The sequence below is a fragment of the Micromonospora sp. NPDC005299 genome (genome assembly GCF_042872345.1).
Lineage (GTDB): Bacteria > Actinomycetota > Actinomycetes > Mycobacteriales > Micromonosporaceae > Micromonospora.
Window position 1 is genome coordinate 733,173 of record NZ_JBIAKG010000002.1, and the last position, 54,935, is coordinate 788,107.

Annotated in this window: 57 protein-coding genes and 3 pseudogenes (2 of these 60 cut by a window edge); 27 read left to right on the forward strand and 33 right to left on the reverse strand. The window is 74.5% G+C overall.

Annotation, left to right across the window (positions count from 1 at the left end; genetic code table 11):
• The 5 genes in view from dgoD to ACFYPD_RS08715 are tightly spaced (at most 34 nt apart) and all read left to right on the forward strand, a layout consistent with a single transcriptional unit that may run on beyond the window.
• Positions 1-85: the 3' portion of a galactonate dehydratase gene (gene dgoD, locus ACFYPD_RS08695; RefSeq protein ID WP_387110455.1), read on the forward strand. Its footprint begins 1,064 nt before the window's first position; the window shows 85 of its 1,149 coding nt (coding positions 1,065-1,149); its start codon lies beyond the left edge, outside the window; its stop codon occupies positions 83-85.
• A 2-nt stretch (positions 86-87) separates the two neighbouring features.
• A complete protein-coding gene (locus ACFYPD_RS08700; protein ID WP_387110457.1) occupies positions 88-711 on the forward strand; it encodes a bifunctional 4-hydroxy-2-oxoglutarate aldolase/2-dehydro-3-deoxy-phosphogluconate aldolase in 624 nt (207 codons plus the stop codon).
• A 34-nt stretch (positions 712-745) separates the two neighbouring features.
• The gene (locus ACFYPD_RS08705; protein ID WP_387110459.1) at positions 746-1,699 is read left to right on the forward strand and encodes a sugar kinase; all 954 of its coding nucleotides are present in this window, start codon (positions 746-748) and stop codon (positions 1,697-1,699) included.
• A gap of 23 nt (positions 1,700-1,722) precedes the next feature.
• A complete protein-coding gene (gene manD / locus ACFYPD_RS08710; RefSeq protein ID WP_387110461.1) occupies positions 1,723-2,952 on the forward strand; it encodes a D-mannonate dehydratase ManD in 1,230 nt (409 codons plus the stop codon).
• Positions 2,942-3,487, forward strand: coding sequence for a gluconokinase (locus ACFYPD_RS08715; protein WP_387110463.1), 546 nt, complete (start codon positions 2,942-2,944; stop codon positions 3,485-3,487). Before manD ends, ACFYPD_RS08715 begins: the two co-directional genes overlap by 11 nt.
• Positions 3,488-3,530: 43 nt before the next feature.
• Here ACFYPD_RS08715 and ACFYPD_RS08720 read toward each other — a convergent pair whose 3' ends face one another.
• Both ACFYPD_RS08720 and ACFYPD_RS08725 read right to left on the reverse strand, forming a co-directional pair.
• Entirely contained in the window at positions 3,531-3,950 is a 420-nt protein-coding gene (locus ACFYPD_RS08720; protein ID WP_387110465.1) for a YchJ family protein, read from the reverse strand.
• Between the two features lie 21 nt (positions 3,951-3,971).
• Positions 3,972-4,523, reverse strand: a complete 552-nt coding sequence (locus tag ACFYPD_RS08725; RefSeq protein ID WP_387110466.1) for a histone H1 — start codon at positions 4,521-4,523, stop codon at positions 3,972-3,974.
• Positions 4,524-4,737: 214 nt separating this feature from the next.
• On the opposite strand from ACFYPD_RS08725, the gene ACFYPD_RS08730 reads away from it, so the two are divergent.
• Positions 4,738-5,358, forward strand: coding sequence for a disulfide bond formation protein DsbA (locus ACFYPD_RS08730; RefSeq protein WP_387110468.1), 621 nt, complete (start codon positions 4,738-4,740; stop codon positions 5,356-5,358).
• 51 nt (positions 5,359-5,409) lie between these two features.
• Here ACFYPD_RS08730 and ACFYPD_RS08735 read toward each other — a convergent pair whose 3' ends face one another.
• Positions 5,410-6,885: a PhoX family protein gene (locus ACFYPD_RS08735; RefSeq protein ID WP_387110469.1), complete on the reverse strand. Its 1,476-nt coding sequence runs from the start codon at positions 6,883-6,885 to the stop codon at positions 5,410-5,412.
• Positions 6,886-7,029: 144 nt separating this feature from the next.
• Positions 7,030-7,806 (reverse strand): SGNH/GDSL hydrolase family protein, encoded by a 777-nt coding sequence (locus ACFYPD_RS08740; protein WP_357071794.1) that lies wholly within the window; start codon positions 7,804-7,806, stop codon positions 7,030-7,032.
• A gap of 78 nt (positions 7,807-7,884) precedes the next feature.
• Between ACFYPD_RS08740 and ACFYPD_RS08745 the strand changes: the two genes are divergently transcribed.
• Positions 7,885-8,883 carry a phosphotransferase family protein gene (locus ACFYPD_RS08745; RefSeq protein ID WP_387110471.1) on the forward strand — a complete coding sequence of 333 codons (999 nt, stop codon included), beginning with the start codon at positions 7,885-7,887 and terminating at the stop codon, positions 8,881-8,883.
• 4 nt (positions 8,884-8,887) lie between these two features.
• On the opposite strand, the gene ACFYPD_RS08750 is transcribed toward ACFYPD_RS08745, so the two are convergent.
• The 5 genes from ACFYPD_RS08750 to ACFYPD_RS08770 form a co-directional block, all read right to left on the reverse strand.
• A complete protein-coding gene (locus tag ACFYPD_RS08750; RefSeq protein ID WP_387110473.1) occupies positions 8,888-10,000 on the reverse strand; it encodes a magnesium and cobalt transport protein CorA in 1,113 nt (370 codons plus the stop codon).
• A gap of 75 nt (positions 10,001-10,075) precedes the next feature.
• Positions 10,076-10,726, reverse strand: a complete 651-nt coding sequence (locus tag ACFYPD_RS08755; protein ID WP_387110614.1) for a class F sortase — start codon at positions 10,724-10,726, stop codon at positions 10,076-10,078.
• A gap of 85 nt (positions 10,727-10,811) precedes the next feature.
• Positions 10,812-11,300, reverse strand: coding sequence for a hypothetical protein (locus ACFYPD_RS08760; protein ID WP_387110474.1), 489 nt, complete (start codon positions 11,298-11,300; stop codon positions 10,812-10,814).
• A gap of 302 nt (positions 11,301-11,602) precedes the next feature.
• Entirely contained in the window at positions 11,603-12,271 is a 669-nt protein-coding gene (locus ACFYPD_RS08765) for a response regulator (RefSeq protein WP_387110475.1), read from the reverse strand.
• Positions 12,272-12,326: 55 nt separating this feature from the next.
• Positions 12,327-13,442 carry a sensor histidine kinase gene (locus ACFYPD_RS08770; RefSeq protein ID WP_387110477.1) on the reverse strand — a complete coding sequence of 372 codons (1,116 nt, stop codon included), beginning with the start codon at positions 13,440-13,442 and terminating at the stop codon, positions 12,327-12,329.
• A 172-nt stretch (positions 13,443-13,614) separates the two neighbouring features.
• Between ACFYPD_RS08770 and ACFYPD_RS08775 the strand changes: the two genes are divergently transcribed.
• Positions 13,615-14,037: a DUF6069 family protein gene (locus tag ACFYPD_RS08775; protein ID WP_387110479.1), complete on the forward strand. Its 423-nt coding sequence runs from the start codon at positions 13,615-13,617 to the stop codon at positions 14,035-14,037.
• A 73-nt stretch (positions 14,038-14,110) separates the two neighbouring features.
• Here the strand turns inward: ACFYPD_RS08775 and ACFYPD_RS08780 are convergent, their stop codons facing one another.
• From ACFYPD_RS08780 to ACFYPD_RS08795, 4 genes are all read right to left on the reverse strand, one after another.
• Positions 14,111-14,935 carry an ArsR/SmtB family transcription factor gene (locus ACFYPD_RS08780; RefSeq protein WP_387110480.1) on the reverse strand — a complete coding sequence of 275 codons (825 nt, stop codon included), beginning with the start codon at positions 14,933-14,935 and terminating at the stop codon, positions 14,111-14,113.
• Positions 14,936-15,172: 237 nt separating this feature from the next.
• On the reverse strand, positions 15,173-16,831 hold the full coding sequence (gene mctP, locus ACFYPD_RS08785) for a monocarboxylate uptake permease MctP (RefSeq protein ID WP_387110482.1): 1,659 nt from the start codon (positions 16,829-16,831) through the stop codon (positions 15,173-15,175).
• Positions 16,832-16,889: 58 nt separating this feature from the next.
• A complete protein-coding gene (locus tag ACFYPD_RS08790) occupies positions 16,890-17,117 on the reverse strand; it encodes a DUF3311 domain-containing protein (protein ID WP_387110615.1) in 228 nt (75 codons plus the stop codon).
• Between the two features lie 74 nt (positions 17,118-17,191).
• Entirely contained in the window at positions 17,192-17,422 is a 231-nt protein-coding gene (locus ACFYPD_RS08795; protein ID WP_387110483.1) for a DUF3311 domain-containing protein, read from the reverse strand.
• A gap of 313 nt (positions 17,423-17,735) precedes the next feature.
• On the opposite strand from ACFYPD_RS08795, the gene ACFYPD_RS08800 reads away from it, so the two are divergent.
• The 3 genes from ACFYPD_RS08800 to ACFYPD_RS08810 are packed head-to-tail and all read left to right on the forward strand — an operon-like array spanning position 17,736 to position 20,145.
• The gene (locus ACFYPD_RS08800; RefSeq protein ID WP_387110617.1) at positions 17,736-19,235 is read left to right on the forward strand and encodes a sodium:solute symporter; all 1,500 of its coding nucleotides are present in this window, start codon (positions 17,736-17,738) and stop codon (positions 19,233-19,235) included.
• The gene (locus ACFYPD_RS08805) at positions 19,232-19,861 is read left to right on the forward strand and encodes an RNA polymerase sigma factor (protein ID WP_387110485.1); all 630 of its coding nucleotides are present in this window, start codon (positions 19,232-19,234) and stop codon (positions 19,859-19,861) included. The genes ACFYPD_RS08800 and ACFYPD_RS08805 overlap by 4 nt, the downstream gene beginning before the upstream one ends.
• Entirely contained in the window at positions 19,858-20,145 is a 288-nt protein-coding gene (locus ACFYPD_RS08810; protein ID WP_387110487.1) for a hypothetical protein, read from the forward strand. The genes ACFYPD_RS08805 and ACFYPD_RS08810 overlap by 4 nt, the downstream gene beginning before the upstream one ends.
• A gap of 103 nt (positions 20,146-20,248) precedes the next feature.
• On the opposite strand, the gene ACFYPD_RS08815 is transcribed toward ACFYPD_RS08810, so the two are convergent.
• The 3 genes from ACFYPD_RS08815 to ACFYPD_RS08825 all read right to left on the reverse strand — a co-directional run bounded on the left by ACFYPD_RS08815 (position 20,249) and on the right by ACFYPD_RS08825 (position 23,336).
• Positions 20,249-21,619, reverse strand: coding sequence for an aminotransferase class V-fold PLP-dependent enzyme (locus tag ACFYPD_RS08815; protein WP_387110488.1), 1,371 nt, complete (start codon positions 21,617-21,619; stop codon positions 20,249-20,251).
• Positions 21,620-21,719: 100 nt separating this feature from the next.
• Positions 21,720-22,247, reverse strand: coding sequence for a RidA family protein (locus ACFYPD_RS08820; protein WP_387110489.1), 528 nt, complete (start codon positions 22,245-22,247; stop codon positions 21,720-21,722).
• 234 nt (positions 22,248-22,481) lie between these two features.
• A complete protein-coding gene (locus ACFYPD_RS08825; protein WP_387110491.1) occupies positions 22,482-23,336 on the reverse strand; it encodes a response regulator transcription factor in 855 nt (284 codons plus the stop codon).
• Between the two features lie 128 nt (positions 23,337-23,464).
• Between ACFYPD_RS08825 and ACFYPD_RS08830 the strand changes: the two genes are divergently transcribed.
• Together ACFYPD_RS08830 and ACFYPD_RS08835 are read left to right on the forward strand one after the other, a co-directional pair.
• Complete coding sequence (locus tag ACFYPD_RS08830) at positions 23,465-25,156, forward strand: AMP-binding protein (protein WP_387110493.1); 1,692 nt, start codon at positions 23,465-23,467, stop codon at positions 25,154-25,156.
• A 2-nt stretch (positions 25,157-25,158) separates the two neighbouring features.
• Positions 25,159-26,760: an AMP-binding protein gene (locus tag ACFYPD_RS08835; protein ID WP_387110619.1), complete on the forward strand. Its 1,602-nt coding sequence runs from the start codon at positions 25,159-25,161 to the stop codon at positions 26,758-26,760.
• 3 nt (positions 26,761-26,763) lie between these two features.
• On the opposite strand, the gene ACFYPD_RS08840 is transcribed toward ACFYPD_RS08835, so the two are convergent.
• The 3 genes and pseudogenes from ACFYPD_RS08840 to ACFYPD_RS08850 form a co-directional block, all read right to left on the reverse strand.
• Positions 26,764-27,273 carry a DinB family protein gene (locus ACFYPD_RS08840; protein WP_387110494.1) on the reverse strand — a complete coding sequence of 170 codons (510 nt, stop codon included), beginning with the start codon at positions 27,271-27,273 and terminating at the stop codon, positions 26,764-26,766.
• Positions 27,274-27,320: 47 nt separating this feature from the next.
• Positions 27,321-28,652, reverse strand: coding sequence for a nicotinate phosphoribosyltransferase (locus ACFYPD_RS08845; protein WP_387110496.1), 1,332 nt, complete (start codon positions 28,650-28,652; stop codon positions 27,321-27,323).
• Between the two features lie 97 nt (positions 28,653-28,749).
• Positions 28,750-29,272: pseudogene (locus ACFYPD_RS08850) on the reverse strand (pyridoxamine 5'-phosphate oxidase family protein).
• Positions 29,273-29,350: 78 nt separating this feature from the next.
• Between ACFYPD_RS08850 and ACFYPD_RS08855 the strand changes: the two are divergent.
• Positions 29,351-30,616, forward strand: coding sequence for an MFS transporter (locus ACFYPD_RS08855; RefSeq protein WP_387110497.1), 1,266 nt, complete (start codon positions 29,351-29,353; stop codon positions 30,614-30,616).
• A 15-nt stretch (positions 30,617-30,631) separates the two neighbouring features.
• On the opposite strand, the gene ACFYPD_RS08860 is transcribed toward ACFYPD_RS08855, so the two are convergent.
• Positions 30,632-31,699 carry a Gfo/Idh/MocA family oxidoreductase gene (locus ACFYPD_RS08860; protein ID WP_387110499.1) on the reverse strand — a complete coding sequence of 356 codons (1,068 nt, stop codon included), beginning with the start codon at positions 31,697-31,699 and terminating at the stop codon, positions 30,632-30,634.
• Positions 31,700-31,808: 109 nt separating this feature from the next.
• Between ACFYPD_RS08860 and ACFYPD_RS08865 the strand changes: the two genes are divergently transcribed.
• Positions 31,809-33,029: a lycopene cyclase family protein gene (locus tag ACFYPD_RS08865; protein WP_387110501.1), complete on the forward strand. Its 1,221-nt coding sequence runs from the start codon at positions 31,809-31,811 to the stop codon at positions 33,027-33,029.
• A 47-nt stretch (positions 33,030-33,076) separates the two neighbouring features.
• On the opposite strand, the gene ACFYPD_RS08870 is transcribed toward ACFYPD_RS08865, so the two are convergent.
• A complete protein-coding gene (locus tag ACFYPD_RS08870; RefSeq protein ID WP_387110503.1) occupies positions 33,077-34,189 on the reverse strand; it encodes a serine hydrolase domain-containing protein in 1,113 nt (370 codons plus the stop codon).
• 139 nt (positions 34,190-34,328) lie between these two features.
• Here ACFYPD_RS08870 and rnhA point away from each other — a divergent pair, with 139 nt between their 5' ends.
• From rnhA to ACFYPD_RS08885, 3 genes are all read left to right on the forward strand, one after another.
• The gene (gene rnhA, locus ACFYPD_RS08875; RefSeq protein ID WP_387110505.1) at positions 34,329-34,805 is read left to right on the forward strand and encodes a ribonuclease HI; all 477 of its coding nucleotides are present in this window, start codon (positions 34,329-34,331) and stop codon (positions 34,803-34,805) included.
• Between the two features lie 87 nt (positions 34,806-34,892).
• The gene (locus ACFYPD_RS08880; RefSeq protein WP_387110506.1) at positions 34,893-36,116 is read left to right on the forward strand and encodes a cytochrome P450; all 1,224 of its coding nucleotides are present in this window, start codon (positions 34,893-34,895) and stop codon (positions 36,114-36,116) included.
• Positions 36,113-36,349, forward strand: a complete 237-nt coding sequence (locus ACFYPD_RS08885; RefSeq protein ID WP_387110508.1) for a ferredoxin — start codon at positions 36,113-36,115, stop codon at positions 36,347-36,349. Before ACFYPD_RS08880 ends, ACFYPD_RS08885 begins: the two co-directional genes overlap by 4 nt.
• Before the next feature lie 12 nt (positions 36,350-36,361).
• Here ACFYPD_RS08885 and ACFYPD_RS08890 read toward each other — a convergent pair whose 3' ends face one another.
• From ACFYPD_RS08890 to ACFYPD_RS08910, 5 genes and pseudogenes are all read right to left on the reverse strand, one after another.
• Positions 36,362-36,622 (reverse strand): hypothetical protein, encoded by a 261-nt coding sequence (locus ACFYPD_RS08890; protein ID WP_387110510.1) that lies wholly within the window; start codon positions 36,620-36,622, stop codon positions 36,362-36,364.
• A gap of 36 nt (positions 36,623-36,658) precedes the next feature.
• Positions 36,659-36,895, reverse strand: coding sequence for a preprotein translocase YidC (locus ACFYPD_RS08895; RefSeq protein WP_387110511.1), 237 nt, complete (start codon positions 36,893-36,895; stop codon positions 36,659-36,661).
• A gap of 243 nt (positions 36,896-37,138) precedes the next feature.
• Positions 37,139-38,059: pseudogene (locus ACFYPD_RS08900) on the reverse strand (pentapeptide repeat-containing protein); the annotation flags it as partial.
• 194 nt (positions 38,060-38,253) lie between these two features.
• Positions 38,254-38,661, reverse strand: coding sequence for an SSI family serine proteinase inhibitor (locus tag ACFYPD_RS08905; protein ID WP_387110513.1), 408 nt, complete (start codon positions 38,659-38,661; stop codon positions 38,254-38,256).
• A gap of 159 nt (positions 38,662-38,820) precedes the next feature.
• Positions 38,821-39,627 carry an SDR family oxidoreductase gene (locus tag ACFYPD_RS08910; protein WP_387110515.1) on the reverse strand — a complete coding sequence of 269 codons (807 nt, stop codon included), beginning with the start codon at positions 39,625-39,627 and terminating at the stop codon, positions 38,821-38,823.
• Between the two features lie 75 nt (positions 39,628-39,702).
• On the opposite strand from ACFYPD_RS08910, the gene ACFYPD_RS08915 reads away from it, so the two are divergent.
• Positions 39,703-41,121, forward strand: a complete 1,419-nt coding sequence (locus tag ACFYPD_RS08915) for an RtcB family protein (protein ID WP_387110517.1) — start codon at positions 39,703-39,705, stop codon at positions 41,119-41,121.
• 6 nt (positions 41,122-41,127) lie between these two features.
• On the opposite strand, the gene ACFYPD_RS08920 is transcribed toward ACFYPD_RS08915, so the two are convergent.
• The 3 genes from ACFYPD_RS08920 to ACFYPD_RS08930 form a co-directional block, all read right to left on the reverse strand.
• Complete coding sequence (locus ACFYPD_RS08920; protein WP_387110519.1) at positions 41,128-41,556, reverse strand: archease; 429 nt, start codon at positions 41,554-41,556, stop codon at positions 41,128-41,130.
• 145 nt (positions 41,557-41,701) lie between these two features.
• Positions 41,702-42,412, reverse strand: a complete 711-nt coding sequence (locus ACFYPD_RS08925) for a B3/4 domain-containing protein (RefSeq protein ID WP_387110521.1) — start codon at positions 42,410-42,412, stop codon at positions 41,702-41,704.
• 10 nt (positions 42,413-42,422) lie between these two features.
• The gene (locus ACFYPD_RS08930) at positions 42,423-43,037 is read right to left on the reverse strand and encodes a LysE family translocator (RefSeq protein ID WP_387110523.1); all 615 of its coding nucleotides are present in this window, start codon (positions 43,035-43,037) and stop codon (positions 42,423-42,425) included.
• A gap of 29 nt (positions 43,038-43,066) precedes the next feature.
• On the opposite strand from ACFYPD_RS08930, the gene ACFYPD_RS08935 reads away from it, so the two are divergent.
• On the forward strand, positions 43,067-44,563 hold the full coding sequence (locus ACFYPD_RS08935; RefSeq protein ID WP_387110524.1) for a PLP-dependent aminotransferase family protein: 1,497 nt from the start codon (positions 43,067-43,069) through the stop codon (positions 44,561-44,563).
• Positions 44,564-44,779: 216 nt separating this feature from the next.
• Positions 44,780-45,925, forward strand: a complete 1,146-nt coding sequence (locus ACFYPD_RS08940; RefSeq protein WP_387110526.1) for an MFS transporter — start codon at positions 44,780-44,782, stop codon at positions 45,923-45,925.
• Positions 45,926-45,935: 10 nt separating this feature from the next.
• Here the strand turns inward: ACFYPD_RS08940 and ACFYPD_RS08945 are convergent, their stop codons facing one another.
• Positions 45,936-46,916 (reverse strand): helix-turn-helix transcriptional regulator, encoded by a 981-nt coding sequence (locus tag ACFYPD_RS08945; RefSeq protein ID WP_387110527.1) that lies wholly within the window; start codon positions 46,914-46,916, stop codon positions 45,936-45,938.
• Positions 46,917-46,960: 44 nt separating this feature from the next.
• Between ACFYPD_RS08945 and ACFYPD_RS08950 the strand changes: the two genes are divergently transcribed.
• Complete coding sequence (locus ACFYPD_RS08950) at positions 46,961-47,437, forward strand: hypothetical protein (protein ID WP_387110529.1); 477 nt, start codon at positions 46,961-46,963, stop codon at positions 47,435-47,437.
• Positions 47,437-47,892: a hypothetical protein gene (locus tag ACFYPD_RS08955; RefSeq protein ID WP_387110531.1), complete on the forward strand. Its 456-nt coding sequence runs from the start codon at positions 47,437-47,439 to the stop codon at positions 47,890-47,892. Before ACFYPD_RS08950 ends, ACFYPD_RS08955 begins: the two co-directional genes overlap by 1 nt.
• Here ACFYPD_RS08955 and ACFYPD_RS08960 read toward each other — a convergent pair.
• Positions 47,876-48,547 carry a TetR/AcrR family transcriptional regulator gene (locus ACFYPD_RS08960; protein WP_387110533.1) on the reverse strand — a complete coding sequence of 224 codons (672 nt, stop codon included), beginning with the start codon at positions 48,545-48,547 and terminating at the stop codon, positions 47,876-47,878. The genes ACFYPD_RS08955 and ACFYPD_RS08960 overlap by 17 nt on opposite strands.
• 114 nt (positions 48,548-48,661) lie before the next feature.
• Between ACFYPD_RS08960 and ACFYPD_RS08965 the strand changes: the two genes are divergently transcribed.
• The 3 genes and pseudogenes from ACFYPD_RS08965 to ACFYPD_RS08975 all read left to right on the forward strand — a co-directional run bounded on the left by ACFYPD_RS08965 (position 48,662) and on the right by ACFYPD_RS08975 (position 51,927).
• Positions 48,662-50,158, forward strand: coding sequence for a flavin-containing monooxygenase (locus ACFYPD_RS08965; protein ID WP_387110535.1), 1,497 nt, complete (start codon positions 48,662-48,664; stop codon positions 50,156-50,158).
• A gap of 15 nt (positions 50,159-50,173) precedes the next feature.
• Entirely contained in the window at positions 50,174-51,067 is an 894-nt protein-coding gene (locus ACFYPD_RS08970) for an SDR family NAD(P)-dependent oxidoreductase (protein WP_387110537.1), read from the forward strand.
• Between the two features lie 47 nt (positions 51,068-51,114).
• A pseudogene (locus ACFYPD_RS08975) lies at positions 51,115-51,927 on the forward strand (alpha/beta fold hydrolase).
• Here ACFYPD_RS08975 and ACFYPD_RS08980 read toward each other — a convergent pair.
• Both ACFYPD_RS08980 and ACFYPD_RS08985 read right to left on the reverse strand, forming a co-directional pair.
• Positions 51,884-53,047: a low temperature requirement protein A gene (locus tag ACFYPD_RS08980; RefSeq protein WP_387110539.1), complete on the reverse strand. Its 1,164-nt coding sequence runs from the start codon at positions 53,045-53,047 to the stop codon at positions 51,884-51,886. The pseudogene ACFYPD_RS08975 and the gene ACFYPD_RS08980 overlap by 44 nt on opposite strands.
• Positions 53,048-53,096: 49 nt before the next feature.
• On the reverse strand, positions 53,097-53,993 hold the full coding sequence (locus tag ACFYPD_RS08985) for a glycosyltransferase family 2 protein (protein ID WP_387110540.1): 897 nt from the start codon (positions 53,991-53,993) through the stop codon (positions 53,097-53,099).
• Here ACFYPD_RS08985 and ACFYPD_RS08990 point away from each other — a divergent pair.
• Positions 53,962-54,935: the 5' portion of a CapA family protein gene (locus ACFYPD_RS08990; protein WP_387110542.1), read on the forward strand. 226 nt of this gene lie beyond the right edge of the window; only the first 974 of its 1,200 coding nucleotides appear in the window; its start codon is at positions 53,962-53,964; the stop codon falls past the right edge of the window. The genes ACFYPD_RS08985 and ACFYPD_RS08990 overlap by 32 nt on opposite strands.

Below are 54,935 nucleotides of genomic sequence, written 5' to 3' on the forward strand. Positions count from 1 at the left end.
GGCGGTGCGCGCCGCCGGCAAGCGCGGCCATGCCTGGCGCAGCCCCATGTGGCGGCACCGGGACGGCTCCTACGCGGAATGGTGATCATGACCCTCGACCTCACCGCCGAACTCGCCGCGACCCGCCTGCTGGCGGTCATCCGCGGCACCGACCCGGCCGCCGCGATCGCCACCGGCACCGCCCTGCTCGCCGAGGGCGTCCGCGTGGTCGAGGTGGCCCTGACCACGCCCGGCGCGCTGGACGCCATCGCCGCGATCCGGGCCGCCGCCCCGCCCGGCTCCCTGGTCGGCGCGGGCACCGTGCTCACCCCGGCCGCCGTCGCCGACGTGGCCGCGGCCGGCGCGCAGTTCATCGTCACCCCGGCCGTCGTCGACTCGATCGGCGAGGCGGCCCGCCGGGGGCTGCCGGTGGCCGCCGGGGCGCTCACCCCGACCGAGGCGTACGCCGCGGTCCGGGCGGGAGCCGCCGCCGTGAAGCTCTTCCCGGCCTCGCTGGGCGGGCCGGCGTACCTGAAGGCGCTGCGCGACCCGTTCCCGGACATCCCGTTCGTCGCGGTCGGCGGGGTGGGGCTGGCCGAGCTGCCCGGCTACCTTGCCGCCGGGGCGATCGCGGTCGGCGTCGGCGGCCCGCTGGTGGGCGACGCCGCCTCTGGCGGCGACCTCGACGCCCTCCGCGCCCGGGCCCGCTCCTACCTGGCCGCCGTCGGATGACCGGCGCCGAACCCCGCACCCTGGCGGCCATCGTATGACCGCCCTGGACCTGCTCACCTTCGGCGAGGCGCTGGTCTCGCTGCGGTCGGCCGGGCCGCTCACGGCCGGTGGCGCGCTCACCCCGCACCTGGCCGGGGCCGAGTCCAACGTGGCGATCGGGCTGGCCCGGCTCGGTCACCGGGCGGCCTTCGCCGGCCGGGTCAGCGACGACGAGCTGGGTGGCTTCCTGCTGCGCCAGCTCCGCGCCGAGGGAGTCGACGTGACCCACGTGGTCCGCGACCCCGAGCGTCCCGCCGGGCTCATGTTCCTGGAGCGGCGCACCGCCGACCTGACCCGGGTGCTCTACCAGCGGGCCGGGTCGGCCGGGTCGGCGCTGGGCGTCGACGACCTGCGGCCCGCCCTGGCGGCCGGCGCCCGGGTGCTGCACCTGACCGGGATCACCCCGGCGCTCTCCGCGAGCGCCCGGGAGGCCGCCGGATGGGCGGCCGAGACCGCCGCGCGGGCCGGCACGCTGGTCTGCCTGGACGTCAACCACCGGGCGAAGCTGTGGTCCCGGGACGTCGCGCGAGCCGTGCTCACCCCGCTCGCCGGGCACGCCTCGGTCGTGGTCGCGTCGGCCGACGAACTGGACCTGGTCGGCGCGCCCGGCGCGGACGAGGAGACCGTGGTGGCCGGGCTGCTGGCCCGGGGCGTGTCGACCGTGCTCGTGAAGCTCGGCGGCGACGGCGCCCGGGCGTACACCCGCGAGGGCCGCCGGGACGCGGCGGCACTGCCCGTGACGGCGGTCGACACCGTCGGCGCGGGAGACGCCTTCACGGCCGGCTACCTCTCCGCCCACCTGGACGGGCTCGACCTGGCCGGGCGGCTGCGCCGCGCGGTCACCCTCGGCGCCTTCGCCGTCGCCGGACCCGGCGACTGGGAGGGCCTGCCGCGCCGGGACGAGCTGTCCCTCCTGGACTCCCGGCAACCCGGCGACACCCTTCGCTGACCCACCCCGAGAAAGGCACCCGCGTGAAGATCGTCGCAGCGGACGTGATCGTCTCCAGCCCCGACCGAAACTTCGTCACCCTCCGGATCACCACCGACGAGGGACTGACCGGGCTCGGCGACGGCACCCTCAACGGCCGGGAGCTGGCCGTCGCGTCCTACCTGGCCGACCACGTGGTCCCGCTGCTCATCGGGCGGGACCCGCACCGCATCGAGGACACCTGGCAGTTCCTGTACCGGTCGGCCTACTGGCGGCGCGGGCCGGTGACCATGGCCGCCATCGCCGCCGTCGACGTGGCGCTGTGGGACATCAAGGCCAAGGCCGCCGGGATGCCGCTCTACCAGCTCCTCGGCGGCGCCTCCCGGACCGGGATCATGGCGTACGGGCACGCGTCCGGCCGGGACCTGCCCGAGCTGTTCGACTCCATCCGCGCGCACCTGGAGCTGGGCTACCGGTCCATCCGGGTGCAGACCGCGGTGCCCGGCATCAACGCCGTGTACGGCGTCGCCGCCCAGCCCAGCATCGACGGCAAGCGGTACGACTACGAGCCCGCCCAGCGCATCCCGCTGCCCGCCGAGGAGGACTGGGACACCCGCGCGTACCTGCGCCACCTGCCGGCCGTGTTCGAGGCGGTCCGCAACGAGTTCGGCCCCGAGCTGCCGCTGCTGCACGACGGCCACCACCGGATGACCCCTATCCAGGCCGCGAAGCTCGGCAAGGCGCTCGAACCGTACGACCTGTTCTGGCTGGAGGACTGCACCCCGGCCGAGAACCAGGAGGCGCTGCGGCTGGTCCGCCAGCACACCACCACCCCGCTGGCCATCGGCGAGGTCTTCAACACCGTGTGGGACTACCAGACGCTGATCCGCGAACAGCTGATCGATTACGTCCGGTCCGCCGTCACCCACACCGGGGGCATCACCGCGATGCGCAGGCTGCTCGACTACGCCGCCCAGTACCAGATCAAGTCCGGCATCCACGGCCCGACCGACATCTCGCCGGTCGGCATGGCCGCCGCGCTCCACCTCGACCTGGCCATCCACAACTTCGGCATCCAGGAGTACATGCAGCACGGCCCGCTCACCAACGAGGTGTTCCGGCAGTCGTTCACCTTCGTCGACGGGTACCTGCACCCGGGCGAGCAGCCCGGCCTCGGCGTGGAGCTGGACTCCGAGGCGGCCGCCCGGTTCCCGTACCAGCCGGCGTACCTGCCGTTCAACCGGCTCCAGGACGGCACCGTCCATGACTGGTGACCGGCCGCCCACCCGGCACGTCGTGGTGATGGGCGTGTCCGGGGCGGGCAAGACGACGGTGGCCCGGGGGATCAGCGAGCTGACCGGCTTGCGGTTCGCCGAGGCCGACGAGTTCCACTCGGCCGCCAATGTGGCCCGCATGCGCGCCGGCGTCCCGCTGGACGACGCGGACCGCTGGCCCTGGTTGTGCGCCCTGGCCGGGTGGATGGCGGACCGGCACGCCGAGGGGGTGTCCACCGTGCTGACCTGCTCGGCGCTGAAGCGCGCCTACCGGGACGTGCTGCGGCAGGGGCCGGCGGACGTGGAGTTCCTGCACCTGGACGGGGCCGCCGAGCTGATCCGGGACCGGTTGGACCGGCGGGTCGGGCACTACATGCCGGCCAGCCTGTTCGACTCGCAGCGGGCCATCCTGGAGCACCTGGGGCCGGACGAGTCTGGCGTGGTGCTGGAGGTGGCGGCGCCGCCGGACGAGCTGGCCCGGGCGGCGGTCGCCCGGCTCGGTCTGCCGGTGCGCGCCTCGGTCGCCGGCCCCTGACGGGCGCTCGCCGGCCGGTGGGCGGGGCGCCGCCGGCCGGCGGTCAGTCGGGTAGCGCGTCCAGGTAGACCCAGCGGCCGTCCTCCCGGACGAACCGGCTGTGCTCGGCCACCGTGCCGGGCCGGCCGGCCTCCCGGTAGTGCGCGCGGAACCGGACGGTGCCCTCGGCGTCGAACAACCCGCCCCGGTCGGTGTCGAGCACCTCCAGCCGGGTCCACCGGGTGCCCGGGTCCAGCCGCAGCCGGGGTGGCCGGGTGATGGAGTGCCAGCTGCGCAGCAGGTGCGCGGCGTCGCCCACGGCGAATGCGCTGTACCGGGACCGCATCAGCGCCTCGGCCGTCGCGGCCGCCGCGACGCCCCGGTGGATGGGGCCGCAGCAGTCCGGGTACGGCAGGCCGGACCCGCAGGGACAGGGTCCGCCCGTCGGGTCGGCCACGCTCCGGCGGGCACCGCGTTTCGCCACCCGGTCATTCTCGCCGACGGCTCACCGGGCGCTCGTCCGGGCCGTCCGCCGGGTGCCGAACGACTCCATGGTGGTCGCCTTCCGCGCCGGCGTCCGCGTCTCGGCGACCCGGCGGGCCTTGGCGCCGGCCGCGGCCTTCTTGGCGGTGGCCGCGCGGGCCGTGCCCTTGGCGGCCGGGGCCTTCTTCGCCGTGGTCCGCGTGGCCGGTGCCTTCTTGACCGTTCTCCTGGTGCCGGGCGCCTTCTTGGCAACGGCCTTCTTGGCCGCGGCCTTGGTGGCGGGGGCCTTCTTCGCCGCCGTGGCCTTCTTCGCCGTGGTGGCCTTCTTCGCGGCGACGGCCTTGGCGGTGGGCCTGCGGGTGGGTGTGGCGGTGGTGGCCGAGGTGGCCTTCTTCCGCGCCACCCGCGCCGTCGTCGGGGTGGGCTTTCCGCCGGGGCTCTTGGCGGCGGTCGCCCCGGTCGCCCGCTTGGTGGCGGTCGCGACCTTCTTCGCCGCGGCCTTGTTCGGCATCGGGGCCTTGCGGGCCCCGGTGGCCTTCCTGGCGCTGCTGGGTCTGGTGGCCGCCTGGGCCATTGGTCCTCCTCGCGGTCCGCCGCGGCCCGGACGGGCATCGTCCGGCGACGTCGGGCCGGCCGGCCCGCGCGGCGCGCGTGTCTTCCCGCCGCGCCGGTGGTCAAACACCGTCGTGGATTGGCCCAGTGAAACGCACACGGATCGGCACTGCCGATGGGCCGGTCGTCGACCTAACGTCGGATCGGCACCGGAGAACGAGAGGACCTGAACGACCATGACGACCGTCGACATGTGGTTCGACCCGCGCTGCCCGTGGGCCTGGAACGCCTCCCGCTGGCTGCTGGAGGTGGAGCGGGTCCGCGAGGTCCGGGTCCGCTTCCACGTGATGAGCCTGTCCCTGCTCAACGAGGGACGCGAGGGGCTGGAGGAGTGGTACCGCGAATGGCTGAAGCCGGGCCTCGGCCCGGTCCGGGTCTGCGTGGCCGCCGCGCAGAAGCACGGCCCGGAGGTGCTGCGCGACCTCTACACGGCGCTGGGCGAGCGGATCCACCACGAGCGCGCCCCCATCGGCCGGGACCTGTACGCGGCGGCGCTGACCGAGGTCGGCCTGCCCGTCGACCTGGCCGACGCCGCCGACGCCACGGACCACGACGAGGCCCTGCTGGCCAGCCACCAGGCCGGGCTCACCCCGGTCGGCGAGGACCTCGGCACGCCGACCATCCACGTGACCGGCGCCGACGGGTGGGTGAACGCGTTCTTCGGGCCGGTGGTGGCGCCGATCCCGGCCGGCGAGGCCGCCGGCCGGCTCTGGGACGGGGTGCTGCTGGTCTCCGGCACCGACGGGTTCTTCGAGCTGAAGCGGGCGCGGACCCGCCGGCCGATCGAGCACACCTGAGGCTGACCGGGCCGCGGCGGGTGCGCTGCCCCACCCGCCGCGGCCGGCGTCTCAGACCCCGATCCGGGACCAGTCACCCCAGATCGCGAACGTCATCCCCCGGCTCGCCTGGATGTTGACGAACAGGGTGTGCCCGTCCGGGCTGAAGGTGGAGCCGGCGAACTCGTCGTTGGACCGGTCAGCTCCGGTGCTGCTGACCAGCCGGTTCAACGCGATGTCGAACAACTCGCCGCGCGGGGTGAGCCCGCGCACGTAGTTGTCGTTCACGTTGTCCTCGCAGACCACCAGCGTGCCGCGCGGGCTGGTGGTCACGTTGTCCGGGAAGTCCAGCACATCGGGCCCGGGCGACTCGTACAGCAACCGCAGCACCTGCGCCCGGCAGTCGTAGGCCCACACCTGGCCGTGCCCGTTGCCGAATCCGTCGGCGACGGGGCCGGTCGACGTCTCGGCGGGGCCGCCGCCCTGGGTGGCCGTGAAGTAGACGACGCCGTCGTCGTACGCCGACCCCTCCAGGCGGGAGAAGTAGGCGGCGCCCCGGTCCCAGCCCTGCCGCGAGACGTACGTCAGCGCCTGGTCGTTCGTCGTCGGCGCGGCCTGGCCCGGGGTGTACGGGAACCGCGGCGCCGGGTCGTCGATGTCCACCCACTGCACGGGGTACGTCGCGTGCCGTCGCTGCGCCGCGGCCAGGTTCAGATTGCGGCGACCGCGCACCGCGAGCATCTGCAGCCGGCCCCCGTCGGCCAGCCGGCCGGACCTCATCGGGTCCACGGGGGGCGTGTACCGGTAGAAGCCGGACGGGAAGCCGAAGTTGTCCTCGGTCAGGTACAGGTGCCCGCCGCGCGGGTCGTAGGCCACCGACTCGTGCGCGAAGCGGCCGGCGGCGGTGATCGGCGCCCGGTCCGACTGCCCGTCCGCGGGCACCTCGTAGACGAAGCCGTGCGGCTGGGTGAGCGGAACGTTGGAGGTGCCGGTGAAGTCCGGGCCGACGTCCGGCCCGTTGACCGTCTCCTCACAGGTGATCCAGCTGCCCCAGGGCATCCGACCGCCGGAGCAGTTCATCATGGTGCCGTTCAGGCTGGTCCACGAGCGCCGGACCTCGCCGTGGCGGGTGACCTCGACCGTGGTGGTGCCGCCCTGCGCCATCGGGTCGTACGCCGCGGCGGCGTCGCCGAAGGCGGGGCCGGGGTTGTTCACCTCGTGGTTGCGGACCAGCCGGACGGTGCCGTCCGGCCCGCGGAAGGCGCCCATGCCGTCGTGCCGGCCGGGCAGCCGCGTGCCGTCGTCCAGCGTCACGGGGAACTCGGTGTCGTGGAACGAGCGGTACTGGAAGCCGTCGGGCAGGTGCAGGCGGACCTTGCCGTCGCGCAGGTCCGGCACAGGCCCCAGGGTCGGGTCGGGTGCCGGACGCCGGCCGACCGCGCCGGCCTCGCCACGCGCCACGAACCCGATGAACGGGCCGCCGAGGACGGCGCCGCCGGCCGCGACGACGGCGCCGCGCAGCAGGGTGCGCCGGTGGAGATCAGGCATCGGGACTCCTTTGTCGCCAGGTCGCCGTCCATCGAGGCCGGGGACCGATCCTCCGAGTGATCCTCGTCACCTGTTCACCGCATGGCAACCTCTGAGCAGGGTCGCGGCCGGGTTCGGTACCTCAGGTCGGCGTGGTCGAACTGTTCAGGCCGCCGGCAGGTCCACCGGCAGTGGCACCGGCCGCTTCGCCACCCGGTCGTCGCCGGAGGAACGCCCGCGCAGGTGCCGACCCAGCCAGGGCAGCAGGTGCCGCCGGGTCCACGCCAACTCGGCGCGGACCGCCTCGTGGCGGGGGCGCCGGGCGGCCGGCGGCAGGGGGCGTGACCACGAGTCGTCGTACCCGGGCAGGCCGGCGGTGTGTGCGAGCGCCGCGGCGATCCGCTCGTGGCCGGCCGAGTTGGCGTGCAGCCGGTCGTCGCTCCACAGCCGCGGGTCGGAGGCCACCGGATGCGCGCCCAGGTCGAGCAGGGTGGCCCCGGTCTCGGCGGTGGCCGCGCGGACCGCCTCGTTCAGCGCCAGCACCCGGCCCCGCAGCGGGCGCGCCAGCGGCATGACCGGCGCCGGGTCGGGCAGGGTGAAGGTGAGCACGGTGGCGCCTTGGCCGACCAGCGCCCGCTGCATGGCGCGCACGTCCTCGACCACCCGGTCGGCGTCGAAGGACGGCCGCAGCACGTCGTTCATGCCGGCCACCACGGTCGCCAGGTCGGGGGCCAGCTCCAGCGCCACCGGCAGCTGCTCGGCGCGGATCCGCGCGGTGGTGCGGCCGCGGATGGCGAGGTTCGCGTACTCCAGGCCGCCCTGGGCGCGGGCCACCGCGAGGGCGAACCGGTCGGCCCAGCCCCGGTAGCCGCCCGCCTCGTCCGGGTCGTCCAGCCCCTCCGTGGTGCTGTCGCCGATCGCCACGTACCGCCGCCACATCATGCTGGCCAGCCTACGGAACCCCGCCCGGCCGTTCCGGGACAGCGCCCGCACGGCTCGACCGCTAGCGTGGGGCGGAACATGAGCCCGACACAACGTCGCCTCGACCCCGACCAGGTCCGGCGCTACCTGGCCGCCTCGCTCGGCCCCACGCCCGGGGTGGCCGACTGCGGGCCGCTGACCGGCGGCGGGTTCGCCGCCGTCTGGTGGGTCACCCTCGACGACGGGCGGGCCGTGGTGCTCAAGGTGGGGCCGCCGCCGCACATCCCGCTGCTGCGCTACGAGCGCGACATGATCGGGGCGGAGGCGCGCTACCTGCGGCTGGTCGCCGCGCGGGCGCCCGCCGTGCCGGTGCCGCCGCTGCTGCACCACGGCCGCGACCCGGTGCTCGGCGACTGGCTGCTCACCGGCCTGCTGCCCGGCCGCACCCTGTGGGACCTGACCCGGGCCGGCGCGGAGGTGGGCCCGGTCCGGGCCGAGTTCGGCCGGGCGCTCGCCACGCTGCACGGCGTCACCGGCGACCGCTACGGCTACGACGGCGGCCGGGCCGGCGCGCCCACGTGGCGGGGCGCGTACACGTCCATGCTGGACGACCTGCTCGCGGACGCGGCGGACTGGGCGGTGCCGCTGCCCGTGCCCGCGGCCCGGATCCGCGAGCTCGTCGAGCGGCACGCCCACGTCCTCGACGCGGTACGCCGCCCGGCGCTGCTGCACTTCGACGGCTGGGCCGGCAACGTCCTCGCGCTCGACGACCCCGACGGGACCCCCCGGCTCAGCGGACTGGTCGACGGGGAGCGCCACCTCTGGGGCGACCCGCTGCTCGACCTGGTGTCGCCGCTGCTGTTCCGGCGCGCCGAGGACGAGCCGGACGACCCCCTCGTGCGCGCCTACCGGACGGCCGCGCCGTTCCCGCTGGACGCCGGGGCGCGCCGCCGGCTCGGGCTCTACCGGCTGCACCTCTACCTGCTGATGACCGTCGAAATGCCCAGCCGGGGCATCACCGCCGAGTCCGACCCGTGGCGGGTGGCCCGCCTCGCCGAGCTGCTCGACGTCGAACTGTCCGACCTGGAGCGCCCGTGACCGGTCAGAGCCAGCCGGAGCGCCGGAACAGCCGGTGCAGAGTGACCGCCGCGGTCGCCATCAGCAGCAGCGCCCCCGCGTAGCCGTAGCGCCAGCCCAGCTCCGGCATGTGCGCGAAGTTCATCCCGTAGACGCCGGCCACCGCGGTCTGCGTCGCGGCGATCGCCGCCCAGGCCGCGATCTTGCGCATGTCGTTGTTCTGCTCCACGGCGAGCTGCGTCAGCCGGGACTGGAGGATCGAGTTGAGCAGGTCGTCGTACGAGCCGATCCGGTCCACGGCCCGGGTGAGCCGGCTCTCCGCGTCGGCGAACCAGCGGTGCAGCCCCGGCGGCGGGCCCTCGCCCCGCTGCTCCAGCAGTGCGCGCAGCGGCGCCTGCAACGGCAGCACCGCCCGCTTGAACTCCACCACCTCCCGCTTGAGCTGGTAGATGTGCTGGATGTCGGCGTCCCGGTCGCGGGCGAAGACGCTCTCCTCGACGCGTTCCAGGTCCCGCTCCAGATGGCCGGCGACCTCCAGGTAGAGGTCGACCATCCGGGCGCAGACCGCGTACGCCACCGCCCACGGCCCCTCGGCCAGCAGGCCCGGCCGGCGCTGCACGTCCTCCCGCACCGGGCTCAGCGCACCCGTCGCGCCGTGCCGGACGGTGAGCGCGAACCGGTCGCCGAGGAACACCATCACGTCGCCGGTGTCGATCACCTCGGACGTGGCGGTCAGTTCGGTGTGCTCCACGTAGCCCGCCGTGCGCAGCACCAGCAGCGTCACGTCGCCGTGCCGCTGGACGGTGGGGCGGTGCCCGTCGGCGAGGGCCTGCGCCACGGCCAGCTCGTCCAGCCCGAAGGTCCGCCCGACCGCGGCCATCACGGCCGCGCCCGGCTCGTGCAACCCGAGCCAGACGAACGCGCGTCGGGTGCGGCGGGCCCGGTCGTACGCGTCGACGTAGTGCGGCCTGCCCGGCTCCCGCCGGCCGGCCACGTAGACCGCGCAGTCCACCACCGCGTCCGGATTGGCCCGGCGCGGCGCCGGCCCGGCCGTCTCGTCGGCGCGCCCGAGCAGGCGGGTCAGGAGGCCGGGCAGCAGCCGCCCGCCCCACCGGGTCCGTGTCGCCGACCGGCCCACCGCGCACCTCCGACCGCCGAGGAACTGACGGCCTACCGTACGGCCTGCCGGCGCTCCGGCGGTGCCGGGCCCGCGTCAGCGGGCGGCGGTGGCGAAGACGACGATGTTGTCCGGGTAGCTGCCGGTGCGCGGGTCGAACCGGCCGCCGCAGGTGATCAGCCGGAGCCGGGCCTCGGCGCCGCCGCCGTACACCCGCTCGGTGGGGAAGCGTTCCTTCGGATACGCCCCGACGCCGTCCACGGTGAACACGGCGACCCGGCCGTCGGCCCGGGTGACCTCGACGGTGTCGCCGGGGCGCAGCCGGCCGAGGTCGAAGAAGACCGCCGGGCCACGCAGCGAGTCGACGTGTCCGACCAGCACGGCGTTGCCGGCCTCGCCCGGGGTGGGTCCGCGGCGGTACCACCCGGCGATCTCCGGATGGTCCAGCGGCGGCACCTCCAGCGCGCCGGTGGTGTCCGTGCCGACCGGGACGATGTCGGCGTCGACGCCGATCCGGGGAATGGCGACGCGAAGCGGCTCCGAGCGGGGGAGCACCGGGCCGGCCGCGCCGGAGCGCTCGGCGGTCGGCGCGGCCGAGGCGCCCGGCTGAGGCGGCGGGTTCGAGGTGGTGCCGAGGCCGGCGGCGACCAGTCCGGCCCCGGTGGCGCCGGCGAGGGTGACCGCGGCGACGATGGCGGCGGTGCGGCCTCTCGACGGCCCGTCCGCCCGGTGGCGCTGCGACGACAGGGTCCCACCTCCGTCCGTCGTGGACGCGGTGCCCGCGCCGGTTCGACCGGCGCGGGCACCCGCTCAGGGATGGTGTGGCGGGCCGTCAGGCGACGGCGTTCGCGCGCCGGCGGCGACGCACCATCACGTACGTCCCGCCGGCGACCGCCGCGGCGGCCAGCGCGCCGCCCGCGACCAGCACGCCGGTGTCGCCGTCCCGGCCGCCGGCGCCGGCCTGCGCGCCGCCGATCGGGGTGACGGTGAAGCTGGCCGTGCCGCCGTTGCTGCCGTCGCCGCAGGTGGTGGTGACCGTGTACGTGCCGAGGGTGAACCCGGCGGTGAAGAGTTCGGCGCTCAGCCCGCCGCCCGCCGCGGCGGTGGTGGATCTGACGTTCTGGTCCCGGTTCGGACCGGTGACGCGGAAGAGCGCGTCGCCCGCCTTCGGGTTGCACGACGTCGTGGTGAGCACGACGGTCCCGCCGACCGGGGTGGTGGCCGGTGAGACGGTGGTGTCCGCGAGGGCGGCGGCCGGGAGCAGCAGTGTGCCGAGGCCCACGCCGACCGCCGCCGATCCGAGAACTGTCTTTGCCTTCATCCGCGTCTTCCCTCACTTTTCGTCCGCTGTCTGCGTGGGACGTCGTTCGGGTGGCCAACTCCGTGACTAGCACCGGTGTGGCCAACACTAGGAGGGTTGCAACGGTCACTGGGCGTAATTGAGAAATCTTCGCTGTCGTCACGTGTTCCCGGTCGCTCCCGGGTGCGGCGGACATGCCCGCCCAGCACGGGCAACCGGGCGGGACGGCTCGTCCTGGCCTGCGTGGAACGTCCCGTCCCGACGGTGCCGGCGCGTCTGTCCGGTTCGATCCCGGCTGCGCCCCTCGGCCGGACCTGGGGAAGTCAGCGGGACGGCGGCTCGGGGCGGACCAGGCCCGCGTCGTAGGCGAAGACCACCGCCTGGATCCGGTCCCGCAGGCCGAGTTTGGTGAGGATGGCGGAGATGTGCGTCTTCACCGTGGCGGTGCTCAGGAACAACCGTTCGGCAATCTCCGCATTGGACAGTGCCCGCGCGGCGAGCGTCAGCACCTCCACCTCGCGGGCGGTGAGCGCGGCGAGTCGCCCCCGCTCGGCGGGCGCGCCGGGCAGTCGATCGGCGAACCGGTCGAGCAGCCGGCGGGTCACCGTCGGCGCCAGCAACGCCTCGCCCCGGGCCACCACCCGCACCGCCTCGGCCAGGTCGGCCGGGCGCGTGTCCTTGAGCAGGAAGGCGCTGGCTCCGGCGCGCAGCGCCGCGTACACGTGCTCGTCGAGGTCGAAGGTGGTGAGCATGACCACCCGCGCCGGGTTGCCGCCGGACACCAGCTCGCGGGTGGCGGCGATGCCGTCCTGCCGCGGCATCCGCACGTCCATCAGCACCACGTCGGGCCGCGTCCGGTTCGCCACCGCCACCGCCTCGACCCCGTCGGCGGCCTCACCGACCACGGTCAGGTCGGGCCGGGCGTCGATGACCATCGCGAGCCCGGCGCGGATCAGTTCCTGGTCGTCGGCGATCACCACGCGGACGTTCACTGTGCCACCTCGGTTCGCGACTGCGGGCCTCGCAGACCCGGCTCACTCCTCGCGCTCACTGTGCCGCCCCGACCGGCAGCCGGGCCGCGACGCGGAACCCGCCGGCGGGCAGCGGCCCGGCCTCCAGCGTGCCGCCCAGCAGCCGGGCCCGCTCCCGCATGCCGACGATGCCCCGGCCCGCGCCCGCGCCCGCGCCCGCGCCAGGGCGGCGCGGCGGCGTCGTGCCGTCGTCGACCACCGCCAGGCTCAGCACGCCGTCGCCGTAGCGGACGCTGACGTCGGCCCGGGTGGCGTGGCTGTGCCGCAACGCGTTGGTCAGCGATTCCTGGACGATCCGGTACGCCGACAGCTGCACCCCGCCGGGCAGGTCCTCGGCGTCGGCGTCCCGGTCCATCGTCACCTCCAGACCCACCGCCCGGACGGCGTCGGCGAGGTCGTCGAGCTGCGCCAGCCCCGGCTGCGGCCCGTCCGGATCCGCGCCGTCGTCGGTGGCCAGCGCGTGCAGCATCGCCCGCAGCTCGGTGAGCGCGGACCGGGCCGCCGTGTTGATCGCGCCGAGCGCGGCGCGGGCCCGCTCCGGGTGCGCGTCGAAGACGTCCTCGGCGGCGGCGGCCTGCACGGCGATGACCGCCACGTGGTGGGCCACCACGTCGTGCAGCTCGCGGGAGATCCGTTCCCGCTCCCGGCCGAGCACCTGCCGCTGCTGGTCGCGGCGGCGGTGGGCGTGCCCCCGCTGCAGCTCGCCGAGGGTCCAGCCGAAACCCAGCGCGGTCACCGCGAACAGCAGGTCCCGCCAGCCTCCGGTGACCAGCTCCCACGGCGTGGGAAGGAGCAGCAGCCCGAGGGCGACCAGCGAGAACCGGGGCGGGCGGAGCCGGGCGACGTACGCCAGCGGCACCGTGACCAGCCCGAGCCAGCCGAGCGGAGGGCAGAGCGCCTCCAACCCGACACCGGCGAGCGCGGCCACCGCGAGCGCGTACCCCGGTCGCCGGCGGATCCACAGCAGACAGCTGGCCTGCGTGGCGGCGAGGCCGACCGCGGCGGCGGTCCCGCCCGCCGAGGTCGGGGGGGTGCCCGGGGCGAGCAGGACGGTCAGGGCGACGGCGAGCAGCACGGCGGCGATGCCGCCGTCGAGCAGCAGCAGGAAACGGGAGTGGGACCGGCAGTTCACGCCCCGGATGCTAGGCCGCGCACCCGCTCGGAATCATCGGTCGCCAGACGGAGATCCGGGCCGGATCTGGTCCCCGGGACGGAGCGGCGAACCGGTCCTCGGCGCGATCCGCGGGCCCCGGCGTGGGCCTAGCGTCCCTGGTGACCGATTCCGCTGATGGAGGTACGCACCGATGGACACCACGACCACCCCCGCCGTCATCGCCGCCCGTCCGGCACGCCGCCGCGACCGTGCCGTGGCGGTGCTCGCCACCACCGCCGCCACCCTGGCGGTGTGGGTCGCCGCCGTCCCCGTGGCCGGGGTGGACCTGGTCGCACGCAACGGCGGGACCGAGCAGTCCGTGACCGCTGTCGCGGTCGGGGTCAGCACCCTGCTCGCCGGCTTGGCGGGGTGGGCGCTGCTGGCCGTGCTGGAGCGGTTCACCGCCCGGGCGCGGGCCGTCTGGACGGGCGCGGCCGCGCTGGTGCTGTTGCTGTCGCTGCTCGGCCCGCTCGGCGGGGGAGTGGGCACGGCGGCGATCCTGACCCTGGTCGCCCTGCACCTGGTGGCCGCCGCCGTGCTCGTGCCGATGCTGCGGCGCACCGCCCGCCGCTGAGGTGCCGGACCGGAGCCGCCGCCACGGGGGTGGGCGGCTCCGGTCCGACCGGCGCACTCGTGGCGCGGCGGGCTCAGTCGGCCGCGACCGGCTCCGGCAGCGGCGCGCCGGTCTCCAGCAGGCTCTTGAGGCTGGCCAGCAGCTCCGGCCAGCCGCCGCTGCCGTCGAGCTGTCCGCTGATCGCCCGGTGCATCTCGCTGTCCGGGGAGAAGTCGTCGTGGGTCACGGTCAGCCGGACCGTCTCGCCGTGCGGGGCGAGGTCGAAGGCGACCTTCGAGCGGCGCTCGCCGAGCCGGGCGGCCAACTCCTCGTCGGACCAGCCGAAGTGCGCGGCGTGCTCGGGCTGGAAGCCGTGCCAGCTGTACGCCAGCCGCCGGTAGGGCTCGGCCTCCAGCACCCGCTGCCCGAGGTCCTTGGGTTCGGCGTCGGGGGAGTCCTGCCAGAGCAGGGGCGAGCCGGGCCGCCAGTCGGAGACCAGGGTGACGCCGCCCCAGTAGCGGCGGGTGAACTCGGGCGCGGTGAGCGCCGTCCAGAGCCGCTCCGGCGTGGTGCGGATGTAGGTGGTGTAGACGAACGTCGGGCTCGCCATGGGCTGCCCCTCCAATGCTGTCTGCAGGTCGGCGAGGGCCTGTGCCCGTGCCCGGTCGTACCGGCCGATCCACCGGTCGGCGACGGCGTTGATCGGGGCGGCGTTGAGGTGGTGCAGCTTCTCCCGCCCGCGTCGCGTGGTGGTGACGAGGCCGGCCGCCTCCAGCACCGCGAGGTGCTTGCTCACCGACTGTCGGGTCATGTCGAGCCCGGCGCACAGCTCGCGCAGGCTCTGTCCGTTGCGGACGTTGAGGCGGTCGAGCAGCCGGCGCCGGCTGGCGTCGGCCAGTGCCCGGAACACGTCGTCCACCCGTCGTCCTCTCCAGAAATGCAACCCGTTGGCTGCCTGTTGAAATGATAGGCAGCCAACGGGTTGCGTGTCCAGTCGGCTCGTGCCGTGAAGCTAGCCTCCTAGGATGCTTCAGAAGGTGTGCGGTGGTCGACCGGTTACGCCGTTGCACCGACCGTGATGGATCACGTCGTGCCCGGATGCGGGCGGCGCCCCCTCCCGGCGGCGGTGGCGGTCGGGAGGAGGCCCGCTATCTGGTCACGCGACCGGTTCGGGGGCGGCGCCCGCGCCGGTCTCGGTGCGGACTGCGGGGACGAGCCGGCTGTCGCCCGCGTCGGCGTGGTAGTCGTCGGCGGTCGTGCCGTCGGTGCCGTCGGTCACCTTCGCAGCCTGCAGAATCAGCGTGCCCAAAACCGCAACCACCAGGTTCACCAGTACGGCCACAAAGCCGACGTAGACCGTCTTGGTGGTGTCGAAGCCGAATTCGCCGAGGGAAAAGGCCGAGCCGCCGAAGTGCTGCCGGCCGTTCGCACCCGGGATCTGATAGAGCATCCACATGCCCAGGCCCATCCCGGCGACCCACCCGGCGATCAGCGCGCCTCGGTGGAACCAGCGGGTGTAGAGGCCCAGCGCCACCGCGGGCAGCGTCTGCAGGATGATGACCCCGCCGATCAACTGCAGGTCGATGGAGAACTGCGGGTCGAGGAAGACGATGCAGCCGACGGCGCCGACCTTCACCACCAGCGAGGTGATCTTCGAGACGTTCGCTTCCTGGGCCGGGGAGGCGTCGCGCCGCAGATATTCCTTGTAGATGTTGCGGGTGAACAGGTTCGCCGCCGCGATCGACATGATCGCCGCCGGCACCAGGGCGCCGATCCCGATCGCGGCGAACGCGATCCCTGCGAACCACCCGGGGAACTGCTGGTCGAACAGCAGCGGCACGATGGTGTTGTTGTCCACCGAGCCCTCCTTGGCGCCTGGCAACGGGGTTACCCCGGCCGCGATCGCCATGTAGCCGAGCAGTGCGATCAGCCCCAGGAGCAGGGTGTACGCGGGCAGCGCCGACATGTTCCGCCTGATCACGTCACGGTTCCGGCTGGCCAGCACGCCGGTCAGGCTGTGCGGGTAGAGGAACAGCGCCAGGGCCGAGCCCAGCGCCAGGGTGATGTACTGCCACTGGTTGTTCGCGTTGAGCACGATCCCGTCACCCGGCGCGGGCGATGCCTGGAACTTCGCGTCCGCCGCGTCGAAGATCTTCCCCCAACCGCCCAACTTGTACGGCAGGTAGATGACCGCCACCAGGATCACGATGTAGATCAGCGAGTCCTTGACGAAGGCGATCAGCGCGGGCGCCCGCAGGCCGGACTGGTAGGTGTAGGCCGCCAGGATGGCGAACGCGATGATGATGGGCAGATGCCGGGCGACGGTGCTCTCGCCGGTCACCCCCATCGTCTTGAGCACCGCCTCGATCCCGACCAGTTGGAGCGCGATGTACGGCATCGTGGCGGCGATGCCGGTAATTGCCACCAGCAGGGCCATCGTCGGCGAGCCGAACCGGGTCCGAACGAAGTCGGCCGGAGTGACGAAGCCGTGCCGATGCGACACCGACCAGAGCCGGACCAGCACGAGGAAGACGATGGGATAGACGATGATCGTGTACGGCACGGCGAAGAACCCGGCCGCGCCGGCACCGAAGAGCAGCGCCGGCACCGCGACGAACGTGTAGGCCGTGTAGAGGTCACCACCGACCAGGAACCAGGTGATCCACCCGCCGAAGCTGCGTCCGCCCAACCCCCACTCGTCGAGGTGTGCCATGTCCTTCGGCGCTCGCCACCGCGCGGCCACGAACCCCAGGGCGCTGACCAGGAGGAAGAGGAACGTGAAGACGATGATTTCGGTGAGGTTGTCCCGCCACATCACTGAACCCCCTTCGTTCGCGACTGCGGGGCTCGCAGGCCCGGCTCTCTCCTCGCGCTCACCGGTCACCCCGCTTCTTCGTCATCTGGTAGACCACCGTCGTGGTGGAGACGCCGAGGATGATGAAGGCCAGTTGCAGCCAGTAGAAGGTCGGAAAACCCCACAGCCGCGGCGCGTCCCGGTTGAACAAGGGCGTGATCAGCGGCACCACGATCGGAACGAACAACAGCCAGTTCCACGGGCTGCTGTCCTTGGCTCTGGCTCTCGGATTCGCCGGCACATTCAGCTCCTGTTCGTGTCTGCGGAAGGGGATCGGTGCGATCTGCGGGATATTCGGACTGGCCGGCGCGATGGCCGGAGTCAGTGCGGACCGGGGCGCCCGGTACGCCCGTGGGCCAGGTAGGCGCAGGCCAGGCAGGCTGCCGTCAAGGGGACCCACGCGAGCTGGTACCAGTGGAAGAAGGGCACACCGAAGAGTCGCGGTTCGGCGCGGGCGAACACTGGCGTGGCCACCGCGCCCAGGACGGGCAGCGCCAGAGCGGCCGCCTGTAGCCACGCCCAGGCGCGGGCAGGCCGTTCGGTTGGCGCCACGACGTCGCCTTTTTCACCTCGGTCCATAGGCGTCTCCCCTTCGCCTCGACGCTTGATTCTCATGTTTCGGAGTGGTTAACTCTCGATCAACTTCTCTTGCTCTACTGCGTTCCTTCCTGCTGGTTCCCTCACCACCTCAGTTGCGGTCCGAACCCGAAAGGTTTACCCGCATCGGATGTGGACCCCGCCAGCCGCACGGGAGGAACCAGCAAATGGCAGAGTTCGCGGTCCGTAGTCACACCGAACGTGGGAAGCGGACGTGACAGCGGCGGTCGCCGCTGTCGTCGTCCTGTCGGCGTCCGTGGTCGCCCTCGTGGCCTTCCGCGGCCGCGGTCGCCGCTCGCTCGCCGGGCGCGACCTGGCCGGCTGGGCCCTGGCCGACCGCAGCCACGGGCATCTGATGACGTGGTGCGTCCTGGGCGGCACGATCTACACCGCGTACACGTTCCTGGCCGTTCCCGGGCTCGTGTTCGGCTCCGGCGGTGTCGGCTTCTACGCTCTGACGTACACGGTCGTGGTGTACGTGTTCGCCTTCATGGTCCTGCCACGACTGGCCGGCATCGCGCGCACCCACGGCTACGTGACGGGAGCCGACTTCATCCGCGGCAGGTACGGCAGCCCGGGCCTGGCGCTTGCGGTGGCGATCACCGGGATTCTGGCCACGATGCCGTACATCGCCCTGCAGTTGCTGGGCATACGGGCGGTGCTCAGCGTCCTCGGGGTCGAGTCCGACGGTGTTGTGGGAGACCTGGTGCTCACCGTCGTGTTCGCGGTACTTGCCGTGTCGACCTACCGGCGCGGGCTGCGGGCGCCCAGTGCCGTCTCCATCGCCAAGGCGATCCTGGTCACGGCGTCCGCCGTGTCGATCGCGGCGCTCGTGTGGACCCGGGTCGGTTCACCGGGCGAGCTGTTCGCCGCGGCGGAGCAGACAATCACCGCGCGGGACAGCCGATTGAGCGTCGTGCTGGACCCGGCGCTGGGGCCCGCGTACGTGTCGTTGGCACTGGGGTCAGCTCTGGCGCTGTTCGCGTTTCCGCACGTGCTGATGGTCGCGTTCTCGGCCCGCACCGACGACGTCGTTCGGCGGTCGACGGTGACGCTGCTCGGCTGGACCGGCCTGCTCGGGCTGTTCGCCGTGTTCGGCGTGGCCGCGCTGGCCTCGAACCTCGTGCCCCCTCCGGGACGGGCCGACCTCGCCGTACCGATGCTGGTGCACGAGCTGGCACCGGCATGGCTGGCCGGGGCCGTGCTGGGCGCCCTGGTGGTGGCGGCACTGGTGCCGGCCGCCGTCATGTCGATCGGGGCTTCGGCCCTGTTCGCCCGGAACGTGTATGTGGAGTACGTCAACCCGACCGCCACCGCGGAGCAGGAGACCAAGGTGGCCCGGGTCGTGTCGCTGCTCGTGAAGCTTGGCGCCTTGGGCTTTGCCATGGGCCTGCACGATCAGAACGCCATCAACCTTCACCTGCTGGGCGCGGTGTGGGTCCTGCAGACGTTGCCCGCTCTCGTCCTCGGCCTCGCACGCCGGGCACCGCACCGGTTCGCTCTCGTGAGCGGATGGTTCGTCGGGATGATCGCGGGCACTGCGATGGTCGCCCACGGCGGCTTCTCACCGACGGTGCTGGTGTCCCTCGGGCCGGTCCACACGCAGCTGTACGCGGGGCTGCTCGGGCTCGCGGTCAACCTCGTCGTCGTCGGCATGGCCGAGTTGCTGCTGCGCCGATGGGGGCCCGGCCGGGGTCTCGATCGGACGGTGGACCGACGAAATACGCGGACGCTGCCGGCCACCGTTTCGCCCTCGGTGCCGTCATGAACCTCGACCGAGCGCAGCGCCGCGGCACCGTGGATCGCCGCAACCAGCCTGCGCAATCCGGGATCGTCGACCCTGACCCCGACGGCTCGCTGGCGAAGGGACCCGGCCTCGATCTCCGCGATGTGGAACGCGAAGCCGCGATGGTCGCCCTTTTCGACGGACTGCACGCCCAACTCGTCCGACTTGCCTTCCTGCTCGGCGCCGACCACGACGCCGAGGACCTGGTCTCGGAGGCGTTCTGCGAGCTACATCGACGCTGGTACCGGCTGCGTGATCCGGCGGCGGCACCGCAGTACCTGAGGTCGATCGTCTGTAACCTGACTCGTATGCACATCCGGCATCTGCAGGTGCGTCGCAGCCATGCCGGCGACGAGCTGCCTGCGGGCCGGTCCGGCGTCGTGGACTCGGCGGAATCGTCCGTGCTGCTCCGAGAGGATCAGCGAGCGGTCGTGGTGGCGCTACGGCAACTGCCGGTGCGCCAGCGCGAGGCGCTGGTGCTGCGCTACTGGCTGGATCTGAAGGAAGCCGACATCGCCGGCGCGATGGGCATCAGCACCGGTGCCGTGAAGTCACACATCTTCCGGGGCATGAGCGCCCTGGCTGCGCTCATGGGCGCGTCCCGATGACCATCGACGAGACCGAGACCCGGCTCCGGGACACCCTCCAGGTGCTGGCGACCACCGCCGTCACCTCCCCGGACGCATACGCCAACGCCCGCGGCAAATGGCAGCGGCGGGAGCGGCGCCGGCGGCTGGTCACCGTCGTCCTGGCATTGCTGCTGGTCGGCCTGGCCGATGTGGTCGGGCTCTGGGCCCTCAGCAATCACCACCACACGAAGCCGACGCCGTACGACAAGCCGGTGGCCCCCGGAAACGAGGTCCGCCTCGACAGTGTCGTGATCATTCCCTGACCCGGGCTGGTAAGCAGGGCGGTCCGTCGCGGGCCTGCGGCGCGCGGAAGGGGCGAGCGCCCGCTGACATCGCGAACGCTCGCCCCTCGCCTCGTGGCAGGTGTCAGGCCATCTTGCCGGACAGTTCCCAGGCCGCGTCGACCAGCCGGTCGACGTCCTGGCTCTGGTGGAACAGGTGCGTCGAGATGCGGACGGGACGATGCGACTGGGCCGATCCGATGACGGGGAAATCGCTGTTGCGGATCGTGATCCCGTACTCGTCGTGCATCCGCGCGACGAACGCGGCCGACTTCTCCGCGTTGAGCACATCAGTCCGATTGCGGAACGGGTTGAACGACGTCAGGGCGCAGACCAGGCGCGGGTCGTCCTTGGGGGAGTACAACGACTGCACCCCCCACCGCTCGACGACGAGCTCCTTGAGGTACGACGACAGGCCGACGACGTGGTTCTCGATGCGCTGTCGTCCGATGCGGTCCCACACCCCGCAGACGGTCCTGACTCCTTCGGTCAGGGCAATGCTGCCGTTGCCGACGGACTGGAGGTAGCTGCCGATGTTGTAGCTTGCCGTGTCGGTCGACGAGCGGGGCGGCACGCCGCCTTCCTGCGGGTAGCTGCTGGACACGACCGGCCAGAACTCGGGCAGGGGGTTCGGGTTGTACTGGGACAGGACCTTGTTGCGGATGTACAGCACGCCGGTTCCGCCCGGACCGCACTGCCACTTGGCCGCGGAACCGGCGAGGAAGTCCACGCCGAGCTCGTGGAAGCTGTAGTTCATCATCCCGGGGATGTGTGCGCCGTCCACGACGCTGATCAGGCCGTGCTCCTGCGCGAGTTTGGCCAGCATCCGGATGGGCAGCATCGTCCCGGTCTTGTACGTCGGGGCCGAGAACAGCAGGACCTTGGTCCGGGCGGTGATCGCCCGCCGGAACAGCTCCACATAATCCTCGGCCCGCTGGTCGTTGCCCACCGGCAGGGCCACCTTGCGGATGACGACGCCGTACCGATCCCGAGCCAGGGCCATCGGGACGAGGCCGCCGCCGTGCTCGTGATTCGACGTCAGGATCTCGTCACCCGCCCGCAGATTCAGCCCGGCGATGATCTTCGACATGCCGTCACTGGTGTTGTGCGAGATCACGAGCTCGTCCACGTCGCAGCCGTACCCACGCGCCGCGACGGCCCGGACGTCGGCGAAGTCGCTGTAGGCGGAGAGGGCGTCCCGGGCGACGCTCCGATTCGTCTCGTCCAGGACGTCCAGGACCTCGCGGGGTGGGGAGCCGACGGTCCCCACGTTCATGAAGAGGACCTTCTTGTCGAGGGTGAACAGCTTCTCGACCTGGCGCCAGAAGTTCGCGTCGTTCGCGAGCGGCAACGACGACGACCCGGCAGCGGCCAGCGGGGCTGCCGTCGCGGGAGAGGCGGCGGCGAAATTCAACCCGGCCGCACCCGCAACGACGGCGCCCGCGCCGGCGCCCATGAACTGGAGAATGCCTCGACGCGACACGCCCTTGGGCGCCGTGTCCCCAGGGACTGGGGCCTTGGTGTTCAGCACAGTAGTGTCCCCCTTCTTGGTGAAGTCAGCGCACCGCGATTGCGGAGATCTCGACCTTGGCGTCCTGCGGCACCCGCGCCACCTGAACGGTGGCCCGGGCCGGCGGCTTACTGCCGAAGAACTCGGCGTACGCGGTGTTGAAGCGGGCGAACTCGTTGAGGTCTGCCACGTAGACCGTGGTGCTGACGACGTTGTCTAGCGTCATGCCGCCGGCCCGCAGCACGGCATCGAGATTCCTCAGGGCCTGGCGCGTCTGGTCCTCGATGGACGCACCTGCCAGGAGCTTGTTCGTGACCGGGTCGATGGGCAGCTGCCCGGACAGGTACATGGTGTCGCCCACGGCGATGGCCTGGGAGTAGGGACCGATGGCGGTCGGGGCGTCCGGCGACGTGACAACGCGGTGTTGCTTGCCACCGTTCTTCTGTTCGCTGGCGTTGGCGGCCGGTTCGTGTCCTGCGGTGACGGCACCCGTGGCGCCGGCCAGCGCGCAGGCGAGGATTGCGGCAACCAGGCGAATCCGTCGAAATCCGACAATGGAGGGTCTAGGAGACACGCGTCTCTCCGCTCTTCGTGGATATCTGCCGACTTCCGCAGGCCTGCGAGCTTGTCGTCATCCGTAAGTTGCGTCCCGCGCGCGTACGGTTTACCGCCCAGAGCTACTTGTTTGGCCGCGACGTCGGCGCCGGCAGTGCGGTGACGGCTTGATCAACCCTGGAGAGCCGGGCGAAGCGGCGACGGGAAGGTGCCCGCCACCTCGGCGAGCTGGGGTGGATCCTGGGGGAGGGGGTTAGGGGAGGAGGCCGGCGCGGCGGGCGGCGACCACGACCTCGAGGCGGGTGTGCCCGCCGAGCTTGCGCATCGCCGAGCGCAGGTAGCTCTTCACCGTCTCCGGGCGCAGCCCGAGCTGCCCGGCCACGTCCGCGTTGGTGCAGCCCAACGCGACGCAGGCCAGCACGTCGGTCTCCCGGGGCGACAGGGTCACCGCCGCCGGCGGCCCCGGGCGGCGTACCGCCCCGGCGAGCCGGTCGGCGACGGCGTCGAGACGGTCGCGCAGCTCCGGGTCGGCGATCCGGCCCAGCAGGCCGCGCAGCTCGGCGTGCGCCTGGCGGACCTGCTCCCACTCGGGCCCGGTCGGATCCGGGCCGGGCGGCACGGCCGGCAGGGTGGCCAGCGCCGCCCGGGCGGCGTCCCGGTCCGCGAGACGGCGTTCCAGGTCCCGGCCGGCGTCCACGGCGGCGGCCACCAGGCGGTCGCCGAGGGGCAGGCGCTGGCGTACCGCGCCGTAGAGGACCGCGCGGACCTCGCGGCGCACCACCACCGGCACGGCGACCACCGACCGCAGCCCCTCGGCGGAGACCGGGGCGTCGTACTCGTGGCTGATCGAGCGGGCCACCGGGTAGTCGTCGACCCGCAGCGGCAGCCCGAGGGCGAGCGCCTTCCCGCCGAGCCCGGCGCCGGCGTGGATGGCGAGGCCGCGCAGCGCGGTCGTGCTGGTGCCCGCCAGCTCGGTGATGGTCATCCGGGCCGGGCCGCCGGGCTGGACCAGCCCGCCGAAGGCGACCGGCAGGCCGGTGCGGCGGCGCAGGGTCAGCAGGCCGCCCCGGACCTCGTCGGCGTCGTCGCGCGGGTAGAGCGTCACCATCTGGCTACCTCCCCGCCGACCACCCCCGTCCGGGGGTGGTGAGACCTGCGTCACCCGATCGAGGATCAGCGTACTGCGCGCGGCACCGTCCCCTCCCGGCCGCGCGCCCGGGACAGGAAGGACATCCCATGGCCACCGCCGGCACCCAGGCCTTCCGTGAGGCGCGCGACTTCCTGCTCGCGCACCGGGCGGACCACGAGACCGCGTACGAGAAGTTCCGCTGGCCCCGGCTCGACGAGTTCAACTGGGCGCTGGACTGGTTCGACGTGCTCGCCGAGGGCAACGACGACACCGCGCTGCGGATCGTCGAAGCGGACGGCGGCGAGGGCAGCTGGTCCTACGCCGAGCTGTCCGGCCGCTCGAACCGGGTGGCGAACTGGCTGCGCCGCCGCGGTGTGCGGGCCGGGGACCGGCTGATCCTCATGCTCGGCAACCAGCTCGAACTCTGGGAGACCATCCTCGCCGCGATCAAACTGCGCGCGGTGATCATCCCGGCCACGCCGCTGCTCGGCCCGGCCGACCTGGCCGACCGGCTGGCGCGCGGCGCGGCCCGGCACGTGGTGGTCGGGGCGGAGCACGCCGGCAAGTTCGTCGAAGTGGCCGGCGACTACACCCGGATCGCGGTCGGCGCCCCGGTCGACGGCTGGCACGACTACGCCGACGCGTACGGCGCGGACGACGGGTTCACCCCGGACGGGCCGACCCGGGCCGACGACCCGCTGCTGCTCTACTTCACCTCCGGCACCACGGCCCGGCCGAAGCTGGTCGAGCACACCCACGCCTCGTATCCGGTGGGGCACCTGTCCACGATGTACTGGATCGGGCTGCGCCCCGGGGACGTGCACCTGAACATCTCCTCGCCGGGTTGGGCCAAGCACGCCTGGAGCAACGTGTTCGCGCCGTGGAACGCCGGCGCCACGGTGTTCGTCTACAACTACTCGCGCTTCGACCCGGCGGGGTTGATGGCCGCCATGGACCGGTGCGGGGTGACCAGCTTCTGCGCGCCGCCGACGGTGTGGCGGATGCTGATCCAGGCCGACCTGACCCAGCTCGCCCGCCCGCCGCGCAGCGTCGTCGGGGCGGGGGAGCCGCTGAACCCTGAGGTGATCGAGCAGGTCGAGGCGGCCTGGGGGGTCACCGTCCGGGACGGGTACGGGCAGACCGAGACCACGGCGCAGATCGGCAACCCGCCCGGCGCGCCGGTGAAGCCCGGCTCGATGGGGCGTCCGCTGCCCGGCTACGTGGTGCGCCTCGTTGACCCGGTCACCGGGGAGGTGGGCGAAGACGGGGAGGTCTGCCTGGACCTGGCGCACCGGCCGACCGCGCTGATGGTCGGGTACCACGGCGACGAGGAGTTGACCACCACCGCGATGCGCGACGGCTGCTACCACACCGGGGACATCGCCTCCCGGGACGCGGACGGTTACCTCACCTACGTGGGGCGCACCGACGACGTGTTCAAGGCGTCGGACTACCGGGTGTCGCCGTTCGAGCTGGAGAGCGTGCTGCTGGAGCACGAGGCGGTGGCCGAGGCGGCGGTGGTGCCGTCACCGGACCCGGTGCGGCTGGCCGTGCCGAAGGCGTACGTGGTGCTCGCGCCCGGCTGGACGCCGGGCCCGGAGACCGCGGCGGCGCTCTTCGCCCACTCGCGCGCCCGGCTGGCCCCGTACCTGCGAGTGCGGCGGGTGGAGTTCGGCGAGTTGCCGAAGACCATCTCCGGCAAGATCCGCCGGACCGAGCTGCGCGCCGCCGAGCGGGACAAGCACGCCGCCGCCGAGGCGCGGCCGGCCGGCGAGTACCGCGAGGAGGACTTCCGGTGAGCCTGCCCTCCTACGCCAGCGGGACCTCCGACGCGCCGCTGCTCGGGGACACCATCGGCGCGAACCTGGCCCGCGCGGTCGAGGCGTACCCGGAGCGGGAGGCCCTGGTCGACTGCCCGAGCGGCCGGCGCTGGACGTACGCCGAATTCGGCCGCGTCGTGGGTGAGCTTGCCCGCGGCCTGCTGGCGGCGGGGGTGGCCAAGGGCGACCGGGTCGGCATCTGGGCGCCGAACTGCGCGGAGTGGGTCCTCGTGCAGTACGCCACCGCCACGATCGGCGCGATCATGGTGAACATCAACCCGGCCTACCGGCGGCACGAGCTGGAGTACGTGCTGAACCAGTCCGGGGTGAGCCTGTTGGTCTCCTCGCCCGGCTACCGGGGCAGCGATTACCGGGGCATGGTCGCCGAGGTCCGGGACGCCTGCCCGGCGCTGGGCACGGTGGTCTGGCTCGGCGAGTCGAGCTGGGACGACCTGGTGGCCGGCGGGGCGGCGGTGCCGGTCGAGCGGCTGGCCGCCCGGGCGGCGGAGCTGAGCTGCGACGACCCGATCAACATCCAGTACACCTCGGGCACCACGGGCTTCCCGAAGGGCGCGACGCTGTCGCACCAAAACATCCTGAACAACGGCTACTTCGTGGGTGAGCTGGTCCGCTACACCGAGCAGGACCGGATCTGCCTGCCGGTGCCCTTCTACCACTGCTTCGGCATGGTGATGGGCAACCTGGCGGCCACCAGCCACGGCGCCTGCGTGATCATCCCGGCGCCGACCTTCGACCCGGCCGCGACGCTGCGCGCGGTCGCCGCCGAGCGGGCCACCTCGCTGTACGGGGTGCCGACCATGTTCATCGCCGAGCTGGCCCTGCCGGACTTCGCCGCCTACGACGTGTCCAGCCTGCGCACCGGCATCATGGCCGGCTCGCCGTGCCCGGTCGAGGTGATGAAGCGGGTCATCGACGGGATGCACATGGCCGAGGTGGCGATCTGCTACGGCATGACGGAGACCTCGCCGGTGTCCACCCAGACCCGGCACGACGACGACCTGGAGCGGCGGACCGCGACGGTGGGGCGGGTGCTGCCGCACGTCGAGGTTAAGGTGGTCGACCCGGCGACCGGGGTGACCGTGCCCCGGGGCGAGCCGGGGGAGCTGTGCACCCGGGGCTACTCGGTGATGCTCGGCTACTGGGACGAGCCGGAGAAGACCGCCGAGGCGATCGACGTGGCGCGCTGGATGCACACCGGCGACCTGGCGGTGATGCGCGAGGACGGCTACCTGACCATCGTCGGCCGGATCAAGGACATGATCATCCGGGGTGGGGAGAACGTCTACCCGCGCGAGATCGAGGAGTTCCTCTACCGGCATCCGAAGATCTCCGACGTGCAGGTGGTCGGCGTCCCCGACGAGCGCTACGGGGAGGAGATCCTGGCCTGCGTGATCCTGCGGGACGGGCACGACACGCTCACCGTTGAGGAGGTGGCCGGGTTCTGCCGCGACCGGCTGGCGCACTACAAGGTCCCGCGGTACGTGCGGGTGATGGACGCCTTCCCGATGACGGTCAGCGGCAAGGTGCGCAAGGTCGAGCTGCGCCACGCCGGCCCTGCCTGACCGTCACTCCCCGGTGCGGCCGTCGGCCAGCTCGCGGACGATGTCGAGGTGGCCGGCGTGCCGGGCGTACTCCTGGAGCACGTGGAACAGGATCGCGGCGAGGGTGGGGCGGCGAGCCGGGTCGGTGAACCGGCCGCCCAGCGCGGCCGGGGTGTCCAGCGGGGTCGCCGCGACGATCTCCCGGGTCCGCCGGCCGCCGCCGTGCAGGGCGGCCACCAGCTCGGCGACGCTCTCGTCCGGGCCGGCGTGCCAGCTGTCGTCGGCGCGGTCGCCCCACGGGTCGGGGACCGGTTCGCCGAGGAAACCCCAGACGAACCAGCGCCGCTCCATGAAGGCCAGGTGCTTCACCAGCTCCACGGGCGTCCAGCCCGACGGCACCCGGCTGGTGCGGGCCTGCGCGTCGGTCAGGCCGGCGAGCCGGTCGGCGACCGTGTCCCGGTAGTAGTCGAGGTAGGTGAGGAACAGCGTCCGCAGGTCCGAGGACGGGCCCGGTTCCGGGAACGGCACGCGCATGCCGGGCAGTATGCCGGACGGTACCGCTGGCCCGGCTGGCCGGCCGCCTAGCCGTGCCCGAGCTGCGCGGCGACCCGCTCGTGCAGCGCCGCCAGCGCCGGGCTGACCGTCGCGGTCAGCGGCGTCGGATCGGCCAGCCGGGTGGCCGGCTCCGGTAGCCAGGCGAGATCGGCGTCGAAGCGGCCCCGGGCGGCGCGAACCGCCTCGGCGGGGTCGGTGGGGTCGAGTCGGCGGCCACCGCGCATGACCGGCACCAGCAGCGGCTCCCGGCCACCTGGTGGTGGCTCGTCGCGCAAGCCCACCACATCCCCTGCCGCTCCGGTCGGGTCACGGAAGACCTGCTTGGCGGCGGGCAGCGTGGCTTTGCCCGGGGACAGCTTCAGCACCGGCCGGTCACCGTAGGCGACCAGCTTGTAGGCGCTGTCCAGCGACGGCGCGTCGTACGAGACGCCCATCTTGGTGCCCACGCCGTACCCGTCGATCGGTGCGCCCTGCGCCACGAGCCCCGCGATGACGTTCTCGTCGAGGCTGCCGCTGGCGATGATCTTGGCCTGCCGCAGCCCGGCGTCGTCCAGGATCGCCCGGGCCTGCCGGGCCAGCGCCCCGAGGTCGCCGGAGTCGAGCCGTACGCCGAGCGGGCCGGTCAACCCGAGTTCGGTGACGACGTCGACGGCGGCCCGGACTCCCGCCGGCGTGTCGTAGGTGTCGACCAGGAAGATCGGGTTCGTGGGGAAGTCGGTCGCGAACGCACGGAACGCCGCCCGCTCGTCGGGGAACGCCTCCACGTACGAGTGGGCCATCGTCCCGGACGGGGCGAGGCCGTACCGCATTGCGGCCTCGACGTCGCTGGTCGCGGCGAAGCCGGCGATGGCCGACGCCCGCGCCACCCCTGCGCCGGCTTCGATGCCGTGGGTGCGGCGGAACGCGAAATCGATCAGCTGCGCGCCGCCGGCGGCGAGCCGGCAGCGGGCCGCCTTGGTGGCCACCGCGGTGTGGAAGGTGATCAGGTTCAGCACGCCCGTCTCCACCAGCTGCGCCTCCGCGATCGGCGCGGTGACCTCCAGCAGCGGCTCGTCGGCGAAGACCACGCGACCCTCCGGCACGGCCCACACGTCCCCGGTGAACCGCAGTCCGGCCAGCGCCGTCAGGGCCGGCCGGTCGAACCCGACGACGTCGCGTAGGTAGCCCAGCTCGGCGTCGTCGAAGGCGAAGCTGGTCAGGAACGCCAGCGCCTCGGCCAGCCCGGCGGCGACCAGGAAGCCGCGCCCGGGCGGCAGCCGGCGGACGAAGAGGCTGAACGTGGCGTGCTCCGTCATGTCCCGGCGCAGGTAGCTGGCCGCCATCCGCAGCTCGTACAGGTCGGTACGCAGTCCCGTCATGCCACCTCCTCCACCACGCCACCACTGTGATCCATCCGGTTGCGAGGCGTACGGGAAATGGAAGATCCGCCGCGGGCGGTGCCCGGCCGGGAGCGGATCAGCGGGGGCCGGCGGCCCGCCAGAACTGGCGCGGCGCGTAGCCCTCGCGGCGCAGCCAGTGTTCGGTGTAGACGATCCGCTCGGCCGGCACCACGACCAGCGGCCCGGCCGGCGGCTCGTCCAGCGACCGGGACCGCTCCACGTGGTCGGACTGCCACCGGTACGCCGGCCAGTGCCGGTCGAAGTCGGGCTCGCCGGGGTGCAGCACCCGGGCCCGGCCGAAGACCTGCGCGCCGCGGCTGCTGGCCTGGCCGACCAGAGGCGCGAAGACGCCGACCGAGACGCGCGGGTCGGCGGCGAGGTTGCGCATCTTCGGCGAGTCGGCGACCGCGGTGAACATCAGGGTGAAGTCCAGGTGGAAGTAGCGCACCGGGGTGGCCAGCGGGCCGTCCGGGCCGGCGGTGGCCAGCACGCACATGTTCTGCGTGGAGAGCAGGTGGAGGATGCGCTCCTCCCAGCCGGCCCCGGTCGAGGCGGGCGGTGGGGGACGGGCCGGCGAGCCAGGGGTTCGTGACGGGCATGTTTGATCTTTTCATCCGGGGTGCGACCTGGAAAATCCGCTCGGGGTGACGCCCCGGGGGCTGGTAGGTTCGCTCGCCGTGACGGGGATCGCGGGGGATCGGCTCGACGGGCGGTTCGCCCGGCTCTGGACGGCCAGCACCATGTCGGCGCTGGGCAGCGGGATGGCCACGGTGGCCGCCCCGCTCTACGTCGCCTCGCAGACCGACGATCCGCTGACCGTCTCGGCCGGCGCCGCGGTGGCCTGGCTGCCGTGGCTGCTGTTCGCGCTGCCCGGCGGGGTGCTGGTCGACCGGGTGGACCGGCGCCGGCTGATGGTGGTCATCGACTGGCTGCGGGTGGCCGTGCTGGCCGTGCTGGCGGCCGCGCTGGTCACCGACCGGGCCGGGGTGCCGCTGCTCTACGCGGTGCTGTTCGTGGTCAACACCGGCGAGGTGGTGTTCCGCACCGCCGCCCAGGCCGTCGTGCCGGCGGTGGTGCCCCGGTCCCGCCTGGAACGGGCCAACGGCTGGCTGGGCGGGGGCACCCAGATCATGCAGAACATGGTCGCCGGACCGCTCGGCGGCTTCCTCTTCGTGGTGGCGGCGGCGATCCCGTTCGCCGTGAACGCCGGCACGTACGCGCTCAGCGCCGTCCTCGTCGGCCTGCTCGCCGGGTCGTACCGGGGCTCGCCGGGGGTGGGCGGGCGCCGCTCGGTCCGCGTGGAGGTCGCCGAGGGGTTCCGCTGGCTGCTGTCCCAGCGGCTGCTGCGCACCATGACCCTGCTCATCGGGTTGCTCAACGTCACCCTGACCGCCGCCCTCGCGGTGCTGGTGCTGCTCGCCACCGACCGGCTCGGGCTCGGCTCGGTCGGCTACGGCGCGCTGTTCACCTGCATGGCCGTGGGCGGGCTGCTCGGCTCGGCGGTCGGCGACCGGCTGGTCGCCGCCATCACCGCGACCTGGACCGTCCGGGTGGGCCTGCTCGTCGAGGCGGGCCTGCACCTGGCCCTGGCCGCCTCGCGCAGCGCCGCGGTGGTCGGCGTGGCGCTGTTCGCCTTCGGGATGCACAGCGCGCTGTGGAACATCGTCGCCAACTCGCTGCGCCAGCGGCTCACCCCGCCCGCGCTGATGGGCCGGGTGGGCAGCACCACCCTGTTCATCGCGGCGGGCGGCAACTGCGTCGGCGCGTTGCTCGGCGGGGTGGTCGCCGACCGGTACGGGATCACCGCGCCCTACTGGGTGGGGTTCGTGGTGGCCGTGGCGGTGATCGCCGCGACCTGGCGGGTGTTCGACCGGGCCACGGTGGCCGCCGCGTACGCCGATCCGGCCCCGGACGGCCGGGACACCCCGGCGCCCGTCGCCTGAGCGGGGCGACCCGGCTCAGGGCCGCGGCGGCACCGGCAGGGTGACGCCCTGCGCCGCGGCCTGGTGCGCCAGCTCGATCAGCTCGACCACCCCGACGGAGTCCGCCGGGTCCACCGGCAGCGGCGCGCCGTCCCGCAGCGCCGCTGCCAGCTGCGCGTAGAAGTCCTGGTAGCGGCCCGACTCGGTGGGCACCGACCGCAGCTCGCCGTCGGCGCCGAGCCGGCCGTAGCGGTCGGGGTCGACCTCGCCCCAGCCCGGGGTGCCCGGCCGGCCGCCGTCGCGCAGCGCCGCCTCCTGCGGGTCCAGCCCGTAGGTGGTGTAGGCGGCGCGGTCGCCGAGCACCCGGAAGCGCGGGCCGAGCTGGGCGGTCACCGCGCTCATCCACAGGTGGGAGCGGACCCCGCCGGCGTGGGTGAGCGCGACGAACGCGTCGTCGTCCACCTCGGCGCCCGGCCGGCGCCGGTCCACCTCGGCATAGACCCGCTGCACCGGGCCCAACAGCTGCACCGCCTGGTCGACCAGGTGGGCGCCGAGGTCGAACAGGGCGCCGCCGGCCTCGCCGGGTGCGGCGCTCTCCCGCCAGCCGGGCTTGATCGCCGGCCGCCACCGCTCGAACCGGGACTCGAAGCGGGCCACCCGGCCCAGCTCGCCGGCCTCGATGAGCCGGCGCACGGTCAGGAAGTCACCGTCCCAGCGGCGGTTCTGGAACACGGTCAGCGGCACCCCGGCGGCGGCCGCCTCCGCGACCAGCGCCCGCCCCTCGGCGGCGGTCGGCGCGAGCGGCTTGTCCACCACCACGGGCAGCCCGGCCGCCACGGCGGCCCGGGCCATCGGCACGTGCTGCCGGTTCGGCGTGGCCACCACAACCAGGTCGAGGGTGTCGGCTGCCTGCCAGAGCTGGTCGGCGTCGTCGAGCACCCGGGCGTCCGGGTGCTCGGCGTGGACCTGCGCTCGGCGCTCCGGGTCCCGGGTGACGACCGCGTCCAGCCGTAGGCCGGGCGTGGCGGCGACCAGCGGGGCGTGGAACACCCGCCCGGCGATCCCGTACCCCAGCAACCCCACCCGCAGCGGCGCCTGCGCCATGCCGTCCCCCCGTCCTCGATGATCCCCTGCGAAATCTACGCGCCGAGCCCGGCCCGGAACGGCGGGTCCCGGGCGGCGGCCCACCTGCGGGTGTGGCAGCGTGGGCGGGGTGCACCCAACCCCGGTCGAGGTCGACCTCGCGCTGGTCGGCGGCGGCGGTGCCGCCTCCCTGGTGCTGGCCGCCCTGGACCGGCACGACGTCACGGGCCTGCGGGTCGCCGTGGTCGACCCGGTGCGCAAGCGCGGCCAGGACCGCACCTGGGCGTTCTGGGGTGCCCCGGGCGGCGACCTGGGCCCGCTGCTGAGCGCGAGCTGGTCGCGGGTCGACGTGGTCACGCCCGCGGGCCGCCGCGTCCTGCCGCTCACCCCGTTGAGGTACGCCATGCTCCGCTCCGCCCCGGTCTACGACCGGGCTGCCGCGGCCGAGCGGCGGCTGGGCGCCGTGCGGATCGGCGCGCCGGCCGGGGCGCTGGCGGACGACGGTCACCGGGTGACCGTGCACGATCCGGAGGGGCGGCCGCTGGTCCGGGCCGGCTGGGTGCTCGACTCGCGGCCCCGCCCGCCGGTCCGGCCCGGGCGGACCAGTTGGTTGCAGCACTTCCGGGGCTGGTGGCTGGCGGCCGACCGGCCCACCTTCGACCCGGGCCGGGCGGTGCTGATGGACTTCCGCACCCCGCAGCCCGCCCGGGGTGTCTCCTTCGGCTACGTGCTGCCGGTCGACGACCGGTACGCCCTGGTCGAGTACACCGAGTTCGGCCCCGCCGTGCTCACCGACGCGGGCTACGACGCGGCGCTGCGCGGTTACGCCGGCCTGCTCGGCCTGGACCTGTCGGCGTTGCGGGTGCGGGAGGTGGAGAACGGGGTCATCCCGATGACCGACGGGCCGTTCGTGCCCCGCCCGTCGCCGCGGGTGGTCCGGCTCGGCACCGCGGGCGGCGCCACCCGCCCGTCCACCGGGTTCACGTTCTCCGCGATGCTCCGCCAGGCCGAGCAGGTGGCCCGGGCCCTGGCGGCGGGCCGGCCGCCGGTGCCGGCGCCCGCGTACCCGGGGCGGCACCGGTGGATGGACGCGGTGGCGCTGCGTGCCCTGGACCGGGGGCACGTCGGCGGGGTGGCGTTCTTCGAGCGGCTCTTCGACCGCAACCCGGCGGAGCGGGTGCTGCGTTTCCTCGACGGGGCCACCTCCCCGGCCGAGGACCTGGCGGTGATGCGGTCCAGCCCACTGCTGCCGATGACCGGCGCGGTGCTCGGCGACGCGGCCGGCCGGCTGCGCGCCCGGTTGCGTCGCGGCCCGGCCGACGCCGCAGTGGCCGGTCAGGCCGGCTCGTAGCGGGCGATCACGACGCCCTTGGTGGTGGTGACGCGGTCGGTCAGAAGTCAGCGGCCGAGTTCCGCGGCGACCCGGTCGCGGACCAGCACCCGCAGCCGCTCCATCGGGTCGCCGTCACCGGCGCCGAGCCGGTTGCGCACCGCCGCCACGGTCAGTCCCAGCTGCGGGTACGCGAACGCGAGGCTGCCGCCGCTGCCGGCCGTGCCGAACGACCCGTCGGCGTCGACCGCGTAGCCGAGACCGAAGGTGGCCTCCTGCCCGAACACCCACTCCTCGGCGCGGACCGCCACCGCGGAGACCTCCCGGAGGCGTTCCGGTGCGATGAGCCGGACCCCGTCGACCGGGCCGAGCAGCGCCGCGTACATCCGGGCGACCGCGCGGGCGGACATCGTGCCGACCGCCGGCACGTCGGCGCGCAGCACGTCGGGGCGGCTGCCGATCGTGGCGTCCGGGCGGACGTGCGGCGGGGCCACCGCGTCGAAGTTCGGCAGGTTCGCGCTCGCGTAGGTCATGAGGGCGGACAGGCCGGCGTCCTCCAGCCGCGCCAGCCGGGGCAGGTCGGACCCCGGCACGCCGAGGAACAGCTCGCCGGTCACCCCGAGCGGCCCGGCGACCTCCTCGGCCAGCACCTGCGACACCGGCTTGCCGGTGACCCGCCGGACCACCTCGCCGACCAGCCAGCCCCACGTCCAGGCGTGGTACGCCAGCCGCTCGCCGGGCGCCCACCGCGGCTCGGCGTCGGCGAGCAGCCCGCACATCCGGTCCCAGTCGGTGAAGTCCGCGGGGGTGACGTCGGCGGGCAGGGTCGGCAGTCCGGCGGTGTGGGTGAGGGCGTGCCGCAGCGTGATGCCGTCCTTGCCGTGCCGGGCGAACTCCGGCCACACCTCGGCGATGCGCAGGTCGTAGTCGAGCCGCGCCCGCTCGGCGAGCACGTGCACGACGGTGGCGGTGAGCCCCTTGCCGGTGGAGACGGCGTGCACCGGGGTGTCGGCGGTCAGTGGCCGGCCGGTGGTGGTGTCTGCGAACCCGGCCTGCTCCTCGACGATCGGCGCACCGGCCAGGTACGCGGCCACCTGCACTCCGGCCTCCCGCCCGGAGGTCACCAGGTCGTCGATCGTCGCGCGTACCTCGGCCCGCAGGCCGTCCCAGCGTCCGTCCATGATCAGTGACCCTGCCAGAGGGCCCCGCGGGTGTCGTGCGCTTTTCCGTCGCCGGTCAGCCGCCGGGCGGGCAGCGCCCCGATCCGCGGGCGGCGGGTCGGGTGGTCCCGCGCCGCGGCGCACCGGGTAGGTTGCCGGCATGGCGGAGGCGGAGACCGGCGGGGTCGTGGAGATCTGGACCGACGGGGCGTGCAGCGGCAACCCGGGTCCCGGCGGTTGGGGCGTGCTCCTGCGCTGGGGCGGGCACGAGCGCGAGCTGTGCGGCGGGGAGGCCACCCCGACCACCAACAACCGGATGGAGCTGACCGCCGCGATCCGGGCGCTGGAGAGCCTCACCCGCCCGGTCACCGTGCGGTTGCACACCGACAGCACGTACGTGCGCAACGGCATCACCGGCTGGCTGGCGTCCTGGAAGCGCAACGGCTGGCTGACCGCGGCGAAGCAGCCGGTGAAGAACGCCGACCTGTGGCAGCGCCTGGAGGCGGCCTGCGCCCGGCACGAGGTGACCTGGCTCTGGGTCAAGGGCCACAACGGGCACCCGGAGAACGAGCGGGCCGACGCGCTGGCCAACCGGGGCATGACCGAGGCGCGCGCCGCGGCGGTGGCCGCTCGCTGACCCGACGCGGGTTGTGTCGACCTCGGTCGATGGGTAACGTAGCGGATCGATGCCGTCACGGACAGTCGCCCTTTCGGAGGTGTCCGCGTGACCGTTGCTTCCCTCACCGACCTACCGCTCTGGCCACCGACCAACCTCGACCGTGATCCGCTCGTCCCGCTCGACGCGGGGGAGCGGCGGCGGTTCGCCGGTCCGGTCACCCGGGTCCGGCTCCCCACCGACGCCACGGCCTGGCTGGTGACCCGGCACGCCGACGTCAAGCAGATGCTGCGCCACCCCGGCTTCAGCGCCGACCTGACCCGCCCGGGCTTTCCGCTGCTGCGCCGGATCCCGCCCGGCGCGTTCGGCGATCGCCGGGGCGGGTTCATCCGGATGGACGGCGCCGAGCACGCCCGGCTGCGCCGGATGCTCACCGCCGAATTCATGATCAGGAACGTGCGACGGATCGAGCCGCTGATCCGGCAGACCGTCGATCGGGCGCTGGACGACCTGCACGCCGCCGGCCCGCCCGCCGACCTGGTCACGCACGTCGCCCTGCCGGTGCCGTCGATGGTGATCTGCCACCTGCTCGGCGTCCCCTACGCCGACCACGACTTCTTCCAGGAGCGCAGCCGCACGCTCATCGACCGGGACGCCCCGCCGGAACGGGTCCAGCGACACGTTCGGGAGCTGCGCGACTACCTGCACCGGCTGGTCGAGGCGAAGGTGGCCACCGGGGAGCGCGCCGACGACCTGCTCAGCCGGCTGGCCCGGGAGCGGGTCGACACCGGGGAGTTGGCCGTCGACGAACTGGTCGGCATGGCGGTGCTGCTGCTCATCGCCGGCCACGAGACGACCGCCAACATGATCGGCCTGAGCACCCTGCTGCTGCTGCGCCACCCCGCCCGGTACGCCGCGCTGCGTGACGACACCGGGCACGCCGAGGGCCTGGTCGACGAGCTGCTGCGCTACCTCAGCATCGTGCGCACCGGCCTGCCCCGCCTGGCCACCGAGGACGTCGAGATCGGCGGGCGGGTGATCCGGGCCGGGGAGGGGGCGATCGCGGTGCTGTCCCTGGCCAACCGGGATCGGACCGCCTTCGACCGGCCGGACGAGTTCGACCCGTACCGGGCGGCGCAGCAGCACGTCGCGTTCGGCTTCGGGGTGCACCAGTGCATCGGCCAGCCCCTCGCCCGCGCGGAGCTGCGGATCGCGTTGGTGGAGCTGGCCCACCGGTTCCCCCGGCTGCGGCCGGCCGCCACCGCCGGGCGGCTGCCGACCCGGGACAGCTCGGTCGTCTACGGCCTCGACGCACTGCCGGTGACCTGGTGAGCGGGGCCGTGCGGGTCCGGGTGGACCGGGACCGGTGCTGCGGGGCCGGCAACTGCGTGGTGACCGCGCCGGAGGTGTTCGACCAGGATGACGCGGACGGCCTCGTGCTGCTGCGCCGGACCGAACCGTCCGCCGACGCGATCGACCGGGTGCGCCTCGCCGTCGAGCTCTGCCCGGCCGGGGCGATCAGCGTCGCGCCCCGGCCGGTGCCGGAGCGCTCGTCGACACCGTGACCGCGGGTCCGCTCACCGCTCCGGGCGGCCCTCCTCGATCTCCTCCGGCTCGTTCGCCGGGTCGGTGGTGCCGGAGACGTCGGCCACGTCGTAGCCGGCCCGGCTGATCTCGCGGGCGGAGCGACGATCCTCGGCCGGTAGGTCGGCGAAGTCGTCGCCGGTGTCGTCGGTGCTGTGCAGGGACTCGCCCGGCGGGCGCAGCGACGCCTCGTACGCGGTCGCGCCGTCGGGCTCGTCGGTGGCGGCGCGGCCGAAGGACTCTTCACTCGTCATGTGGCACTCCTGCCCATCCGGGGCGGGCGCAAACGCTCACCGGGCCGCGTCCGGGTGCGTCGGCATCGAGGAGCCGCCGGAGCTGCTGCCGGACGCCCCGCCGGCCACGCCGGAACCGTCGTCCTCGGTCACCTCGTCCGGTTTCGGCGCACCCGGCTCCGGCGCGGGCACGTCGGTGTCCGCCTCCACCTGGACCAGCCGGGCCTGGCCGGCCTCGTCCTCGGCGTGCGCCGGGTCGACCGGCTGCCTGCCCTGCCGTGTCTCATATTTCACCGGTCCGCCTCCGTCCGTCGCGCGGTGACGCCGCCTACCCGGCGCCGTCGCGGCGAAACCCGGCCGTCCCACGGTGGATCCCGACGGGCCCCGGGCCGTCGCCGGGCCGTCGCCGGGTGCCGACCGCGCGGCACGTCCCCGGCGGCGGCCCGCCCGGCCCGCCGCGGTGGTGTCGTCAGCGCCGGCCGGCTGGTTCCACCGCGGTCGTCAGCGCCGGCCGGCCATGCCGCCGTGGTGGTGTCGTCAGCGGCGGCGTCGGCCCGCGGACCGTCCGCCGGTCGGCCGCTCGCCCGTCGCCCGCTCACCGGACGACCGCGCGCCCGCCGACCGCTCACCGGACGACCGCGTGCCGCCGGGCGACCCGACCGGGGTGACGGTCAGCGACCAGTGCGCCGGGCGGCGCAGGCCGCGCGGCAGGACCGTGCGGTGGTCGCCGCGGGCCGCGTCGAGCTGGGACTGGTGCACGAACAGGCAGTCACCGAGGTCGGCGCCGCGCAGGTCCGCGCCGCGCAGGTCCGCCCCGGTCAGGTCGGCGGCGCCGAGGTCGGCCCCGCGCAGGTCCGCGCCGATGAGGCAGGCCCCGCGCAGGTTCGCGCCGCCCAGCCCCGCCCGCCGCAGGTCCACCCCGATCAGCACCGCGCCCCGCCGGTCCGCGCCGGCCCGGCCGGCCCGGGCCTGCTCGCCGGTCCGCGACAGCAGCCGGTTGACCCGGGCCCGCTGCGCGTCGACGTCGACGGCGAGCAGCTCCTCCGGGGTGCCGTCGGTGAGCCGTCCCGTCTCGGCGAGGGCGGCGGACAGCTCGTCCCGCAGCGGGCCGGCCGGGGTCAGCGCCACGGCCTCGGTCAGATACCAGAGCAGCTCGTGCAGGGGCCGCATCACCGCGAAGGTGTCGAACATCCGCCGGGCGGTCGCCGGGTCGCTGCGCCAGTCCCGCCCGCCGAAGGTGCCCTGGGCGACGTGCTGGCCGGCGCCGAAGCAGTCGAAGACGGTGCAGCCGGGGAAGCCGCGCTGCCGCAGGTCCCGGTGGATGCCGCAGCGGGAGTCGGCGCGCAGGTTCGGGCAGGCCTGCCCGGCGGGCTTGTCGATCGCGAAGTCGGCGGAGGCGGCGAACGCGGGCGCGACGCAGCAGATCCCGAAGCAGCGCGCGCAGTCGGCGCGCAGCTCCCGGGCGGCGCCCGCCACCTGCTGGTCCACCGCCTCGGACACGCTGTCCGGCCTCCGTCCGTCACCGTCGGGCACGGCCCTCGCACCCGCCGCCATTCTCCGCCCGGGTCCGCCCGGACCGGCCGGCGGGGCACGGCGGTGTGACGGACCGCCGGGGCGCGGCGCCCGCGCGCGGCGGGCGCCGGCCCTCCGGCTCAGAAGTCGAACAGCACGTCGGTGCCGCGGAGCAGGTGGCACCGGTTGTCGAAGGTCCGGGTGTACGCGACCGGCCGGTCCTGCCAGAAGCCCACCGCCCGGGCGGTGACCGGGGCGTACTCCCGGGTGCAGGGGCCGGGCTGCACCTCCAGCGCGTCGAGGTGGCCGTCGACCCGGGCGACGAGGCGGCACGCGGTCGCCGGGTCGGGGTGCAGCCCGCCTTCGGGGCCGCAGGTCAGCACGGTGGCGCGGACGTCGTCGCCGGCGTCGACGGTGAGCAGCAGCGCGGACGGCGTCTCGGGGCCGGGGCGGGGGGCCGCGCCGGCCGCCGTGGGGGCGGCGGTCACGGCGAGGCCGCCGAGCGCGGCGGCCAGGGCCAGCGCGGCGGTACGTCGGGCGAAGGGCATGTGTCGTCCTTCCGTCGGGGCCCCGGGGTCGGGGCCGGGCGTCGGCCCGGGCATCGTGAGACCCGGCCGACGAGAACCCTAAGTGGACGGTGTGAACGCACAGCGTCACGAAGTGTTACACCGTTTCAGCCGGGCCGCCGACGGGTGTGACACGCACCGTCAGACCGAGCGCCAACCGTCGTCCGGCAGGGACGACGCCTGGGGACCCATCATCAGCATCCCCCCGTCCACCGGCCAGGACGCCCCCGTCACGTATGCGGCCGCCGGCGAGGCGAGCAGCGCCACCACGGCCGCCACCTCCCGGGCGTCCCCGGGCCGCCCTACCGGCACGCCCGGGCGCTCCTGGGTGAACGGGTCGACGTCCTCCTGCCCGGTCATCGGGGTGGCGATCTCGCCGGGGGCGACCGCGTTGACGGTGATCCCGTCGGCCGCCAGTTCCTGCGCCATCACCTTGGTGAGCAGCCCCAACCCGCCCTTCGCCGCGCAGTACGCCGACGAGCCGACCCGTGGGGCGTGCTCGTGCACGCTGGTGATGCTGATGATCCGGCCGCCCCGGCCGGCCGCCCGCATCCGGCGGGCGGCCCGTTGGGAGCAGAGGAAGGGCCCGTCCAGGTCCACGGCGAGCACCTCCCGCCACTGCTCCCAGGCCACGTCGACGAAGGGCGTGGCCAGCCCGGTGCCGGCGTTGTTGACCAGCACGCCGAGGCCGCCGAGCCGGTCGGCCAGGTCGTCGACGACCGCGGCCCCCTCGGGCAGCCGGGTCAGGTCCATCTCGGCCACCTCGCAGCGGCGGCCGGTGGCGCGCACCTCGCCGGCGGTGCGCTCGGCGCCGTCGGGGTCGCCGTACCAGGTGATGCCGACGTCGAAGCCGGCGTCGGCGAGCGCCACGGCGCACGCCTTGCCGATGCCGGAGTCCGCGCCGGTGACGACGGCGATCCGGTCGTATTCCTCGTATCGCTGGGGCATGCTGCCGCACTACCCGGATCGGGCGGGCTGAACCAGACGGGGTGTAACCGCTGCGGGCCGGGGTAGCCGGGCCGGATGGACCTGGTCGAGGAGTCGCCCTACCGGTTCCGGATCGACCGGCACGAGCCGATGCGGGTGCCGGGCGTGGTCTTCGCCTCCCGCGCGCTGCTTCCGGACGCCGGCGCGGACAAGTCGCTGGAGCAGGTGGCGAACGTGGCCACCCTGCCCGGCATCGTCGGCGCCTCCTACGCCATGCCGGATGTGCACTGGGGCTACGGCTTCCCGATCGGCGGGGTCGCCGCCACCGCCGTCGAGGACGGGGGAGTGGTCTCGCCCGGCGGGGTCGGCTTCGACATCTCCTGCGGGGTGCGGCTGCTCACTGCCGACGTGGACCGGGACGCGCTGCGCCCGCGGCTGAACGCGGTGATGGACGGACTGAGCGAGTCCACCCCGCGCGGCATGGGCAAGGGCGCCGTGTGGCACCTGACCGACCGGGCCGAGCTCGACGCGGTGCTCCGCGGCGGCTCCCGGTACGCCGTCGAGCGCGGCTTCGGCGTCCAGCGGGACCTGGACCGCTGCGAGGACTACGGCGCGGTGGGCGACGCGAACCCGGCCCAGGTGAGCCAGCGGGCGGTGGAGCGCGGCGCCCGCCAGGTGGGCAGCCTCGGCTCCGGCAACCACTTCCTGGAGGTGCAGGCGGTGGAGGAGGTCTACGACGAGGCCGTGGCGGGGGCCTTCGGGCTGCGCGCCGGCCAGGTCTGCGTCATGATCCACTGTGGGTCGCGGGGGCTGGGCCACCAGATCTGCACGGACTACGTCCGGGAGATGGAGAAGGTGATGCCCGGGCACGGCATCCACGTGCCCGACCGGCAGCTGGCCTGCGCGCCGGTCTCGTCCCACGAGGGCCGGGCCTACCTGGGGGCGATGGCCGCCGCGGCCAACTACGCCCGCGCCAACCGGCAGTTGCTCGCCCACGCCGCCCGGCAGGTCTTCGCCCGGGTCACCGGCGGCGACCTCGACCTGGTGTACGACATCTCGCACAACCTCGCCAAGATCGAGACGCACGAGGTGGACGGGGCGCCGCGCCCGCTGTGCGTGCACCGCAAGGGCGCCACCCGGGCCCTCCCGCCGGGACACCCCGAGCTGCCCGAGGACCTGCGTCCGGCCGGGCAGCCGGTCCTCATTCCCGGCTCCATGGGCACCGGCTCGTACGTGCTGACCGGCGTGGCCGGCTCGCCGGCCTGGGCGTCCACCTGCCACGGGGCGGGCCGGGTGCAGAGCCGCAAGCAGGCCACCAGGGCGGTCGCCGGGCACGACCCGCGCCGCGAGTTGGAGGCGCAGGACATCGCGGTGCGGGGCGCCAGCCGGCGCGGGCTGGCCGAGGAGATGCCGGCCGCGTACAAGGACGTCACCGCCGTGGTGGCGGCCGCCGAGGGGGCCGGACTGTGCCGGAAGGTGGCCCGGCTGGTGCCGCTCGGCGTGGTGAAGGGCTGAGCCCGCTCACACGTCCAGCGTCACCGCGCAGCGCCAGCCGGCGGGCTCCGCGACGAAGCGCAGCTCGTGCAGGGACACCGCCTTGGGAACCGCGCCGACCAGCTCCACGGCGTCCGTGCCGGTGGTCCGCCAGCACACCGCCAGGCCGCCGTCGTCGGCGGCCCGCACCTCGGTCTCCAGCGGCAGCGCATCCTCGGTCTCCAACCGGAAGATCACCTCGTCGAGGACGCCGACCAGCAGGTCCGCGTCGGCGCCCGGCGGCACCCGGAACGCGGTCTCCCCGTCGGCGACCGCCCCCGTGGCGTCCACGAAGGTGTCCACCAGCGCGGTGACCGCCTCGGCCACGCAGCCCTCGCGGTCCGGCGCCCACGCCTCGATGCGGACGTCGGCGGTGTGCGGGATGTTCCGGTGCCCGCGGGCCGGTCGTCGCTCCATGCCCCGATCATGCCGCCGCCGGTCGGTCGTCCCACCGGGTTTGTCGCAGCCGCGAACGCGCGCCGGCGAGATCACCCCGGCCGAGTTCGACGAGATCATGGCGGCCGACGACCCGGAGCGTCCCACCGCCCTACCCGGCGCGGGCTCAACCGGTCCGCACGGCGGGGACCGCGAACTCCGGCGCGGCGGCGGCCAGCACCGCCGTCCGGGCCGGCACGCCCCACACCTCGGCCAGCGCGGCGCCCAGTTCCGCGAGCATCCGGGGCACGACCCGGGGCCCGTCGTCGTGCATCGCCTCGATCACCACCAGCACCTCGGCGGTCTCCGCGCGCACTGCCGACGCGCCGCTCTGCCGGTGCGTCCAGCGCCGGGAGTGGGCCCGGCCGGCCGCGTCGGCGAAGACCAGCTCACCCGGCTCGGGATGCTCCGCGTCCCCGCCGAGGGTCAGGTAGGTCTCCGTGCCAGCGGCCGGGCGCACGGTCAGGTCCCCGGCGATCCGCGCGAGGTCCAGCACCGCCACCGGCACGGCGTACCCGAGGGAGAGGGCGTTGCCCAGGTCGACCAGCGGGTGCAGCCGGGGCAGTGCCCCGTCGCGGCGGAACCGGCGCAGCAGCGACTCGGCCGCGCAGCGGTAGCGGGTGGGCGGCGAACCCATCCGGGCGAAGGCCCGCCGCCAGGCCTGGATCTCCGGGAAGCCGCCCTCGGACCCCCCGGCGAGGCGGGCGCGGGCGGTGTCGGCGTACCGGGCGAGCCGCGGGGTGACGTCGACGGCGGGGGTGAGGCCGGTGGCGTGCAGGACGCCGCAGGTCAGCTCCGGAAAGGTCGACCAGACCTCCGGGGAGTGCCGGAAGCGCACGGGGAAACTCCTATCGGGCGGTGAGGGCCAGGCCGAGGCCCAGGGCGAGGAAGCTGCCGGCGAAGCCGTGCCGCAGCAGCGCGGTCAGCCGGGGCCGGGCCAGCACCCGGCGGCGCAGCGCGCCGGCCAGCAGCGCGTACCCGGCGAAGACCACCAGGGTGGCCACCATGAACACCGCGCCGCAGGCCAGCATCCGGGCCGGTGCGGCCGGCGTGTCCGGCGGGACGAACTGCGGCAGGAACGCCACGAAGAAGACGGTGACCTTGGGGTTGAGCAGGTTCAGCAGCACCCCGTCGCGGAACAGCCGGCCGGCCGGACGGGGCGGGCGGTGCTCGTCCACCGGCAGCAGCGGGCCGTGCTCGCGCAGCGCCGCCCAGGCCATCCAGAGCAGGTACGCGACGCCCAGCCAGGTCACCACCCGGAACGCCGGGGTGCCGGCGCGGAGCAGGGCCGCCAGCCCGGTCACCGCGGCGACCAGGTGCGGGACGAGGCTGAGCGTGCAGCCGGCGGCGGCCACCAGACCGGCCCGGCGGCCGGCGGAGAGGCCGGTGGCGAGGGTGTAGACCACCCCGGTGCCCGGGGTGACCACCACGACGAACGTGGTCAGGAGGAAGGCGATGCTCACGCGATCCAGCCTGCGGCCATAATGGCCCGGTGGACAGGGCCAAACGATCGGCGGTCGAGGGGTCCATAGCGGCCGGTGCCGACTTCCTCCAGCTCGACGTCGGCGAGGCCCCGCCCGGCGGCCGCGCCGACTGGCTGGCCACCCGGCTGCGGGCCGCCATCGCCGACGGTCGGGTGCCGGTGGGCGCCCGGTTGCCGGCCAGCCGGGTGCTCGCCGCCGAACTGGGCGTCTCCCGGGGCGTGGTGACGGAGGCGTACCAGCGGCTCACCGAGGACGGGCACGTGGTCGGCCGGGGCCGGGCCGGCACCGTCGTGGTGGCCACCCCGGCCGCCGTGGTCACCCGCGCCCCGGCGCCACCCCGCCCGCCGCAACTGTTCGCCGCGCGACCGGACACCGCCGTCTTCGACGCGCTGCGCAACGCTCCGGCGGAGCTGGACCTGACGCCCGGCGTACCCGATCTGGCGGCCTTTCCCCGCGCGGCCTGGCTGCGCGCGGAACGCGCGGTGCTGCACCGCCTGGCGCCCGCCGCCTTCGGGTACGGCGACCCGACCGGCACCCCCGCGCTGCGGTTGGCGGTCGCCACCTGGCTGGCCCGCAACCGCGGCATCCGGGTGGACCCGGCCGAGGTGGTGGTCGTGGCGGGGGTGTCCCAGGCGCTCGGTCTGCTCGCCCAGGTGCTGCACGCCGACGGCGTGCACACGGTCGCCGTGGAGGACCCCGGCTCGCTCGGCGTACGCCAGCACCTGAACAACTGGCGGCTGGACACCCCGCCGGTGCCGGTGGACGCCCACGGCCTGCGGGTCGACCGGCTGGAGGCCAGCGGCGCTCCGGCCGTGATGCTCACCCCGGCGCACCAGTTCCCGACCGGCGTGGTGCTCGACGGCGACCGGCGCCGCCGGCTGCTGCGCTGGGCGCGACGCGGCGGCCTGGTGATCGAGGACGACTACGACGCCGAGCACCGCTACGACCGCCCGCCGGTGCCGGCGCTGCGCGGGATGCTGCCGGACCGGGTCTGCTACACCGGCAGCGTCTCCAAGCTGCTCGCCCCGGCGCTGCGGATCGGCTGGGTGCTGGTGCCGCCCCGGCTGCACGCCGACCTGGTGGCGGCCAAGCGGATGGCCGACCTGGGCAACGCCGCCCTGCCGCAGTTGGTGCTGGCCGAGCTGATGGATTCCGGCGCGCTGGAACGCCACCTGCGGCTGCTGCGCCGCCGGCACGTCCGCCGTCGGGACGCGATGATCCGGGCGGTCCACGAGCACCTGCCCGGCGCGGTCGTGCACGGCGCCGCGGCCGGCCTGCACCTGCTGGTCACCCTGCCCGGCGAGGTCGACGACACGGCGCTCGCCGCGGCTGCGCTGCGCCAGGGCGTCAAGGTCCAACCCCTCTCCTGGCACGGCCAACGCCCGCAACCTCCCGGCCTGGTCCTCGGCTACGCCGCCAACCTGCCCACCGACATCGACCGTGCCCTCGCCACCCTCGCCACCGTCCTGCGTGACCTGCGTCGACCCCTTTCCCCGCCTCGTTGATCAAGAGGCTCGCGGCGCCGAGGAGATCGACACCACGCGAACCTCCTGATCGCCCGGGACGTTTCCCCGGCCGGGGGAGGGTAAGTGCCGATGTGGATGGACGGTCCTGACGGTCAGGGGGCGGGGATGGTGGTCGGGCGGGCGGTCGCGACGCGTGCGGGGTCCGGGTTGGACCGTCGGCCGGGTGCGCTCCTGGGTCGCTATGCCACGGCCGCCGTGCTGGTACGCCTGGCCGACGAGGGCGCCCGGGTGGCGCTGGTGCTGCTGGCGATCGAGCGGACCGGCAGCGCGGCGTACGGGGGGCTGCTGGTGGCGGCGCTGATGGTGCCGCACGTGGTGGCCGGCCCGGTGGTCGGCGCGATCGCCGACGCGGTACGCCGGCGCCGCCTGTTCTACACCCTCGCCCTGTTCGGGTACGGCGGGGCGCTGGTCGCCGCGGTGGCGTCGGCGGCCGCGTCCCGGCCGCTGTCGGTCGCCCTCGTCGTGCTGGCCGGGTGCCTCGCGCCGATCATGCTCGGCGGGATGACGAGCCTGCTGGGCGACCTCGTGCCGGACCGGCTGGACACCGCGTTCGGCATCGACGCCACGTCGTACAACCTGGCGGGCATCGCCGGGCCGGCGATCGCGGCGGTGACCGCCGGCGCGGCGGGCGCCACGGCGGCGACCGTGGTGCTGGCCGCGCTGGTGGCCCTGGGCGGCCTGGTGCTGTGGACGCTGCCGATCCGTGACCGCCCGGCACGCGCCCACCGCGACGCGGGGCCCGGCCGGCGCAACCCCCTGGCCGGGGTGCCGCTGCTGTGGCGGCGGCCGCGGCTCGGCGCGGTGACCCTGGCCAGCAGCGTCGGACAGCTCGGCGTCGGCGCCCTGCCGCTGGTCGCGGCGCTGCTCGCCGGCCGGTTCCAGCACACCTCGTACACCGGGCTGTTCCTGGCGGCCGCCTCGATCGGCGGGCTGGTCGGCTCGTTGTGGTCCGCGCGCCACCCGATCCGCTCCCATCCGCCCGAGCGGGTGGTCCTGGTCTGCCTGCTCGCCACGGCGGTGCCGTTCGCGCTGGTGCCGGTCGTGCCGTCGGTGTGGGCCACGCTGCCGTTGTTCGCCGCGGTCGGGGTGCTGAACGGCCCACTGTTCTGCGCGGTGCTCGCGGTGCGCGAGCGGGAGGCGCCGCCGGAGGCGCGCACCCAGGTGTTCACCGTCGGCGCCGGCCTGAAGAGCACCGCGGCCGCCGCCGGCGCGGCGCTCGCCGGGGCCCTCACCGGCTCGGGGGTCGGCCTGCTGCTGCTCGGCGTGGCCGCCTGCCAGGCGCTCGGCGCGGTCGCGGGCGCCGCGGTCCTGCGGCTGCCGGGCCGCGCCGGCCGCCGGTAGCGGCGCGCGGTCAGCCCGGCGGCCGGTGGTAGAGGGCGGCGAGGGCGGTGGCGGTCTCCGCCAGCCGGTCGCGCAGCGTGGCGGGGGAGAGGACCTCCACCTCGGCGCCGAGGCGCAGCAGGTCGCCGTGCGCGTGGGTGAGCGACTCGATGGGTACGACCGCCCGCACCCAACCCGCCGCGTCGGGCGGGCCGGCGCTGGTGTCCACCGACCCGACGACCGCGTCGCTGGCGACCTCGCGCAGCCGCTCCCGGCCTGCGGGGGAGAGCCGGATGGTCGCCTCGTCCCGGTGCAGCCGGGCCCGGAAGGCGACGACGTGCGCCCGCCACCAGGCCGGCAGGTCGAACTCGGGCCGGTCGAACGGCTCGTCCAGCGGGGTCAGGTCGAGGATCTGGTTGACCCGGTAGGTCGCCGGCTCGGCGCGGTCCGGCCCGGCGGCCACCACGTACCAGCGGCCGCCCTTGAGCACCAGCCCGTACGGTTCGAGGACCCGGCTCACCTCACCGCTCCAGCTCCGGTAGCGGACCCGGATCCGGTGTTCCCGCCACACCGCCTCGGCCGCGGCGGCCAGGTACGGCGACGGGTCGCCGTCGGAGTACCAGCCGGGGGTGTCCAGGTGGAACCGTTGCTCGAGCCGGGCGGCCCGGTCGGCGAGCGGCGGCGGCAGCGCGGCGCGCAGCTTGAGTTGCAGGGTGGCCACCACCGACTCGTAGCCCAGCTCGGCGGCCGGCCCGGGCAGCCCGGCGAAGAGCAGCCGGTCGGCCTCCTCGCCGGTGAGCCCGGTCAACCGGGTCCGCCAGCCGTCCACGAGCCGGTAGCCGCCGGCGTGCCCGGCCTCGCCGTAGAGCGGGATGCCGGCGGCGTGCAGCGACTCGACGTCCCGGTAGACGGTGCGGACCGAGACCTCCAGCCGGCGGGCCAGCTCGGCGGCGGTGAGCCGGCCGTGCGCCTGGAGCAGCAGCAGGATGGACAGGAGACGACTGGCCCGCATTCCACTGACACTAGCTGTCAGGGGAGAGGCCCTACCGTCCCGGTATGGCATTCCAGAACAAGGAACTGACCGTGCCGGGGACCGTCGAGGTCGCCGGCCGGCACGTCAAGCGCTACCACATCGACCAACCGGACCGCCGCCTCGAACCGGAGGTCGTCGACGCCGCCTACGCGTACCTGCCGAAGCTGCTGCCCGACCCGGACGGCGGCACCCCGCCGGCGAGCTGGGTGGTGCTGCACCGCGGCGCGGACACCGGCGCGTACCTGCTGGCGTACAGCTGGTTCTTCGACAACGTGGTGGAGTGCCGGATCGCGATCGCCGGCCAGCCCGCGCTGGACTGCCCGGACGACGACCCGGCGCACTTCGTCCCGCTGGACCGGCCCGGCGTCGGCTGCGTGTGGGAGCTGGGCGTGCTGGAGCACGAGCGGGCCGCCTGGGTCGGGCACGTCCTCGCCCCCGACCGGCCCGACGTGGCCGGCTACCTGGCCGACAGCCGCGCCGAGGGGCCGGTGGGTTTCTGATGGGCGACTTCGACTTCCTCGTGGGCACCTGGGACGTGACGAACCGGCGGCTGCGCGAGCGGCACGTCGGCAGCGACGACTGGGACGAGTTCCCGGGCACCTCGGTGGCCCGTACGTTCTTCGACGGCGCCGGCAGCTTCGACGAGATGCGCTGCCCGACCCGCGGCTTCTCCGGCTCGACCGTCCGCATCCTGGACCCGGCCACCGGCCTCTGGTCGATCTACTGGATGAACAGCAAGCGCGGGGTGCTCGAACTCCCGCCGATGGTCGGCCGGTTCGTCGACGGCGTGGGCACCTTCTACGCCGACGACACCGACGAGGGGCGGCCGATCCGCTGCCGGTTCATCTGGTCGCGGAGCACGCCCACCTCCTGCCGCTGGGAGCAGGCATTCTCCACCGACGGCGAGCAGACCTGGGAGACCAACTGGATCATGGACTTCACGCGGACGGGCTGACCTCCGGGGTGGTGGTCCGGTAGATCGCGGTCAGCCAGACGTCGAGCAGCACGTCGACCACGTCCCGCTCGGCCACCGCCGGCCCGTCCCCGGCGAAGGTCGCGTACCAGACCCGCTCGTTCATGGAGTTCAGCGCGATGGCGAGGTCCCGGGCGGGCAGCCCGTCCGGGGCCGCGCCGCGCGCGCGTTCCCCCTCGATGGCCGCCTCGACGGCGCGTACCCAACGTTCCAGCACCTCGGCCCAGAGCCGGCGCACCTCGGCGTTGGTGCCGCGCACCTGGGCGCAGGCCAGCACCACGTCCCGGTGGCCGCCGAAGGTGGCGTGGAACCGGGCGATCAGCTCCCGCCAGCGCGCCCGCGGGTCCTCGGCGAGCCGGACCAGCGCGTCGCCCGCGGCCGCGTTCGCCTCCTCGATGACCCGGTCGAGCAGGGTGAGCAGCACCGCGTCCTTGGACGGGAAGTAGAAGTAGAAGGTGGGCCGGGAGATGCCGGCGCCCCGGGCCAGGTCGTCGATGGAGATGTCGCCGAAGGGTCGCTGCCGCAGCAGCCGCTCGGCGGTGGCGAGGATGGCCACCTCCCGGTCGTCGCCGGTGGAGCGGCCGGGTCGCCGCCCGCGCGTCGGCGCGGCGCCGGTCGGCGTACGGGCGGGTGTCATGTCGGCCGATGTTACACCCGCTCGACACTGTGTCGATTGCACTCGACAGGGTGTTGACTGGCGTCGACGGGGCTGGATAGTGTCCGGTCCACTGCCGGCCGAACGGGAGATGTCATGGCCTCCGACCACGTCGACATCCTCATCGTCGGCGCCGGGCTCTCCGGCGTCGGCGCCGCCGTCCACCTGCACCGCGAGTGCCCCGGCAAGACGTACGCGGTCCTGGAGGCCCGGGGCGCCGTCGGCGGCACCTGGGACCTGTTCCGCTACCCGGGCATCCGCTCCGACTCCGACATGTTCACCCTCGGCTACTCGTTCAAGCCGTGGACCAACCCGAAGGCGATCGCCGACGGCGACGCCATCCGGTCCTACGTCCGGGAGACCGCCCGCGAGCACGGCGTGCAGCAGCACATCCGTTTCCACCACCGGGTCCTGCGCGCCGAGTGGGACAGCGCCACCGCCCGCTGGACGGTGCACGCCCACCGCGACGACACGGGCGAGGACGTCGTGCTGACCTGCGGGTTCCTGTTCGTCAACTCCGGCTACTACCGCTACGACGAGGGCTACACGCCGGACTTCCCCGGCGTGGAGCGGTACGCCGGCCGACTCGTGCACCCGCAGCACTGGCCCGAGGACCTCGACTACGCCGGCAAGCGGGTGGTGGTGATCGGCAGCGGCGCCACCGCGGTCACCCTGGTCCCGGCCATGGCCGAGCGGGCCGGCCACGTCACCATGCTCCAGCGCTCACCCACGTACGTCATCTCGCTGCCCTCGCGCGACCCGTTCGCCGACGCGGCGCGGCGCTGGCTCCCGGCGAAGGCCGCGTACGCGGTGACGCGCTGGAAGAACGTCGCCCTCGGGGTGGCCAACTTCCAGCTCAGCCGGCGTGCCCCCAATCTGGTGAAGAAGTTCCTGCGCCGGGCCGCCAAGGGCAAGCTTCCGGTCGGCTACGACCTCGACCGGCACTTCTCGCCCCGCTACGACCCCTGGGACCAGCGGCTCTGCGTGGTGCCCGACGGGGACCTGTTCACCACGCTCAGCGCCGGGACGGCCTCGGTGGTGACCGACACCATCGACACCTTCACCGAGCGGGGCATCCGGCTCACCTCCGGCGAGGAACTGCCCGCCGACGTCGTGGTCACCGCCACCGGCCTGAACCTGCTCGCCCTCGGCGGGATGACCCTCGCGGTGGACGGCGCCGAGGTCGACCTCGCCTCGACCGTCGCCTACAAGGGCATGATGCTCTCCGGCGTGCCGAACTTCGCCATGACCATCGGCTACACCAACGCCTCCTGGACGCTGAAGGCCGACCTGGTCGCCACGTACGTCTGCCGGCTGCTGCGCCACCTCGAGGACACCGGCGAGCAGATCGTCACCCCGCTCGCCCCGGACTCGGACGACCTCGTGCCGATCATCGACCTGCAGTCCGGGTACGTGCTGCGCGCCGTGGACCAACTGCCCAAGCAGGGCCCGGCGGCGCCCTGGCGGCTGCACCAGAACTATCCCCGCGACGTGCTGCTGATGCGGCACGGCCGGCTCACCGACTCCGGCGTGCGATTCTCCCGCGCGGGCACGCCCGCCACCGTCGCCGACCGGCCCGCGCCCGTCGCCTGACCCCCGAGGAGCGTCATGCGTGACTTCGTCTTTCCCGGCGGCACCGCGGTGCTGACCGGCGCGGCCAGCGGCATCGGCGAGGCCCTGGCGCACGGGCTGGCCCGCCGCGGCGCCGATCTGGTCCTGCTCGACCGGGACGCCGAGCGGCTGGACGCCGTGGTCGCCGCGATCCGCGCCGCCCACCCGGACCGGCGGATCGAAACCCACGTGGTCGACCTCGCCGACGCCGACGCCACCGACCGGGTGGCCGCCGAGATCCACCGCACGCACCCGCGGGTCCGGCTGCTCGTCAACAACGCCGGGGTGGCGCTGGGCGGCCGGTTCGACCAGGTCACCCTGGACGAGTTCCTCTGGGTCATCGAGATCAACTTCCGGGCCGTGGTACGGCTGACGCACGCGCTGCTGCCCGCGCTCAAGGCCGAGCCCGGCGCCCATCTGGTCAACGTCTCCAGCCTCTTCGGGCTGATCGCGCCCGCCGGGCAGGCCGCCTACTCGGCCAGCAAGTTCGCCGTGCGCGGCTTCACCGAGGCGCTGCGACACGAGTTGGTCGACGACGGGGTCGGGGTCACCTCGGTGCACCCGGGCGGCATCCGCACCCGCATCGCGGCCAGCGCCCGGGTGGGCAGCGGCGTCTCGGTCGAGGAGTACGAGGCGGGCCGGAAGCAGTTCGAGAAGCTGCTCTCCATCGACCCGGCGAAGGCCGCCGAGGTGATCCTCCGCGCGGTCGAGCGCCGCCGCGGCCGGGTGCTGATCGGCTGGTCCGCGAAGCTGCCCGACCTGCTCGCCCGGATCGCCCCCGCCGGGTACGGGAAGGTGCTGGCCCTGGGGATGCGACCGCGCCCGGCCCGGGTGCCCGCCCCGCGGCCCGCCGCGGAGCCCGTCGGGTCGGAGCCGGGACGGCCGGCGTGACCCTCGCCCTGCCGCCGGCCGACTCACGGACCGTCGCCGGGCGGCGGATGCGCTACCGGATCGCCGGCGACGGCCAGCCGGTGGTGCTGCTGCACGGCATCGGCCGGACCCTCGAGGACTTCACCGTCGTGCAGGAGGCGCTGGCCCGCGATCACCGGGTGCTCGCCATGGACCTGCCCGGGCACGGCGGCTCCGCGCCGCTGGACGACCGGCACACGCTGCCGACCCTGGCCACGGCCGTCGCCGAGTTCCTCGACGCCGCCGGCGTCACCGGCCCAGCTCACCTGGTCGGCAACTCCATGGGCGGGGCGGTGGCCATGCGGCTCGCCGCCGACGCGCCGGAGCGGGCGGCCAGCCTCGTGCTGGTCAACAGCGCCGGCTTCGGCCGGGAGGTGACCGCCGCCCTGTGACTGCTCGCGGTGCGGCCCCTGGCCCGGCTGCTGCTGCGCCCGCATCCGGCGATCGCCCGCCGCACCGAGCGCGCCATCTTCCACGACCCGGCGTACGTCACCGAGGCGCGGATCGCCACCGCCCTGGCGGCGGCCCGGCAGCCGCACGCCGCCCGGGTGATGCTGGAACTGGTCCGCAGCCTCGGCACCTGGCGCGGGGTACGCCCCGAGTGGCGGGCCGAACTGCTCGACGCGGTGGCCGCGCTCGACCTGCCCGCCCTGGTCGTCTGGGGCGACCGGGACCCGATCCTGCCCGCCGCCCACCTCGCGTACGCGCGGTCCCGGCTGCCGCGGGCGCAGGGCCACCTGTTCCGCGACACCGGGCACATGCCGCAGATCGAGCGGGCCGCGGAGTTCGCGGCCCTGGTCAGGGAATTCTGGTCGCCGTCCGGTGCCGCAGGACCAGCGTGACGGCCACCAGGACCACCAGGACCCCGGCGATCAGGTCGACCGGCGCGAACAGCCACGGCGTCACCAGCACCAGCGCCGCCGCAGCGGGGAACAGCGCCACTCCGAGACCGTGCTTGGCCGGCAGGTGCAATGCCCAGAGGGCGACCAGGAACACCGCGACCGGCACGGCGACCGCGTAGCCGGCCACCCGGCCGGAGACGTGCCCGGTGTGCAGGTCGTGGTCGACCGCCACGGCCAGCCCGGCGCCGACCGCGGCGATCGAGCTGAAGGCGAAGTAGTGGCCGTAGCCCCAGAACAGCGCGCCGGGCACCGATGCCGGCGGCAGCGGGTCGGGCCGGTCGAAGTAGAGCCACCAGATCGCGAAGACGATCAGCGTGCCGGCGGCGGCCACCGACCACAGCTGCCCGTTGCCCGCGTCCACGCCGCGCTGGATCGCCACCGACGTGGAGAGCACCACCTCGCCGAGCACGATGAGGGTGAACAGCTGGTACCGCTCGGCGATGTGGTGCGGGTGCCACGTGGTCTGTCGGCGCCGTTCGCCGAGCACCGGCACCAGCAGGTCGGCGGCGACCAGCACCAGGTACGCGGGCAGGAGCCAGTCGTGCGGCAGGAGGAGCCGGAGCAGCCAGCCGGCCTGCACCACGCCCACGCCGATCGCGAACGTCAGGGAGGTGGCCCGGTGCGCCGGATCGCCGGCGGCCGCCCGCAGCCAGTTCACCAGGGAGGCCAGCCGCATCACCACGTACCCGTAGGTGATCGTGGTGAAGTCGGCGTCGGCGAAGGCGCGGGGCACGCCGGCGGCGAGGACCAGCGCCCCGGCGATCTGCACCAGCACGGTCAGTCGGTAGACGTCGTCGTCGGTGTCGTAGGCGGAGGCGAACCAGGTGAAGTTCACCCAGGCCCACCAGATCGCGAAGAACACGCTCAGGTACGAGCCCAGGCCGTGCCCGAGGTGCCCCGCGGCGACGTCGTGGTGCAGCCCCTCGGACGCCTGCGCGACCGCGACCACGAAGCAGAGGTCGAAGAAGAGCTCCAGCGGGGTGGAGGACCGGTGCTCCTCGTCGCGCCGGCGCGCCCGCATCGGCCGGTACCAGGCCCGGAAGGACGCGCTGTTCTTCACCCGGTGCTCCTCGCCGGCGGCCGGTCAGCTGCGCCCACACGATAACCAGCTAGGCCGCCGCGGACCCCGCCGGCTGGGGAACTCCGGCGGAAAGGGACGGCGCGACGTCGGCGTGGGACAGGGTGACGAGCGCGGCCTCCACGTCCGCCGGCAGCCGGCGCCGGTGCCGCAGCGCCCACCCGGCCTGCCGGGCCGCGTCGCGCAGGCCGGCCCGCCCGGCCGGATCGCTCCAGGCGTCGGCGACCACCGCGCGCAGCACCGGCGCCGGCCGGCGCAGCGCCGCGGTGAGCACCCGGTTGCGTGCCTCCACCCGCCGGCGGGCCCGCGGATCCCGGCCGTCCGGCACCGGCAGGTGGTGGGCCACCAGCTCCGGCACGTACGCGAGGTTCCAGCCCGCGGCGGCCAGGTCCATCGCCAGCAGCGCCTCCTCGCCGTACGTGCCGAGCCGCTCGGCGAAACCGCCGACCTGCCGGTACGCGTCGCGGCGCAGCACCACGGCGCAGGCCAGGAAGCCGAGCACCGTGGGCCCCGGCGCGTCCGGCCCGGTGCCCAGCGGCGCCCGGGCCATCGCGGCCGAGACGGGGTCCCGCCGGGCCGCCGCGCCGACCCGCACCTCCCCGGTGAGCAGCGCGGTACGCGGGTGCCGGCGCAGCAGCGCCACCGCCCGGTCGAGCGCGCCCGGCGCCCAGTACGAGTCGTCGTCGGCGAACGCCACGTACGGGGTGCGGGCCAGTTCTACCCCGACGTTGCGGGCCGCCCCGGCGCCCGCGTTGCGGCCCAGCTCCACCACCCGGACCCGGGGGAACTCCCGGGCCACGGCGGCCGGCGTGCCGTCGTCGGAGCCGTTGTCCACCACGATCACCGGGGCGGTGTGCCGGGGCAGCAGGGTCAGGAGCTGGTCCCGGCGGTTGCGGGTGGCCACCACGATCGTCACGTCCGTCGTCATGGCCGCCCTGGTACCCCGGTCGGCCGGACTCACGCGTGGCGCGGCGGACGGCGGGAACACCCCGGGCATGGCCGAGGTGACGCTCTTCCTCGCCGGTGACGTGATGACCGGGCGGGGCGTGGACCAGATCCTGCCGCACCCGGGGTCCCCCGCGCTGCGGGAGGACCTGGTCACCGACGCCCGCCGGTACGTCGCGCTGGCCGAGTCCGTCGCCGGCCCGGTGCCGCGCCCCGCCCCGCCGGAGTGGCCGTGGGGCGAGGCGCTGCGGCTGCTCGACGCGGAACGTCCGGACGCGCGGATCGTCAACCTGGAGACGGCGGTGACGGCCCGCGGCGAGCACTACCCGGGCAAGCCCGTCCACTACCGGATGCACCCGGCGAACCTGCCCTGCCTCACCGCCGCCCGGCTGGACGTCTGCGCCCTGGGCAACAACCACGTGCTGGATTTCGGCCCGACCGGGCTGGCCGACACCCTGGACGCGTTGCACGACGGGGGGATCCGGACCGCCGGCGCGGGGCGGGACGCCGAGGAGGCATGGCGGCCGGCCGTGGTGCCGCTGGCCGGTGACCGCCGGCTGCTGGTCTGGTCGGTGGGCGCGGTGTCCAGCGGGGTCTTCCCGCAGTGGGCGGCGGAGGACGGCCGGCCAGGCGTGGCGTACCTGCCGGAGGTGTCCGTGGCGACGGCCGGCGCGCTCGCCGAGCGGATCGCGCGGACCGTGCGGCCGGCGGACCTGGTGGTGGTCTCGGTGCACTGGGGGACCAACTGGGGCCGCGAGGTGCCGGACGAGCACGTGGAGTTCGCGCACGCCCTGGTGGACGCCGGGGTGCACGTGGTGCACGGGCACTCGTCCCACCATCCCCGTGCGGTCGAGCGCTACCGGGGCCGGCTGGTCCTCCACGGCTGCGGCGACCTGATCGACGACTACGAGGGGATCGGTGGGCA

Coding starts and splice junctions, on each gene's coding strand:
- ACFYPD_RS08915 (WP_387110517.1), top strand. CDS start 39,703: ATGGACCTGGTCGAGGAGTCGCCCTACCGGTTCCGGATCGACCGGCAC.
- ACFYPD_RS08945 (WP_387110527.1), bottom strand. CDS start 46,916: ATGCGGGCCAGTCGTCTCCTGTCCATCCTGCTGCTGCTCCAGGCGCAC.
- ACFYPD_RS08730 (WP_387110468.1), top strand. CDS start 4,738: ATGACGACCGTCGACATGTGGTTCGACCCGCGCTGCCCGTGGGCCTGG.
- ACFYPD_RS08715 (WP_387110463.1), top strand. CDS start 2,942: ATGACTGGTGACCGGCCGCCCACCCGGCACGTCGTGGTGATGGGCGTG.
- rnhA (WP_387110505.1), top strand. CDS start 34,329: ATGGCGGAGGCGGAGACCGGCGGGGTCGTGGAGATCTGGACCGACGGG.
- ACFYPD_RS08745 (WP_387110471.1), top strand. CDS start 7,885: ATGAGCCCGACACAACGTCGCCTCGACCCCGACCAGGTCCGGCGCTAC.
- ACFYPD_RS08740 (WP_357071794.1), bottom strand. CDS start 7,806: ATGATGTGGCGGCGGTACGTGGCGATCGGCGACAGCACCACGGAGGGG.
- ACFYPD_RS08735 (WP_387110469.1), bottom strand. CDS start 6,885: ATGCCTGATCTCCACCGGCGCACCCTGCTGCGCGGCGCCGTCGTCGCG.
- ACFYPD_RS08815 (WP_387110488.1), bottom strand. CDS start 21,619: ATGGGCGCCGGCGCGGGCGCCGTCGTTGCGGGTGCGGCCGGGTTGAAT.
- ACFYPD_RS08890 (WP_387110510.1), bottom strand. CDS start 36,622: ATGACGAGTGAAGAGTCCTTCGGCCGCGCCGCCACCGACGAGCCCGAC.
- ACFYPD_RS08960 (WP_387110533.1), bottom strand. CDS start 48,547: ATGACACCCGCCCGTACGCCGACCGGCGCCGCGCCGACGCGCGGGCGG.
- mctP (WP_387110482.1), bottom strand. CDS start 16,831: ATGTGGCGGGACAACCTCACCGAAATCATCGTCTTCACGTTCCTCTTC.
- ACFYPD_RS08910 (WP_387110515.1), bottom strand. CDS start 39,627: ATGCCCCAGCGATACGAGGAATACGACCGGATCGCCGTCGTCACCGGC.
- ACFYPD_RS08810 (WP_387110487.1), top strand. CDS start 19,858: ATGACCATCGACGAGACCGAGACCCGGCTCCGGGACACCCTCCAGGTG.
- ACFYPD_RS08905 (WP_387110513.1), bottom strand. CDS start 38,661: ATGCCCTTCGCCCGACGTACCGCCGCGCTGGCCCTGGCCGCCGCGCTC.
- ACFYPD_RS08840 (WP_387110494.1), bottom strand. CDS start 27,273: ATGCGCGTGCCGTTCCCGGAACCGGGCCCGTCCTCGGACCTGCGGACG.
- ACFYPD_RS08860 (WP_387110499.1), bottom strand. CDS start 31,699: ATGGCGCAGGCGCCGCTGCGGGTGGGGTTGCTGGGGTACGGGATCGCC.
- ACFYPD_RS08705 (WP_387110459.1), top strand. CDS start 746: ATGACCGCCCTGGACCTGCTCACCTTCGGCGAGGCGCTGGTCTCGCTG.
- ACFYPD_RS08870 (WP_387110503.1), bottom strand. CDS start 34,189: ATGGACGGACGCTGGGACGGCCTGCGGGCCGAGGTACGCGCGACGATC.
- ACFYPD_RS08920 (WP_387110519.1), bottom strand. CDS start 41,556: ATGGAGCGACGACCGGCCCGCGGGCACCGGAACATCCCGCACACCGCC.
- ACFYPD_RS08845 (WP_387110496.1), bottom strand. CDS start 28,652: ATGACGGGACTGCGTACCGACCTGTACGAGCTGCGGATGGCGGCCAGC.
- ACFYPD_RS08965 (WP_387110535.1), top strand. CDS start 48,662: ATGGCCTCCGACCACGTCGACATCCTCATCGTCGGCGCCGGGCTCTCC.
- ACFYPD_RS08950 (WP_387110529.1), top strand. CDS start 46,961: ATGGCATTCCAGAACAAGGAACTGACCGTGCCGGGGACCGTCGAGGTC.
- ACFYPD_RS08775 (WP_387110479.1), top strand. CDS start 13,615: ATGGACACCACGACCACCCCCGCCGTCATCGCCGCCCGTCCGGCACGC.
- ACFYPD_RS08955 (WP_387110531.1), top strand. CDS start 47,437: ATGGGCGACTTCGACTTCCTCGTGGGCACCTGGGACGTGACGAACCGG.
- ACFYPD_RS08830 (WP_387110493.1), top strand. CDS start 23,465: ATGGCCACCGCCGGCACCCAGGCCTTCCGTGAGGCGCGCGACTTCCTG.
- ACFYPD_RS08725 (WP_387110466.1), bottom strand. CDS start 4,523: ATGGCCCAGGCGGCCACCAGACCCAGCAGCGCCAGGAAGGCCACCGGG.
- ACFYPD_RS08700 (WP_387110457.1), top strand. CDS start 88: ATGACCCTCGACCTCACCGCCGAACTCGCCGCGACCCGCCTGCTGGCG.
- ACFYPD_RS08970 (WP_387110537.1), top strand. CDS start 50,174: ATGCGTGACTTCGTCTTTCCCGGCGGCACCGCGGTGCTGACCGGCGCG.
- ACFYPD_RS08985 (WP_387110540.1), bottom strand. CDS start 53,993: ATGACGACGGACGTGACGATCGTGGTGGCCACCCGCAACCGCCGGGAC.
- ACFYPD_RS08760 (WP_387110474.1), bottom strand. CDS start 11,300: ATGAAGGCAAAGACAGTTCTCGGATCGGCGGCGGTCGGCGTGGGCCTC.
- ACFYPD_RS08825 (WP_387110491.1), bottom strand. CDS start 23,336: ATGGTGACGCTCTACCCGCGCGACGACGCCGACGAGGTCCGGGGCGGC.
- ACFYPD_RS08805 (WP_387110485.1), top strand. CDS start 19,232: ATGAACCTCGACCGAGCGCAGCGCCGCGGCACCGTGGATCGCCGCAAC.